The 57,671-nt window shown below is 35.9% G+C and carries 50 protein-coding genes and 2 tRNA genes (2 of these 52 running past the window's edge); 27 read left to right on the forward strand and 25 right to left on the reverse strand.

The window, feature by feature from the left end; genetic code table 11:
• On the reverse strand, nucleotides 1-345 hold the 5' portion of the coding sequence (locus DAY19_RS02030) for a hypothetical protein (protein WP_114705517.1). It extends 54 nt beyond the left edge of the window; 345 of the gene's 399 nt are visible here — the first part of the coding sequence; its start codon is at nucleotides 343-345; its stop codon lies beyond the left edge, outside the window.
• Between the two features lie 247 nt (nucleotides 346-592).
• Here DAY19_RS02030 and DAY19_RS02035 point away from each other — a divergent pair, with 247 nt between their 5' ends.
• The gene (locus tag DAY19_RS02035) at nucleotides 593-1,420 is read left to right on the forward strand and encodes an endonuclease I family protein (protein WP_158536746.1); all 828 of its coding nucleotides are present in this window, start codon (nucleotides 593-595) and stop codon (nucleotides 1,418-1,420) included.
• A gap of 55 nt (nucleotides 1,421-1,475) precedes the next feature.
• Here the strand turns inward: DAY19_RS02035 and DAY19_RS15430 are convergent, their stop codons facing one another.
• Nucleotides 1,476-1,607 carry a hypothetical protein gene (locus DAY19_RS15430; protein WP_255509250.1) on the reverse strand — a complete coding sequence of 44 codons (132 nt, stop codon included), beginning with the start codon at nucleotides 1,605-1,607 and terminating at the stop codon, nucleotides 1,476-1,478.
• A gap of 121 nt (nucleotides 1,608-1,728) precedes the next feature.
• Between DAY19_RS15430 and DAY19_RS02040 the strand changes: the two genes are divergently transcribed.
• Nucleotides 1,729-2,451: a class I SAM-dependent methyltransferase gene (locus tag DAY19_RS02040; protein WP_114705519.1), complete on the forward strand. Its 723-nt coding sequence runs from the start codon at nucleotides 1,729-1,731 to the stop codon at nucleotides 2,449-2,451.
• A 92-nt stretch (nucleotides 2,452-2,543) separates the two neighbouring features.
• Nucleotides 2,544-3,152, forward strand: a complete 609-nt coding sequence (locus tag DAY19_RS02045; RefSeq protein ID WP_114705520.1) for a hypothetical protein — start codon at nucleotides 2,544-2,546, stop codon at nucleotides 3,150-3,152.
• Between the two features lie 13 nt (nucleotides 3,153-3,165).
• Here DAY19_RS02045 and DAY19_RS02050 read toward each other — a convergent pair whose 3' ends face one another.
• From DAY19_RS02050 to lpdA, 4 genes are all read right to left on the reverse strand, one after another.
• Nucleotides 3,166-3,864 (reverse strand): hypothetical protein, encoded by a 699-nt coding sequence (locus DAY19_RS02050; RefSeq protein WP_114705521.1) that lies wholly within the window; start codon nucleotides 3,862-3,864, stop codon nucleotides 3,166-3,168.
• Nucleotides 3,854-5,257, reverse strand: coding sequence for an AAA family ATPase (locus tag DAY19_RS02055; protein ID WP_114705522.1), 1,404 nt, complete (start codon nucleotides 5,255-5,257; stop codon nucleotides 3,854-3,856). The genes DAY19_RS02050 and DAY19_RS02055 overlap by 11 nt, the downstream gene beginning before the upstream one ends.
• 115 nt (nucleotides 5,258-5,372) lie before the next feature.
• Nucleotides 5,373-7,025, reverse strand: a complete 1,653-nt coding sequence (gene sucB / locus DAY19_RS02060; RefSeq protein ID WP_114705523.1) for a 2-oxoglutarate dehydrogenase, E2 component, dihydrolipoamide succinyltransferase — start codon at nucleotides 7,023-7,025, stop codon at nucleotides 5,373-5,375.
• 24 nt (nucleotides 7,026-7,049) lie between these two features.
• Entirely contained in the window at nucleotides 7,050-8,438 is a 1,389-nt protein-coding gene (gene lpdA, locus DAY19_RS02065; protein ID WP_114705524.1) for a dihydrolipoyl dehydrogenase, read from the reverse strand.
• Between the two features lie 135 nt (nucleotides 8,439-8,573).
• Between lpdA and DAY19_RS02070 the strand changes: the two genes are divergently transcribed.
• The 6 genes from DAY19_RS02070 (at nucleotide 8,574) to DAY19_RS02095 (ending at nucleotide 12,331) form a co-directional block, all read left to right on the forward strand.
• The gene (locus DAY19_RS02070) at nucleotides 8,574-9,464 is read left to right on the forward strand and encodes an exonuclease domain-containing protein (protein ID WP_158536747.1); all 891 of its coding nucleotides are present in this window, start codon (nucleotides 8,574-8,576) and stop codon (nucleotides 9,462-9,464) included.
• Nucleotides 9,465-9,479: 15 nt separating this feature from the next.
• Entirely contained in the window at nucleotides 9,480-9,740 is a 261-nt protein-coding gene (locus DAY19_RS02075; protein ID WP_114705526.1) for a hypothetical protein, read from the forward strand.
• Nucleotides 9,737-10,666, forward strand: a complete 930-nt coding sequence (locus DAY19_RS02080; RefSeq protein WP_114705527.1) for a KamA family radical SAM protein — start codon at nucleotides 9,737-9,739, stop codon at nucleotides 10,664-10,666. The genes DAY19_RS02075 and DAY19_RS02080 overlap by 4 nt, the downstream gene beginning before the upstream one ends.
• Nucleotides 10,667-10,728: 62 nt before the next feature.
• Nucleotides 10,729-10,804, forward strand: a tRNA-Gly gene (locus DAY19_RS02085).
• 264 nt (nucleotides 10,805-11,068) lie between these two features.
• Nucleotides 11,069-11,569, forward strand: coding sequence for a CBS domain-containing protein (locus tag DAY19_RS02090; protein ID WP_114705528.1), 501 nt, complete (start codon nucleotides 11,069-11,071; stop codon nucleotides 11,567-11,569).
• 9 nt (nucleotides 11,570-11,578) lie between these two features.
• On the forward strand, nucleotides 11,579-12,331 hold the full coding sequence (locus DAY19_RS02095; RefSeq protein ID WP_114705529.1) for a phosphoribosyltransferase: 753 nt from the start codon (nucleotides 11,579-11,581) through the stop codon (nucleotides 12,329-12,331).
• Nucleotides 12,332-12,338: 7 nt separating this feature from the next.
• Here DAY19_RS02095 and DAY19_RS02100 read toward each other — a convergent pair whose 3' ends face one another.
• Both DAY19_RS02100 and DAY19_RS02105 read right to left on the reverse strand, forming a co-directional pair.
• Nucleotides 12,339-14,192, reverse strand: a complete 1,854-nt coding sequence (locus DAY19_RS02100; protein ID WP_114705530.1) for a CheR family methyltransferase — start codon at nucleotides 14,190-14,192, stop codon at nucleotides 12,339-12,341.
• A 186-nt stretch (nucleotides 14,193-14,378) separates the two neighbouring features.
• Nucleotides 14,379-15,011, reverse strand: a complete 633-nt coding sequence (locus DAY19_RS02105) for an NAD-dependent epimerase/dehydratase family protein (protein WP_114705531.1) — start codon at nucleotides 15,009-15,011, stop codon at nucleotides 14,379-14,381.
• A 71-nt stretch (nucleotides 15,012-15,082) separates the two neighbouring features.
• Here DAY19_RS02105 and DAY19_RS02110 point away from each other — a divergent pair, with 71 nt between their 5' ends.
• Together DAY19_RS02110 and DAY19_RS02115 are read left to right on the forward strand one after the other, a co-directional pair.
• Nucleotides 15,083-16,273: an APC family permease gene (locus DAY19_RS02110; RefSeq protein WP_114705532.1), complete on the forward strand. Its 1,191-nt coding sequence runs from the start codon at nucleotides 15,083-15,085 to the stop codon at nucleotides 16,271-16,273.
• Between the two features lie 66 nt (nucleotides 16,274-16,339).
• Entirely contained in the window at nucleotides 16,340-19,168 is a 2,829-nt protein-coding gene (locus DAY19_RS02115; RefSeq protein ID WP_114705533.1) for a BamA/TamA family outer membrane protein, read from the forward strand.
• Nucleotides 19,169-19,200: 32 nt separating this feature from the next.
• Here DAY19_RS02115 and DAY19_RS02120 read toward each other — a convergent pair whose 3' ends face one another.
• The gene (locus DAY19_RS02120) at nucleotides 19,201-20,577 is read right to left on the reverse strand and encodes a M48 family metallopeptidase (RefSeq protein WP_114705534.1); all 1,377 of its coding nucleotides are present in this window, start codon (nucleotides 20,575-20,577) and stop codon (nucleotides 19,201-19,203) included.
• A gap of 167 nt (nucleotides 20,578-20,744) precedes the next feature.
• On the opposite strand from DAY19_RS02120, the gene DAY19_RS02125 reads away from it, so the two are divergent.
• The 4 genes from DAY19_RS02125 to DAY19_RS02140 all read left to right on the forward strand — a co-directional run bounded on the left by DAY19_RS02125 (nucleotide 20,745) and on the right by DAY19_RS02140 (nucleotide 29,621).
• Nucleotides 20,745-21,224 carry a hypothetical protein gene (locus tag DAY19_RS02125; protein ID WP_114705535.1) on the forward strand — a complete coding sequence of 160 codons (480 nt, stop codon included), beginning with the start codon at nucleotides 20,745-20,747 and terminating at the stop codon, nucleotides 21,222-21,224.
• The gene (locus tag DAY19_RS02130) at nucleotides 21,224-22,015 is read left to right on the forward strand and encodes a transglycosylase SLT domain-containing protein (protein WP_114705536.1); all 792 of its coding nucleotides are present in this window, start codon (nucleotides 21,224-21,226) and stop codon (nucleotides 22,013-22,015) included. Before DAY19_RS02125 ends, DAY19_RS02130 begins: the two co-directional genes overlap by 1 nt.
• A 158-nt stretch (nucleotides 22,016-22,173) precedes the next feature.
• Nucleotides 22,174-26,058 carry a tail fiber domain-containing protein gene (locus DAY19_RS02135; protein WP_114705537.1) on the forward strand — a complete coding sequence of 1,295 codons (3,885 nt, stop codon included), beginning with the start codon at nucleotides 22,174-22,176 and terminating at the stop codon, nucleotides 26,056-26,058.
• Entirely contained in the window at nucleotides 26,055-29,621 is a 3,567-nt protein-coding gene (locus DAY19_RS02140) for a fibrinogen-like YCDxxxxGGGW domain-containing protein (protein ID WP_114705538.1), read from the forward strand. Before DAY19_RS02135 ends, DAY19_RS02140 begins: the two co-directional genes overlap by 4 nt.
• 1 nt (nucleotide 29,622) lies before the next feature.
• Here the strand turns inward: DAY19_RS02140 and DAY19_RS02145 are convergent, their stop codons facing one another.
• Entirely contained in the window at nucleotides 29,623-30,366 is a 744-nt protein-coding gene (locus DAY19_RS02145; protein WP_158536748.1) for an acyl-[acyl-carrier-protein] thioesterase, read from the reverse strand.
• 148 nt (nucleotides 30,367-30,514) lie between these two features.
• Here DAY19_RS02145 and DAY19_RS02150 point away from each other — a divergent pair, with 148 nt between their 5' ends.
• The 3 genes from DAY19_RS02150 (at nucleotide 30,515) to recJ (ending at nucleotide 34,065) form a co-directional block, all read left to right on the forward strand.
• On the forward strand, nucleotides 30,515-31,897 hold the full coding sequence (locus tag DAY19_RS02150) for a hypothetical protein (RefSeq protein WP_114705540.1): 1,383 nt from the start codon (nucleotides 30,515-30,517) through the stop codon (nucleotides 31,895-31,897).
• A gap of 148 nt (nucleotides 31,898-32,045) precedes the next feature.
• Nucleotides 32,046-32,288 (forward strand): hypothetical protein, encoded by a 243-nt coding sequence (locus DAY19_RS02155; protein WP_114705541.1) that lies wholly within the window; start codon nucleotides 32,046-32,048, stop codon nucleotides 32,286-32,288.
• A gap of 46 nt (nucleotides 32,289-32,334) precedes the next feature.
• Nucleotides 32,335-34,065 (forward strand): single-stranded-DNA-specific exonuclease RecJ, encoded by a 1,731-nt coding sequence (gene recJ, locus DAY19_RS02160; RefSeq protein ID WP_114705542.1) that lies wholly within the window; start codon nucleotides 32,335-32,337, stop codon nucleotides 34,063-34,065.
• A 7-nt stretch (nucleotides 34,066-34,072) separates the two neighbouring features.
• Here the strand turns inward: recJ and DAY19_RS02165 are convergent, their stop codons facing one another.
• The 5 genes from DAY19_RS02165 to rsgA all read right to left on the reverse strand — a co-directional run bounded on the left by DAY19_RS02165 (nucleotide 34,073) and on the right by rsgA (nucleotide 38,079).
• The gene (locus DAY19_RS02165; protein WP_114705543.1) at nucleotides 34,073-34,612 is read right to left on the reverse strand and encodes a peptidylprolyl isomerase; all 540 of its coding nucleotides are present in this window, start codon (nucleotides 34,610-34,612) and stop codon (nucleotides 34,073-34,075) included.
• Nucleotides 34,613-34,622: 10 nt separating this feature from the next.
• Nucleotides 34,623-35,366 (reverse strand): hypothetical protein, encoded by a 744-nt coding sequence (locus tag DAY19_RS02170; protein ID WP_114705544.1) that lies wholly within the window; start codon nucleotides 35,364-35,366, stop codon nucleotides 34,623-34,625.
• A 14-nt stretch (nucleotides 35,367-35,380) separates the two neighbouring features.
• Nucleotides 35,381-36,454 carry a hypothetical protein gene (locus DAY19_RS02175; protein WP_114705545.1) on the reverse strand — a complete coding sequence of 358 codons (1,074 nt, stop codon included), beginning with the start codon at nucleotides 36,452-36,454 and terminating at the stop codon, nucleotides 35,381-35,383.
• A gap of 47 nt (nucleotides 36,455-36,501) precedes the next feature.
• Nucleotides 36,502-36,963, reverse strand: coding sequence for a PilZ domain-containing protein (locus DAY19_RS02180; RefSeq protein WP_114705546.1), 462 nt, complete (start codon nucleotides 36,961-36,963; stop codon nucleotides 36,502-36,504).
• Nucleotides 36,964-37,089: 126 nt separating this feature from the next.
• Nucleotides 37,090-38,079, reverse strand: a complete 990-nt coding sequence (rsgA, locus tag DAY19_RS02185; RefSeq protein ID WP_114705547.1) for a ribosome small subunit-dependent GTPase A — start codon at nucleotides 38,077-38,079, stop codon at nucleotides 37,090-37,092.
• Between the two features lie 116 nt (nucleotides 38,080-38,195).
• Here rsgA and DAY19_RS02190 point away from each other — a divergent pair.
• The 3 genes from DAY19_RS02190 to DAY19_RS02200 all read left to right on the forward strand — a co-directional run bounded on the left by DAY19_RS02190 (nucleotide 38,196) and on the right by DAY19_RS02200 (nucleotide 39,395).
• Nucleotides 38,196-38,272, forward strand: a tRNA-Arg gene (locus DAY19_RS02190).
• A gap of 28 nt (nucleotides 38,273-38,300) precedes the next feature.
• Entirely contained in the window at nucleotides 38,301-38,942 is a 642-nt protein-coding gene (locus DAY19_RS02195; protein ID WP_114705548.1) for a hypothetical protein, read from the forward strand.
• Nucleotides 38,943-39,023: 81 nt separating this feature from the next.
• Nucleotides 39,024-39,395 carry a hypothetical protein gene (locus tag DAY19_RS02200; protein ID WP_114705549.1) on the forward strand — a complete coding sequence of 124 codons (372 nt, stop codon included), beginning with the start codon at nucleotides 39,024-39,026 and terminating at the stop codon, nucleotides 39,393-39,395.
• 36 nt (nucleotides 39,396-39,431) lie between these two features.
• Here the strand turns inward: DAY19_RS02200 and DAY19_RS02205 are convergent, their stop codons facing one another.
• From DAY19_RS02205 to DAY19_RS02225, 5 genes are all read right to left on the reverse strand, one after another.
• Entirely contained in the window at nucleotides 39,432-41,741 is a 2,310-nt protein-coding gene (locus DAY19_RS02205; protein WP_114705550.1) for a hypothetical protein, read from the reverse strand.
• Nucleotides 41,742-41,877: 136 nt separating this feature from the next.
• Nucleotides 41,878-42,609 carry a tRNA-uridine aminocarboxypropyltransferase gene (locus DAY19_RS02210; protein WP_114705551.1) on the reverse strand — a complete coding sequence of 244 codons (732 nt, stop codon included), beginning with the start codon at nucleotides 42,607-42,609 and terminating at the stop codon, nucleotides 41,878-41,880.
• Between the two features lie 6 nt (nucleotides 42,610-42,615).
• Nucleotides 42,616-42,954, reverse strand: a complete 339-nt coding sequence (locus DAY19_RS02215) for an arsenate reductase family protein (protein ID WP_114705552.1) — start codon at nucleotides 42,952-42,954, stop codon at nucleotides 42,616-42,618.
• Nucleotides 42,951-43,592 (reverse strand): class I SAM-dependent methyltransferase, encoded by a 642-nt coding sequence (locus DAY19_RS02220; RefSeq protein ID WP_114705553.1) that lies wholly within the window; start codon nucleotides 43,590-43,592, stop codon nucleotides 42,951-42,953. The genes DAY19_RS02215 and DAY19_RS02220 overlap by 4 nt, the downstream gene beginning before the upstream one ends.
• A gap of 13 nt (nucleotides 43,593-43,605) precedes the next feature.
• Nucleotides 43,606-44,223 carry a YkgJ family cysteine cluster protein gene (locus DAY19_RS02225; RefSeq protein ID WP_114705554.1) on the reverse strand — a complete coding sequence of 206 codons (618 nt, stop codon included), beginning with the start codon at nucleotides 44,221-44,223 and terminating at the stop codon, nucleotides 43,606-43,608.
• Between the two features lie 313 nt (nucleotides 44,224-44,536).
• Between DAY19_RS02225 and DAY19_RS02230 the strand changes: the two genes are divergently transcribed.
• The 4 genes from DAY19_RS02230 to DAY19_RS02245 are packed head-to-tail and all read left to right on the forward strand — an operon-like array spanning nucleotide 44,537 to nucleotide 50,698.
• The gene (locus DAY19_RS02230) at nucleotides 44,537-46,018 is read left to right on the forward strand and encodes a TolC family protein (protein WP_114705555.1); all 1,482 of its coding nucleotides are present in this window, start codon (nucleotides 44,537-44,539) and stop codon (nucleotides 46,016-46,018) included.
• Nucleotides 46,015-49,206: an efflux RND transporter permease subunit gene (locus tag DAY19_RS02235; protein WP_114705556.1), complete on the forward strand. Its 3,192-nt coding sequence runs from the start codon at nucleotides 46,015-46,017 to the stop codon at nucleotides 49,204-49,206. The genes DAY19_RS02230 and DAY19_RS02235 overlap by 4 nt, the downstream gene beginning before the upstream one ends.
• 1 nt (nucleotide 49,207) lies before the next feature.
• Nucleotides 49,208-49,816 carry a TetR/AcrR family transcriptional regulator gene (locus DAY19_RS02240; RefSeq protein WP_114705557.1) on the forward strand — a complete coding sequence of 203 codons (609 nt, stop codon included), beginning with the start codon at nucleotides 49,208-49,210 and terminating at the stop codon, nucleotides 49,814-49,816.
• Nucleotides 49,817-49,849: 33 nt separating this feature from the next.
• Nucleotides 49,850-50,698 carry a class II glutamine amidotransferase gene (locus tag DAY19_RS02245; protein WP_114705558.1) on the forward strand — a complete coding sequence of 283 codons (849 nt, stop codon included), beginning with the start codon at nucleotides 49,850-49,852 and terminating at the stop codon, nucleotides 50,696-50,698.
• Here the strand turns inward: DAY19_RS02245 and DAY19_RS02250 are convergent.
• Nucleotides 50,695-52,098: a tellurite resistance TerB family protein gene (locus DAY19_RS02250; protein ID WP_114705559.1), complete on the reverse strand. Its 1,404-nt coding sequence runs from the start codon at nucleotides 52,096-52,098 to the stop codon at nucleotides 50,695-50,697. The genes DAY19_RS02245 and DAY19_RS02250 overlap by 4 nt on opposite strands.
• A complete protein-coding gene (locus tag DAY19_RS02255) occupies nucleotides 52,095-53,012 on the reverse strand; it encodes a YihY/virulence factor BrkB family protein (RefSeq protein ID WP_114705560.1) in 918 nt (305 codons plus the stop codon). Before DAY19_RS02255 ends, DAY19_RS02250 begins: the two co-directional genes overlap by 4 nt.
• Nucleotides 53,013-53,284: 272 nt before the next feature.
• Between DAY19_RS02255 and DAY19_RS02260 the strand changes: the two genes are divergently transcribed.
• Nucleotides 53,285-53,716, forward strand: coding sequence for a hypothetical protein (locus DAY19_RS02260; RefSeq protein WP_114705561.1), 432 nt, complete (start codon nucleotides 53,285-53,287; stop codon nucleotides 53,714-53,716).
• Here DAY19_RS02260 and DAY19_RS02265 read toward each other — a convergent pair.
• The gene (locus DAY19_RS02265) at nucleotides 53,711-54,343 is read right to left on the reverse strand and encodes a hypothetical protein (RefSeq protein ID WP_133296863.1); all 633 of its coding nucleotides are present in this window, start codon (nucleotides 54,341-54,343) and stop codon (nucleotides 53,711-53,713) included. The genes DAY19_RS02260 and DAY19_RS02265 overlap by 6 nt on opposite strands.
• 163 nt (nucleotides 54,344-54,506) lie before the next feature.
• Between DAY19_RS02265 and DAY19_RS02270 the strand changes: the two genes are divergently transcribed.
• Nucleotides 54,507-55,253, forward strand: coding sequence for a hypothetical protein (locus DAY19_RS02270; RefSeq protein ID WP_114705563.1), 747 nt, complete (start codon nucleotides 54,507-54,509; stop codon nucleotides 55,251-55,253).
• A gap of 89 nt (nucleotides 55,254-55,342) precedes the next feature.
• Here DAY19_RS02270 and DAY19_RS02275 read toward each other — a convergent pair whose 3' ends face one another.
• On the reverse strand, nucleotides 55,343-57,250 hold the full coding sequence (locus tag DAY19_RS02275) for a serine/threonine protein kinase (protein ID WP_114705564.1): 1,908 nt from the start codon (nucleotides 57,248-57,250) through the stop codon (nucleotides 55,343-55,345).
• 61 nt (nucleotides 57,251-57,311) lie between these two features.
• On the reverse strand, nucleotides 57,312-57,671 hold the 3' portion of the coding sequence (locus DAY19_RS02280; RefSeq protein WP_114705565.1) for a hypothetical protein. Its footprint extends 162 nt past the window's final position; the window shows 360 of its 522 coding nt (coding positions 163-522); its start codon lies beyond the right edge, outside the window; its stop codon occupies nucleotides 57,312-57,314.

Below are 57,671 nucleotides of genomic sequence, written 5' to 3' on the forward strand. Positions count from 1 at the left end.
AAAGAAGAAACCAATATTTGATTCAATATAGCAGCTCATTGAATAGTCTTGACCAGGAACTAGCTCTAGGCATCGACTCTTTGCCCTTCCTGATGGCGTCTTTGAGAAGTTTATCGCATTCCTACTATTACAACCATAAAGCTCTAGAGTTGCGCGAATAAGAGCAATTGATTCCTCAAGAGGCTTATCTTCAAGATCAATATCAACTTCATCCATATTTACTTTGAAGGCACGACTATCCACATTTAGGTCATATGTTAATTTCTTAATACAATTTAAAGATGCTTTTGTGTAAGCAGTAGCATTAAAAGATATTAGTAAACACGCTAGTAAAATGTATTTCATAATAAGTTCGCCCTAATAAACTATATTCTTTGTTAGAGGGTCTTATACAAAAGAGCTCCTCAGAAATCTACATTTTTCGTATATATTTAAAAAAATGACATCTTAGCAATGCGTCTAAGCACTGTTATTAGGTAGATATAGATATTTTATTAGAGATGCTTAATTTTAGTATTAGCCATTTTAATAGTTTTGTCCTATAAATGCTCCACACACACAAAACATCATAGGGAAAACCGAGGGGTAAATGATGAAATTCACTATCGCAGTAGCAACACTACTTTTCGCACTTACGACTAACGCAACAGAATTAAACAACTACTATCCAAAAGAAACTGAACTTCACCTATCAATGAAATCAAATAATAGTGAAGCTCTAAAAGAGCATCTTTTTGATGTACTAAATTCAATGCACCAAGAAACAAATGGTCGTGACCTATTAGGATGTGACTCAAATAAAAGAGGAAAGTGCTATAGACAAAGAAGCCTTGGTTATAAAGGTGCTAGAAAAGTTCTTTTCGGAAAGCTACACCTACAAGAAGATAACAATGGATATTTCATTGAAGATGTTTACTGCCAAAAGAAACTTAGAAGACGTCAAACACGTTCAATGGGACCAGGACAAATCCCTAATTCAAATGTTTTAAACTGTGAGCACACTTGGCCACAATCAAAATTCTCAAGAAGATTTTCAAAAGGTCTTCAAAAATCAGACCTTCACCACCTATACCCAACAGATTCAAGAGCGAACTCAGTAAGAGGAAATTATGAATTTGATAATGTTGATGGTTTCCCTGTAGATTATGAGAACTGTACAGCTTCTCAAACTCAAGGAAATGGTGCTTTCGAGCCACCTGCAAAACACAAAGGAAATGTTGCAAGAGCACTTTTCTACTTCTCTGTAAGATACGATATCCAAATCTCAAGTCACCAAGAACAAGTACTTAGAGAGTGGGATAAGCAAGATCCAATCGATGCTGAAGAACTAAAAAGAAATGAAACAATCTTTAGAGTTCAAAACAACAGAAACCCATTCATCGATATTCCAAACCTTGCTGACAGAATCAGTGATTTCTAGAAATCAACACTTTTAGATATAAAATAAAAAAGCCTTCTGAATAGAAGGCTTTTTTTTATTTAAATATACTTATTACTTTTTGAACTTCTTGCTGACCTCTCTCATTGAGTCCTTCAAGAAAGACTGTTGCAACAGCTGCATTGGCCAATGTTACTAAAACACTAAGAAAGAATAGAAATTTGAGCATGGGGAGACTCCTTTTCCCGTTAATAATATATTTGTAACATTCGTATAAAATTTTCTCAAATTCTAAATTATTAAGATTGTGTGAAGATAGAATTTTAAAGAAAATAGGAGTATAAGAAAGTATGTTTCAATTTATACGCAATCTATTAAATCAAAAAGGTTTTAACGCCAAGGCCAAACGAGCATTCACAAATTACTATCGCTTTGCAAGAGAGTCTAAATCGTATCTCTCTTATTGCAATAAGATGCATGGTATTGAGTGCTTCATGCAAAATAACCTTTCAAAAAAGCAATTTGAGGCCCTCACTGCACACTTTAAGCCCAATATGAAAGTTCTAGATATCGGCTGTGGAACTGGTGATCTCACCGAGTACTTTGCTAAGAATTATAAGTTAAAGGCCAAAGGAATGGACCTTGTCGAAAGTAAATTCAAATATAAAGAGGCCAATTTTGAAACAACATGGCTTGGAGAGAATGAGTATGACCTAGTCATCTCATTAGATGGCTTCTACATGCTAAATGACCTATATCGAACTCTTAATAAAGTAATGGATAGTCTTAAGCCAAAGGGAAAGTTTGTTCTTACCTACACCTCTGAGAGACCTTTTGAAAAATCTCGTCTTGGTAAGGCATTAAAAAAACGAAAACACGATGTAAAAGACTTCACTCAAGATGATAAGGTCTTCAACAATAAGGCAAAAGATCTTCTCGAAGAAATGAAGTCTTCTTTTATTGAAGAAGGTAATTCTAGTCTATTTCATACTAAGTACAACGAAATCAAGAAGAATGTTGATTCACACCAAAATGGAAAGATGTATCGTAGTCTAGTAACAATTTATAAGTAGTTAGAAAGAAGAAATGTTGGCCAAGAGTCTTATTTGTCAGGCTTTTGTGAACTTGTTTTACTTTGATATCTTCAAACTTTATATTTTAAAATATGAAGACTATCGTACTCATCTCTTTCGCCCTCTTTCTAACATTTAAAACCTTTGCAAGTGAAATCAATAATATTGCGATCTCAAGCCACGTGAATGAGTTTTCAATCATTGATTCAAAATATGCAAGGGAGATCTTTCTAGGACTCCCTGTGAAGAACACCTATGCGGACCTCGTACATGGATTAGTCTTTCGCTATCATAAATACTTCTTTTGCGTTAGAGAGCCTTCACATAAATTTCACTGTCACCTCTACTTAAATGGCCTAGGACAAGGGAAATTATCCGCCTATGATACCGATACTGATTTTGGAAAAGGGGCAATTAGTGAGTTTTTAGGAACAAAGCGTGAAAATGGTAAAGCAAAAATCAGCTACGATAACAACCATCTAAGAATAAACTTTTCTGGAAAATTGGCAGAAAGGTTCTGGCTTAAACTCGATCTCATTAAAGATAGTTTTCATAATATAAATGGTAAAAAGTTTGAGCTAAGAAGTGGAAAGCATCTAAATTGCTATATGCATTCCGGTGAGAAGAAATCCGAATATAAATGCCAATTCAATGTTCCTATAAAAGAGAACTTAAAAGACATAAAAAAGGACCTCATCTGAGATTATAATGAGTTTATCTTATGAGATCTTTTAATTCTGTATAAAAATGTTTAAACGATTTACCTACTTTCTCCAACTCATCATAAGGGTATGACTCAGATAAAAGCTCTTCATTAAACAGATCTTTTCGAGACTCATTACCGATAGTAAGATTTGCACCGATTTTTGAAACTTTATTTTCTTCAAAGTCGCTTTTTTTTAATCTTGTAATAGAGTTAGTTAAGTCTTTAATTTTATAATATTCACCAATTTCATTCAACTTTTCGACATTAAAGTAAGCCCATGATTCTATATTCCAACAAGGCGTCATTAATATTATATTTCTGACATACTTATCAGCTTGCCTAGTATTAAAATCAAAGCTTGAAATTAATTTATCTTTTACATCCATCTTAAGTTTTGAAAACTTCTCCTCTAAACAGATTCTTTTTTCACTAGTATATTTAGAAAAATCAGTCCACGCTTCATCTCCATCACTAAAAATTATAACCTTTTCACCCATATATAATAATTCAGAAATAGCGTGTGATATTCTTTCTCTATAATCTGGAGACATCCATTTATTAGCAAAGTACTCATTATCCTGTGAGACATTAATAGAGGAAGTCGGATATAGTCTACCAATTAAGTTAAAGACAAAAGCTTCTATACCGTCTCTTGTCCCATCAAACTCATCTTCATTTATAATAGTAATAAGTTTTTCACCAGGCATGATATTTACTAAGTAAACTCGAAAGATTTTTATTAATCTTCAAACCTTTGCTAACTCGTGATAACTCTACTTCATTTAAGTTTCTTACTTGGAAGCTGTCATTTTCAGAGCTTTTGGTTTTACAAAGTATTAAAGAGTCGTGACTATCAAGTTCTTCAGAGCTTTTAATATAAATACTATTATCTATCACAAAAGGATTGTGCGATGTAATAAAGAGCTGTTTTTTAGATTTCATAATATACGATATCCATTCAGGATGGAGACCATTTTCAACTTCATCAATCAAATAAAAGGTTTTAGAAGTTAGTATTTGAGAAACACAAAATACAAAGAAACGTTTTTCTCCATCAGTCAATGACTGAGTAAGTGGTAGAATCTCTAAGTTCTTATTTTTCAAGAGGATGTGAATGGAAGCCGATAAATTATACTTTTTTCCTTCTTCTAAATTTATATTAAAATTAAAAAAAGTAAATAAAAGTTCAGAGAATCGACTATTTTTAAAAAAGTAGCTCATACTAGGAAGCTTCAAAAGTTCATCTTTTAAATGTCCTCCGATATCGTCTGGATTAACTTTAAAAAGTGGATCTTTTTTTAAGTTCTTAGATAAATAGTCAATTATTATATTTATAAATAAATTGTTAAAAATAGCAGATGGATTACTCCCATACTCTACACTATGCCCACTCCCATTAATTTCGAGCCTTATTTTTATATTAACAAAGTCTTGTATTGACTGTTGCGTATAATTAAAATTGCTTGGAAAAGTTGCGGGAATATCCTGTAGAGAAAATCGATAATTACTATAGTCTGTTAAAAGTTGAAAATGAATTACGTCTTGAAGTAGCATTAATATTGAATGATCGAGAAAGTTAGGCCTATTTTTATCATTTAAAACTTGCACTATACACGATCGATTACTCGGATCAAAAGATTGCTTATTTACTGACGACAAGTTGTTAATATTCAATTTCCTTGAATAATCAACATTACTACTTATAAAGTCTTTATGTTTGTATAACTCTAGCTTTTCAACATTATTACTTCTAAAAAAAGTAAAAAGGGTTTCGTTCTTATTCATGCAAGTAATTAGATAAGAAAAGGGAACTACACTTGCCTCATCATTAATCTGTAAAACCTCAGCACTCTTAAGATGATAAGTAACTTTTGTATCCGGCAAACCTGAATAAGTAACTTCATATTCTAAATCTATTGGCCCATTAAAATCAAAGTATTCAAACTTATTTTCTAAAAAAGGGAATAGTACCTTATTTAAAAAATGAGTCTTCCCAGCGCCATTTTTACCTATAACAACATTTATATTTTTGTCAAAATTGATCTCTGAAGCATCATATGATGTATATTTATGAATGTTAAGTTTACTTAAAAAATTCATTAAAATCCTTTTTTATAATATATCACGTGTATGCTCAAATACAAAACTCCACTATTCATAATAAAAAAGGACCTCATCTGAGGTCCTTTTTCTATATTAAAATGTTTTTATTCGCCTAGAATAACCCTTCCCAATCTGTTGTTTGAAGAGTGTTGATTACGTGTCTTAGGAATTTTGACCCTACTTCACCATCAATTAGTCTGTGATCGTATGTGTGAGTTGCATACATCATCTGACGAATAGCAATTGCATCATCTTCAGTAACAATTGGACGCTTCTTCATTGTACCAACACAGAAGATACCAAGTTGTGGTTGAAGGATAACTGGAGTTGCCATAAGGATTCCAAAAGAACCATTATTTGTGAAAGTATAAGTTCCACCTGACATATCATCTAGCGTAAGCTTCTTAGCTCTTGCCTTTTGTACTAGTTCATCTAGCTTTCTAGCAATTCCTCTAATATTTAAGTTATCAGCACCTTTAATAACAGGAACGACAAGTCCGTTACCTGGAACAGCTACAGCACAACCAAGGTTGATATCTTTCTTCATGTGGATTTCATCACCAACAATTGAAGAGTTAACCATTGGGAACTCTTTAAGAGCTTGTACTAGAGCATAAAGGATGAAGTGAGTGTAAGTAAGAGAGAAACCTTCTTCTTTCTTAAACTGATGCTTAAATCCTTCTCTGAACTTAAATAGTTTTGTCATATCAACTTCATCCATCGAGTTAACGTGTGGAGAAGTCATCTTAGAAGCGATCATATTCTTAGCAATCGCTTTTCTCATATTATCCATTGGGATTACTTCAACTCTACCACTTGTCGAAGATGGTACAGAAGAGGCTTGAGGAGCTGGAGCTGCTTTCGGAGCTGCTGGTGCTGACTTTGTAGCCGCTGGCGCAGGAGCTGCCTTAGGAGCTGAGCCTCTATTTTCTAAGAAGTTCATGAAGTCGGCCTTATTAACACGTCCGCCTGCTCCACTTCCTTCAATATGTGCTAATTCATTAAGATCAACACCATGTTTTTTAGCAAGGTTTCTAACTAAAGGAGTGTAGAAACGACGTCCACCTTTTGTCGTTGGACTTGGTTGAGATGAGCTTGCTGCCGGAGCTGATTCTTGAGCTTGGTTAGCAGCAGGTGCACTTGCTGCTGGAGCAGAACTTCCAGCGCTTCCCTGAGGCTTTGATGGATCTGTTTCAACAGATGCGATTTTTACACCAACATCAATTGTTTCACCTTCTTCAAAGAGAATTTCTTCAATACGCCCTTCAAATGGTGAAGGGATTTCAGACTCAACTTTATCAGTCGAGATCTCAAGAAGAATTTCATCAATTTCGATCATATCACCTACAGACTTATGCCATTTTGTGATTGTTCCATTTGTAATAGACTCACCCATTTGTGGCATAACAACATCTTCAAGAGTATCTGAAGATCCTGTTGCTGCAGGAGCTGCTTGTGCTGGCTCAGCTGCCGCTGGAGCAGGAGCTGCTGCTTCAGAAGAACCTGATGCTGAAACCTCTGCATTCATATCATCGTCAACTGCTGCGATTTTTACACCAACATCAATTGTTTCACCTTCTTCAAAAAGAATCTCAACGATCTTTCCAGAATATGGTGATGGAATTTCTGATTCAACTTTATCAGTTGAGATCTCAAGAAGAATCTCATCGATTTCAATTGTGTCACCAACTTGCTTGTGCCACTTTGTAATCGTTCCGTTTGTAATAGACTCACCCATTTGTGGCATTACGATATCGTTTTTCATAATCTTTATCCTTATATATTAAAATTAAAAATTGATCGATCTTCCCTTAGCATTAAGTACAGACTCAGCTAAGAACTCTCCAAGAGTTGGGTGTGGATGAATTGTTGCAAACATTTCTTCGTCAACACCTTCCATTTGTCTAAATAGAACATACTCATGAATTAATTCTGTCGCGTGAGTTCCTACAATGTGAGCACCAAGCATTTCACCATCTTCACCCATAAGAGTTTTTACAAACCCATCAGTTTCATTAGATGCCATGGCCTTACCATTTGCAGAGAATGGAACCTTACCAGCAGTGTATTTAATACCTTGCTCTTTAAGAGCTCTTTCAGTGTAACCAACAGATGCAACTTGTGGCTGACAATAAGTACAACCAGCAACATTCATCTTATCTAGTGGGTGTGGATGCTCACCTGCAATTTTTTCAGCAGCGATGATTCCCTCGTGAGAAGCAGCGTGTGCTAGTAAAGGAGGTCCCGCAACGTCACCAATAGCAAAGATATTAGGAATATTTGTTTGGTAGTTATTATCAACTACGACAAAACCTCTATCAGTTTTTACACCAACAGTTTCAAGTCCAATACCTTCGATATTTCCTGTCATACCAACAGCAATTAGTCCCATATCAAACTTGTGCTCAACAGTCTTTCCACCTTTAACTTCCGTGATTGTAATGTCATTTCCGTTATTTTTAGCAGATACTTTTTCAACACCAAGAGACATCTTGATTCCGTATTTCTTATAAGCTTTTTCAACAGCTTTTGAAGACTCTTCATCTTCGATTGGAAGAAGGTGTTTTTGTAATTCAAAGATATGAACGTCTACACCAAATGCATTCCAGAAGTAAGCAAACTCAACACCGATAGCACCAGCACCAATGATCCCAATTGACTTTGGAAGCTCTTCCATTTTAATCGCTTCCCAAGCACCAATAAGTCTCTTCCCATCATGCTCAAGTCCAGGGAATGAACGATAGTGAGCACCAGTTGCAAGGATGATATTTGTTCCTTCAATCGTCTCAGTATGTCCTCTTTTTGAAGTAACTTCGACTTGAGTATTAGTTCGAAGTTTACCGTAACCTTCGATAACTTCGATTTTATTTTTCTTCATTAGGTAAGCAACACCACCAGAAATCTTATTTGAGATCCCCTTAGCGCGTTTAACAGCTTGACCACCGTCTAGGCCCTTAAGCTCAACATCGATACCTAAATCTTTCATATCTGCTAGCTCGTGAACACTGTGAGCAGCTTTAAGAACCGCTTTCGTAGGAATACAGCCACGGTTAAGACAAACTCCGCCTAATTCTTTACTTTCAACGATAGCAGTCTTTTTTCCAAGTTGGGCAGCACGGATAGCGGCAACATATCCACCTGGCCCTGAACCAATAACAATAACATCAAATTTCTTCATAAAATATTTCCTCAAACTATTGACCGTAAGGCCCATAATCAGTATTAAAAGTTTAATTTTAAGGTTCTTCAACGTACTAAAATTAATTAAAATTGGCATGACACATTGCTACGACATGCCAATATTTACAAAACGTTGGAAACCCCTACTACTAGCTTCATTAAAGGAATTACTATCAATTTTACTCAGAGCGAAATTAAAAATATCAATAAGTATTTCCCAGATGGGCTAATAGCACTTGATTTAGAAACTTCTGGACTGTCTCCTTTAGTTGACGAAATTATCGAGATTGCGGCTATTAAAGTCGTTGGAAACAAAATAGAAACTTTTGAGTCCCTCGTAAAACCTAAAAACCCAATTCCTGAATTTACAACGAAAATCCATGGAATCACTGATGACATGGTTAAGGATTCACCTTCAATTGAAGAGGTGTTACCTAAATTTCTCGAATTTTCTGGAAATACGCCACTTGTTGCTCATAATGCAAAATTTGATATTGGCTTTATTGTCTTTGCCATGCACCAGCAAAAGATTGAGCTTCACAAGGCCAAGGTATTCTGTTCATGTAAATTATCTCGTAAGTATGTGAAAGGAAGTGAGAATCATAAGCTTTCATCACTTTGTAAGCACTTTGAAATTCCACTAGAAAATCATCACCGAGCACTAGATGATACAATTGCCTGCCTTCGTGTCTTTGCAAAGACCCTTGATGAAGTGAAATCAAACCGTCAGCTAAAAGAAGGCGAAATCTTAAATATCCGTGACTTCACAAGGGCGAATATGGCCGAAGCACCTGAGATTATTCAACAATTACAAAAGAAGATAGCAAATCAAGAAGTAATCGATATCAAATACAAAGGTGGAAGCTACAAGGGTAAGTTTAGACCAATAAAACCTGTTGCTCTTCTACCGATGCCAGCAGGTGATGTTCTCTATGCCCATTGTTTACTCACTGATATCTACAAATCTTTTGCTATTAAAAAGATTCAAGATCTTCGTGATCATGTTGATAAAGACTCAAAGTAATTATATAAAGACGTCATGCTAGCAGGAAAACCACTTTCATATAAACTCCAATTTGTTGTGATCTTCGTTATTCACATCGCACTTCTCTATTGGATCTATTGGCTTCTTCAAAACACAGGGGCCCTATCAACGATGAAAGTGATGGCCCATTTCACAGGTATTGCAATCTACGGTGCTCTACTAATTCGCGGATGTGCCGCTTGGGCAAAATGGCATCACCTCAATGACATAAAAAAACTTCAAGACAAACAAGATAAAGAAAATAATCAAAAATGAGAAAAGGACTTCGCTCTACAAATGAAGTCAATTCGCATTTTGGTCTTAATCTAGAACCATCTTCATATGAAGTATTCATTCCAAGTCACATGAATGAACTAATTCAAAAAGAAGGACTTGAGGGCATACACGCAAAACAATTTCTCCCATCTAATTTAGAAAACTCAGACGATGGACTAGAAGACCCAATTGGAGATCAACAAAAATACGTCGCCCCCCAGCTTATCCATCGTTACGATAACCGAGCGCTGTTTACACCAACGACTATTTGCCCGGTCATTTGCCGCTATTGTTTTCGCAAAAATGAATTAAGTAGCAAGCACGAAATTTTTAAGGCCGACTTTGAAAAAGTTATTTCCTATTTATCTGTTCATACAGAAATAAATGAAATTATCTTCTCAGGTGGAGACCCCTTTATGCTTTCAGCATCTAAGATAAAATTCTACCTTGAAGAATTTAGCAAATTATCACATATACAGTTCATTCGTTTTCACACTAGAACACCTATTTCTTTACCAAAATATATTTGTGACGAATTTATTGAAGTTATTCACAAATTCAATAACAGATTTAACGATATAAATGTAGTTATCCACATCAATCATATTCAAGAAATCACAACAGATGCTATGGACTGTATCAAAAAACTAGGGGCACGCTTTAGCCTTCTCTCACAGTCTGTCCTCTTAAAGGATGTTAATAATAATGTTAGAGACTTAAAGGATTTATTCCTTAAGCTTCATGCATTAAATATTCGTCCCTACTATCTTCACCATCCAGATCAGGCCAAGGGTGCCATGCACTTTTACCTATCAATTGAAGAAGGACGTGAAATATATCGTAAACTGCGTCGTGAAATTCCAGGTTGGCTTCTTCCGCAATATATTTTGGACTCACCTGACGGGTCGGGGAAGAAGAACTTATAATTTTTTAATTTTGAGTATTGACAAATTTTTTCCTCAGCAATATATTTCTTCCACTCAAATAAGCGCGTGTAACTCAGTTGGTAGAGTGTCACCTTGCCATGGTGGATGTCGCAAGTTCGAATCTTGTCACGCGCTCCATTCTCTAATCTAATTTAAGATACTACATACTAATCGAAGATACGCGGCGCTAACGCTTGCTAAACAACCGAATGCTTACGCATTCGGTATCACGCGCTCCTCTTAATTTCGAAATCGGTTACATTTGCGTTCTTCGAACGCTTGTTTCGCTTTTTGAACAAGTTTACAAGTTAATCGAAACTTTTCTTTGGAAAGAATTAAATTATATGCAAAAGAGAATGCAATTATAATTGGGACGTAATCTAGTTTTCAAAGGAGATAAACGTGTCAATTGAACATATTATCCAAAAAAATATTGTAACAATTAACTCTGATGCAACCATCCACGATGCTGCAAAACAGATGTATGAAAAACATGTCGGGGCCATCATAGTAGTCGGTCATAAAGAAGGAAAGAAGAAAACTCCAATGGGCATTTTAACTGACCGTGATATCGCCTTATCTTTTGGAAAGAAAGGAAAGATAGAACCCTACTCGAAAGTAAGTGAGATCATGACCCCAAATGTAGTGATGTGCTCTCCTAAAGACAGTATCGTCGATACAATAAAGAAAATGCGATCCAATGGCGTTAGACGAATCCCAGTTGTTAATGAAAGAGATCAACTTGTAGGAATTATTTCTGCTGATGATGTCATACAGAGATTGGGAAATGAACTTCACGATCTATCTGAGATTATCAATCTAGAAATAGAAAAAGAAGCCTATATTTCAAGTCCCGTAGAAAAGGATCGCCAACTCAATCCACAGATAAAAATTGTCATCTAGGAAAGAACTATGTTCAAAAATCGCAAAGAAGCAGGCCAACTTTTAGGTGAAGAATTTAAAGAGAAGCTACTTGAATTTAAGAATGTAGCAATCATTGCACTTCCAAGAGGAGGTGTTCCCATCGCATTTGAAATTGCGAAAATGCATAAGCTACCCTTAGATATTTTCTGTGTTAAGAAGGTAGGAGCGCCAAATAATGAAGAATTAGCACTTGGAGCAGTTACGGAAGAAGGTATTGGCTACCTTAATCAGAGGATAATTAACCATTTAAATATTGATGACTTACAACTTCATCGTCTAACAAAGCAGAAAAAAGAAGAAGTAAAAAAGCAAGCTCAAGAATTTCGAAATAGCAGGCCACCGATTGACCTATCAGGGAGAAGTATCTTTATCGTTGATGATGGAATAGCAACAGGTGCAACAATGAAGGCGGCCATAAAGTTTTTAAAGAAAGACCATAATATAAAAAATATTTTTGCAGTTGCACCAGTTAGTTCACGTCAGTCATATAATGAAATTATAGATTTAGTTGATGATATTTTAGTCCTAGAGACACCACATAATTTTCTTTCAGTTGGTGAGTTCTATCTTGAATTTCCACAAGTTTCCAACAAAGAAGTTTGTGAGTATCTAGAGACATCAAATGAGCTAAGAAGACAGAAAGAAAAAAAAGAAAGTATACGTAGATTTGAAAATGAAGGTGGTGCTATTTATGAATCACAAGACTTTACGATTAATAAAAAGCACTACCATTCAAAATAAGAATTAATTATTCATCATCTGCTAAATATTCAGTTCCAAGGTGAGCAAAACTCGTCCAAGGGAAAATATCTGAGACAACTTCTTTTATACTGTCGTTGATATCACCTGTATCTTCGATAAGAATTTGTGTCTCATTTAAATCAAAGAACGCATTCTCTACTGACTTTGAAACGATTCCAAATACAGAGAGACTTTTCTTAAAGCTCTTTGTCTTAGAATTGATATCTTCAAAGTGTTCTTTAAAGTCACATATATAAACACTATTATTTTCAAGTTCAGTGCTTCCATCATAGACTTGAATATTAGGAACTGATTTAAATTCTTCGCTAATCATTTCTAAGAAATTACCGTTTCCTTCAAAGAAAAGAAATACTGGAGGTTGATTACCACGAAGTTCATCAAGTGAAGCAATGATCTTTTTCTTATCACTGAAAGATCCAACAAAGAAGCGGGCCTTAGTTTCAGGATTCTTAATATCAAAGCTCTTTTGGAATGAACGATCTACTTTTGTTACAACTGGAGCTGCATTTAAGAAAGACATCTTAATCTTATTTTTAATTTCTTCTGCTCTTTCTTTTAAATTATTAAGTGCTGGTTTCTCAACAAAGTCACATGCACCGTTATTAAGAGTTTCTTGAGCATAACGAGTATCCTCACGTGAAGCACTAGAAACCACAACAACATTTGGGTGGCCAGAGCGATAGTTCTTCTTCAAATATTCAACACCATCCATCTCAGGCATATGAATATCAAGAGTCATGGCATCGACCTTATTATTCTTTAAGAACTCTTGTGCTTCTAGACCATTCATTGCTGTTCCAACAAGTTCAAAGTCATCATCTTTTTCAAATATTTTTGAAAGTAGCTTAACAACTGAAGAACTGTCATCAACAACAAGCATTCTAATAGGCTTAGGAATGATTGGTGTTTTTGCAATTGGTGAAGTTCTAGGTACCGTCTTATCTTTAACGATAGATAGTGGTCTAGGTTTTTCAACAACTTTCTCTTCAGGATCAAGACAATAAACACTTGGCGCCATTGTTTGAAACTCTAATTTTGTATGTTTTAAAGATTCACTAATACCAGTTATAAATAGAGCATTCTTGTGTAAAAACTTTGAGAAATTATTTACAATCTTTTCAATGGAAGTTTGGTCAAAGTAGATAAATACATTTCGACAAAATACGATATCGAATTTCTTTCCACCAATAAACTTTTCTGGTGCAAGAAGATTCATCACACCAAAGCTACAATTTTCTTTAATATGAGAATTAACTTTTGCAAACTTAGAGATCTCTCCAGACCCTCTCATCCAATTCCCTGTTAAGTAGACAGTAGGAATCGATTTAATTTCACGGTAACGATAAACACCATTTTGAGCAATCTTAACACTCTCTGGATCAATATCTGTTCCAACGATTTCATATTTCATACCGGGATAATTCTTTAAGTGATGATTAAAGAACATGGCCAGTGAATAAACCTCTTGTCCACGACTACATGCTGCTGATAGAACACGTATCGTGCTATCTCCCCTCTTTTTCGCATTGGCTACAATGGAATCAAGATTTGTAAGGAGATATTCAAAATGAGTAAATTCTCTAAAAAAATATGTATGGTGAGTCGTAAGCATTGAGATAAGTTGCGAAGACTCTTTATTATAGTTCTTAGTTAAATATTCATAATAAGATTCTGGAGTATGAGTACCTAAGGTCATCATGCGCTTTTTTAAACGACTCATAACCATAGATTGTTGCGCTGGCCCTAGTATATTCCCACTTTCTTTTGAAACAATTTCAGATACATAATTTGCTAAACTGATGATATCCCAATCATTTCCCTTCTTAAACGCTTCACTCACAGATGCACTCCAAATAAAAAACTAACTCGACATTAAGTTCCTTAACTTTTCGACATCTTTATAAAAAACTTTACTGTAATTACGACAACTTATGCATATTTTTTTGACTCTAAATAAATAGAAATGAATTCTTCAAGTAAGGCTTTGAAATCTTGTATGCAGCCAATAAAAAATATCTCGAGTTTTTTACACTAACTTATCTGATGAAATAATTTTTACGCCTAATTGGTCACTTAAAGCGGATTCTAGCATTGTCTGAGCAATCCTCTTGGCCGGATTTAGACGTAACCTCTTAGGCAGTAGTGGACCTAAAATTTTTAAAAAGCTCTTGGCAATCTCTTCTGCAAAACGAAATTCATCCCTTTGGCCACCAATAAGCCCCGGTCTGACAATTGTTAAGGCATCAAAATTTAAAGACTGAAGTCCTTCTTCCACTAGCCCTTTAATTTTATTATAAAAAACAAACGAATCGCTATTGGCCCCCATTGCTGAATTTAATACGTAAGACTTAGCGGCGCATTCTTTTGCAAGCTTTCCAAAAGTCAGGGGATACTCGAGATCAACTCTTCTAAATGCAGCTTTCGATCCAGCTTTTTTAATTGTAGTCCCCAAGGCGCAGATAACAACATCACATTTCCAAGAGCATACTTCTTCTTTTGTAATTTCATCAAAGTTAATTATCGGTGCAAAAAGCTTTGGATGTGCATCTATATTTTTACGTACAGGTGCAATAACTTTTTCTACACGATCATCACTTAAGGCCATCGACAAGATATGACTTCCAACAAGTCCTGTAGCACCTAGAATTAAAACTTTCATATGACCTCGTATCAAATATTAACTAAATATATAATTTCAATTTATCCTATATTTTTCTACAATCAAGCCAAATGGTAAAACTTAAGCGATCTTTAAATACCTTTCAGGTAACAATGTATGGAATTGGTACAATTCTTGGTGCTGGTATTTATGCCTTAATTGGAAAGATTTCAGCAACAGCAGGAATGATGGCACCACTGTCGTTTATAGTTTCGGCAATTTTAGCAAGTATGACTGCTTACTCTTATACTCAATTAGTTAAATTATTTCCCAAAAGTGCAGGAGAGGCCGAGTATATCTTTCAAGGATTTCATAGCGTGTTGCTTTCAAATATTGTTGGCTGGCTTGTTGCCTTTACTGGTGTCGTCAGTGCATCAACACTAATAAAAGGGTTTGTCGGCTATTTTCAAACATTTATTCATTGGACAGATTTTTCAGTCGTTTTTCTAATTATTATCTTAGTTACTGCACTGGCCATAAAAGGAATAAAAGAATCCATTAACATCGTTATCTTCTTCACTATAATTGAGATTGTTGGCCTTATTTTAATATGTGGGAGTGCATGGCAAGACCTCTCGGCCAATGAATTCATGCTTCCTGCATTATTACAGAACTTTTCGTGGTCCCAATTTCCAATGATTATATCAGGCGCATTCTTGGCCTTTTATGCATATATCGGATTTGAAGATATGGTAAACCTTGCAGAAGAAACAAATCTTCCTGGCCCAACTATAAGTCGCTCTATTTATATAGCAGTTCTTGTATCGACGATCTTATATGTTTTTGTAGCCTTAGTTGCAATTGCAAGTATTCCCTTAGAAGAGCTCAATCAAAGTAAAGCGCCCCTTAAAGATATGTACGTCCATCACGGAGGCAATGCCCTTGTCATCAGTGCCATTGGTATCTTTGCAATCTTTAACGGAATCATTGCTCAAGTGATAATGGCCTCTCGAATTCTTTATGGCCTTAGACACCCATTAAAATGGATGAATTTTTTATCAGTAATTAATAAAAAAACACAGACACCAATTAATGCAACTATTGTCGTTGCAATAATTATTTCACTCTTAGTAAGTCTCTTTCCTATAAAGACACTTGCTGCATCCACTAGCTTCATCATTCTAATCGTTTTTACCTTCATCAATCTTTCACTTGTTTCCTATCGTATTAAAAACCGTGAAATCCAATTTAGGTACTTAACCATTCCTATTATTGCCAGTATATCAAATATCGTCTTTCTAGCTTTTACTGCTCTCTACTAATTTACATTCAACAACCATTATTATTTAATAAATAGATATTTCATATACCAATACGAGGCATCAGCAATGAAACTTAAAGTTTTACTTATTCTTCTTTTCTTATCGTTAAATACAAATGCGCAATATTCATTCACAGAGTCACAAAGTACTCCAATGAATTGGAAATCTATTGAAAATGATTTTGCCCAAGTTATTTATCCAGAAAACTATAAGGATCGAGCAATCTACATGGCCAATCTAATAGAGCATTATTCAAAATATGTTGGACTTTCTTATGGTGTAAAAAAGCCTGAACAAGTGGCCTTGATATATCGACCAGAGATGGCCAATCCAAATGGGTTTGTTACTCTTGCTCCACGACGTACTGAATGGTTTGACTCGGCACAATTTTCAAGTCGTCTTAGTTCTTTAGAATGGCACGAAATGCTTTCAATTCATGAATATCGTCACGTTATTCAACAAGATATTTTCAATAAGAAAACAGTGAAGTTTTTTGATATTCTTATGGGAGATACTGGACAACAGGTTCTTTCATTTCTTGCAAAGAAGCCTTGGTATATGGAAGGCGATGCCGTCTATACAGAGACTAAGTATACACCAGCAGGTCGAGGACGCTCTCCTCGCTTTATGGCAAGACTTAAAGCGCTTCTTCTTAAAGGCGAGACTCCAACTTATGATCAATTTGTCGGTGGTTCCTACAATGATCAACTTGTTAACTGGTATATCTATGGATATGTACTGGTTTCTTATGGGTATAAGAAATATGGTGATCAATTCTGGAATGTTGTAATGAATAATGTTACAGCAAGGCCTTATCCAAATGGAATAGTGGGAGCTATAGAAAATTCCTCAGGAGTGGATTTTTATGATTTCTACTATGCTGCCTTTGATGATCTAAGAAAAGAATGGATTGGAGATAAATTTAATAATCTTCCTATTTCTGAATACAATGTAAAAACAAATCAATATAAGAATGGAGCTAACCTTTTCTACGTTGAGTACGACTTAGATAACCATTACCGTCTTATAAAAGAATCAAAAGATGAAAAGGAAGTTCTAACAGATATTGCTTATAGTGAAGACTTCACAAGACTTAGCTACAGTAAAGATTATGCAATTCAATCACAATTCTTACCTCATTGGAGATATGGTTTTAAAAGTTACTCTGACCTATCACTTATAAGCCTTAAAGATGGAGATATAAAGTATATAACATCAGGTGAAAGATTATATAATCCACATTTCAACAAAGATGGCTCGAAAATTACAGCTATAAACTTTGATAAAAATGGAAAATGGATTATCCAAGAATTAAATTTAGAAGGTGCGAAACTTAGGTCTATCACAAATTCAAAATATGATTTCTTAGAAGCAATAAATCTCAATAATAATGAAGTTATCGCCATTGCGACAAGAGATGGAAAAGGTAAGACAATTGTTAAAGCAAACTATTCAAATAATCGAGTTCTAGAATTAGTTCCACCTACATATAACAATCTCTATGCGTTAAATTATGATGGTAACAACTCTGTTCTTTTTGAAGCTCAATATAAAGGAAAAATTGAAGTTTTCAAATTAAACACAACGTCAAAATCGCTTGAGAAATGTACTGACTCAAATATTGCTTCATACTCGCCAACCTTTTCAAATAGTAATTTTTATTTTACTGAACAAACAATTAACGGAAAGAGAATAAAAAGCAGCTCTCTTAATTCATGTCGAAGTCTTGGAATCAATTCTCTAGTTAATCGCAGTCAGTATTTTGCAAAGAATGACCCAAGTGACAGCTATAACAACTTTGAACTAATTGACATTAAAGATAGAAAAGAGATTCAAACAAAGAACTCAAATAATTATACAGAAGAAGATTATAGCGGGTTTGATTGGAGGTCTGCGACACCTCATTCTTGGAGCTTCTTTGTTGGTAATGGTTACGGCCTTAGCCTCTATGCAGATAATTATCTTAGAGACTTTAGCTGGAATGTAAATTTAGGTTATGAAGCTTCAGAAAACTCTCCCTATTCATCAGCTATAGTCTATTATAAAAGGTACTGGCCAATTCTAAGTGCAACCGTTGATCTTAGAGAGAGAATGGTAAGTCAACTTGCAAGTGATTCTGATGACTATGGATGGGATGAAGTTGCTTATGGTATAAAAGTCGAATTACCATTCGTACAAAAACATAATCTTTATAATTTAAATTTGAGTTTAAGCTATCAAGCTGAACAAGTCATGACTGATGAATATATCCAATACGACACTAAAGTTTCTGGTGAAGCGGATTTTATCAGACAATCAACAACACTATCATTAAGTCTATATAAGGACTTTACCACTCGTTCAATTATTTCACCTTGGAGCTTTTCACTTCTTGGAATATACCAAGATGCTTCAACAAATGATGAAACAGGACTAGAAGATGACTATCGCTGGTTTGGATCGTTTTCAATAACAACACCAGGGCTTTTTACAAATAATGGAATTAAGATATCGGTAGTTGGTGAAGAATATGGTGATGGTGACAACTATCGCTTCCAACCATCTTCAAATGAATTTATGGGTTATGCATACTCTCGCGGATATGATTATTTTGCGTCTAAGAAGTATTTAAAATCGAGTGCAAATTATCTCTTTCCACTCTTCTATCCTGATTATAATATTGCGGCGCTAATTTATTTCAAGAGAATTTATATGAATCTCTATTATGATATCACTAAGGCCAAGTTATCAGATACAAGAAAGAGTATACAATTAAGTAGTTATGGAGCTGAGCTCGTCTTTAATACAAATATCTTAAGGGCATTACCTGTGGACTTTGGGGTGAGATATATTCATAAGTATGAAACACAAGAAAATGAATACGAAGGTTACTTAGGAACAAGTTTAGCTTTCTAATAAAAAAGGCCCTCTATCGAGGGCCCTTTAATCTAATCTTCTTTTTCTAATTTAAATTTCTTTCTAACTGAGCTCTTGATACTTTCTTCAACTAAACCACCCATCTGGGCCATCACTCTCATAGCGATATAGTAAGGCATTGGCTCAATTTCATTCATTGTTTCCTTAGCTGCAAGGTAATCTTCTGAAGTTACAACAGCATCTCTTGAATAAGGAATATAATTAAAAACAAGCTCTTCAATTTTTTCAACACGAGTTGAAGGTCTTGGATGCGTTGAAACAAGTAACTCTAACCAAGACTCTTGACGATCACCCATTGCTGCAAAAAACTTTGATAGGCCATATGGTGAATAACCAGCCTCGTGAGCGTATTGTACACCAATTTTATCCGCTTCAAGCTCTTGAAGACGACTAAATCCCATAAGTGGAATTTCTTCTAATTTATCATAGATATAATAAGCTGCTGCTGCACCAAAGATATTAAACTGTGCCCATACAAGTCCAGCTCCAACATACTTTGTAGCAATATTTTTTAAGTTTCTTGAAACAGATTCTGTTCCGTGACGTTCAGTAACGTGGGCCCACTCATGTCCAAGAACACCGGCTAGCTCAGCTTCTGTTTCGAGTGCTTCAATTAGACCTCTAAATACAAATACATATCCACCAGGTAGAGCAAATGCATTCTCAATTGGTGCATTGATGAAGTAGACCTTAGGTTCAAGATCAGGCATATCTGAGGCTTTTGCAATTTTAGTAAGCATCTTCTGTAAATACTCCGCCATTTCTCCGTCTTTATAAACATAACCTGAAAATTGGCTACGGATTGCATAACTGGCCTCTAGACCCATATCTTTATCTGAATCGAATTTAAAGAAGTTACGTCCAAAACCATTATGTAGTCTCCCCTTCTCTCCAATACGATTGTGGTTCTTATATTTTCCTACAAACTTACATGAAGCTAAACTTTTAAACTTAGACATATCAATTGTTAATTCACTACCATCAACTTTGAAATCAACAGTATTAGAGCAATTAGTAAGTTTGAATTTTTCACCTTGAAGCTTAACACTTCCTTCTCTTCTTAAATCAACAGTTCCTTTTTCAGAGTTATAACCTCTTACCTCGAACTTCATATTGATTTCTGTAGCAGGTAGCTTGTTTACACTATTTGCATAGAAAGCTTCTGCATGAGTGTAATCTAGATCCATTGAAAGATTACGTGGATAAGTTCCTTTGATTTCAAATGTTTCACCAGATGATCCATTGAAATTTAATTTTTGACTATTAACCTTGATCTCACCACTAAGTGCATCAGAGTCAAGAGAGTGTACAACCTTAACCGTTGTTATCTTCTCTGCATTACACGATACGAGTAACGCAAGAACCGCTAGCATACCTATATTCTTCATACCTATCTCCTAATGTTTGGAGTATCAGTATCAATCTTTAAGAAGTTATGCCATTGAAGTGTAAATAAGATAGGAATAAAAGAGGCAATCATGACTCTATGGACTCATAAAGCCTCTTAAGATGGTATAATTTACAAGGTTTTCCGTACATAAAATAGGAAATAAGAATGAGAAATCGACAAGAGAGCACTAAGTTTAACATATTGAAATTACTACTAGTTATTTGTATAACTCTCCCAAGCTTTGGAGATGAGATTAAGAGCTTTTTGGATGTGGCCAAGAAGCATGTTGGAGAATATGAAGTCATCAAATCAAATAGTCGATTCTGTGACTCAGGTACTCTCGCTTTTCTAAATTCTAGTAAACCTAAAGATGGCCTTAGAATTGGACAGACAATTTTCTTTGGCCCATTTTCAAAAGAAAAACAAATTGAGAAGACTTCTGACGGTTGCAAGTCGACATCTCGTTATAAGTTTGAAAATAACAAGGTAACTCAATTTTCTGAAATCATAGAATGTCCTAAAAATTTTAAAAAGCTTGAAGCCAAAAGTACTCAGGTATTAAGTTTTAGTGATGAGCAAGTCTCTTATCATTCAGTCGAGAGTAAGATCAAGTGTATATTTAAACGCAAAAAGGGAGGTAACTAATGAAGGCTTTAGTTATACTCTTTTTAAGCTTTAACTTATACGCAAATGAAACGACTCCGTATTCGACAGCTCAATTTTTAGAAGAAATAAATGTTGTTATTGATCAAGTTGTGGCGCCTCCTGAAGAGCCATGTATAGACTGTAAAGTAGAAGATAATCTTATTTCAGAGGCAGATCCGTTACCGACAACATTTCGACGAGGCTCTCTTTATTTTAATAAGATGTGTGAAAACTTTGTAAAAGAAGATGGAAGCCTTGGTGTATGGGGAGATATGATTGTTAATTATATCGACAATACAGAGGGAGCATCAGATATCTACCTCTATGATGAAGTGAGAGGAATGACAGCAAGTCCATACACTTGCCCTAATTGGTACAATCTAAATAACCAGCAAAGAAAGAGGTTTTGGGTTTGGATGTTTGCTTCAATTGCACAAGTTGAATCATCATGTGATCCGACAAAAGTAAATACAGGGCCTGTTCCTGATGCCACAGATCGTCCAACGGGACTATTTCAGCTCAATCAAGTTAAAAGAAATAGAATGTGGCGTGGAGAAAATTGCAAGTTTGAAACTGGTTATACCGCAACAATTAAACCAGAGAATCAAATAAAATGTAGCATGGACATTATGATGGAAATCCTCAAAGGAAGACGCGGAATATATCGTGGCTCAGGTAGAATTTTTCCAACTAATTCTTATTGGGAAAAGCTAAGACCTAATCATAGTCAAACTGGAGGGCCTATTGGTGAGCTAGTTAGAAACTACCCTCCTTGTAAAGCAACACCTTAAGTTATTAAATCTCTGTCAAGAAATTGAGTTTAAGCCTCAATTTCTTGGCTAATAAATGCCAATCCGGAAAGAAATTCTTCACTAAGTCACTAATATTCAATTAGTTAATAAAATTAAGTTAAGATGTCGATAAACCACTGTACTAACAGGGGATTTAGTTGAACGTTGGCGAAAAATTAATATATTCTTTAGTCATCTCATTAAGCTTAATACTTAGCTCTAATATAGGTGCCTCTACAGACCTCATCGGATATTCGGGAAGGCTTGTACAAACTGATGGAACCCCTATTACGGGAACTGTCGACTTACGCTTTGAAGTCTTTAACTCTACAGGTCCGACTCTTCTTGAGACAATTAATATTAATTCTGTAACACTTTCAAACGGAATCTATAGCACAGAACTTGTGATACCAAATTATCAAACTCATGTTGAAGACCTTACCGGTAGTGAAACTCTTTTAATAAGAGTAACTGATGTTACTAATGGACTCACTTTTGACTATCAAAAAATACTTTCTGTTCCGATGGCATTCTATGCAAATAAGGCCGTAACGGCGGATTCAATTGCTAACGCAGCAATCACTCCAGATAGCCTCGACTTCGTTGGCGGCTGTCTAGATAATCAGGTTTTAATTAAATCAGGTAATCAGTTTGATTGTATCAATCAAACGGCAGCATTAACTGTTGATAGTACATTAGTAAATAATGCTGGAGTTTTAGGTCAGGCCACAGTTGGTACTGCGGGAACTTATACATCAGTTACAGTTGATCAATATGGACGTGTTACAAGTGGATCAAATCCAGAAGTGGGTTCAGCAGATATTACTGATGGGTCTATTGTTGATGCAGATATTAGTTCAACAGCCGCAATTTCATGGTCAAAGATAAACGCACCAACTATTGATAAAACTTATGTAGGCTTAGGTAATGTCTTAAACGTTGCTCAAATTCCTGCTAGTGATCTCGACAACTCGGGAACTCTTGATTCTTCAACACAAGTACCAAGTGAATTAGCGGTAAAAGGATACGTCGATACATATGCTGATGCTAAGGTTATTGATGATATGAGTGGGACTCAAACGACAATCGCCCCTTCTGTTAATTCAGTTAAAAACTATGTAACGACAGAAATTGGTAACGTTAATCAAACACAATGGACAACAACAGGTAGTGATATCTATTACAACTCAGGAAATGTTGGAGTGGGAACAACAACTCCAACTTACCCACTACATGTCCAAAATGCCACATGGGCAGAAATTGGAATTGAAGGTACAACTTCCGCTGCGGGAGCTAGTTTAAACCTTCTTGGACATGAAGATAAGAAGAGTGCAATTAGAATGCAAACAGGAAACTCTGCTGCTTCTTACTGGGATATCATGGCATTTGGTTCAAACTCAGTGGCCACTTCTAGTCAGAACGAACTTCATTTCAACTTCTTTAATGGCGCTAATAATACAGCATTAGTGTTAGAAGGAAATACAGGAAATATCGGAGTTGGAACGGCTGCACCGACGCAGAAACTAACAGTTGATGGAAATATAAATGTAACAACAACAAATGATATCTGTATTGATGGTGGTAATTGTCTTTCAACAGTTGGCTCTGGTGACGGAACTGTTACATCTGTTTCAACAGGAACTGGACTTACAGGTGGCCCAATTACAACAACAGGAACAATCAATGTTGATGTTGGAACAAGTGCAAATCAAATACCTCAAATAGGTGCTGGAGGGAAACTTGCTGATTCAATTATCAATTATAATCCAGCAATTGATGTCGCACTCACAGGCTTTACAAATGGAACAGCTTCAAGCGTTGTTGCAACAGATACAGTTCTACAGGCCTTTGGAAAAGTTCAGGCACAACTAGATGCTCATGCCAGCTCAATTGCAGGTAACGCTATCACTGATACTGATGATGTAGCAGAAGGTACGACAAATTTATACTTCAGTAATACTCGTGCCCAAACAGCAGCTGTTGTTAATTCCACTGCAGGATCAGAAACAGTGCAGGCACCTTCTGTCGATGCAATGAAAAGCTATGTTCTTGCTCAAACCGGTGCTATTAACGAATCACAATGGACGACGACAGGTAGTGATATATACTTTAACACTGGTGACGTTGGAGTAGGAACAACGACTCCGACAGCAAAGATGGATATCACGGGAGACATTTCATTAAATACTGCCGAATACCAATGGGCACAGAGAATAAGTCTTCCCCATGCTGATGCCTCTGTAGGAAATCGTGCCCTACTGACACTGACACCAGGTGTACAAAACACAAAAGTAATTATTAGGAGTGTGAGAACAACTGCAGATTCCTCTAGTATCATAAATATGGAATTTGATGTTGCCTTTACCAATGGCGGTAATACTTTTAAAGTCGTTTCTGCCAATATTAGCAATAACTTTGTTGGCTACCAATGGTACTTTGACTCTTCTACTCAAACGGCATCCCTAAGATTTGGGCAATCAGGAAATTCATTTGCTTATAATGTTTATATCTCTTCAACAAAGCCAAATATACCGACACTAACCGTTGATGCAGGGACACCGCCAACAGGCGTAGCAATGACACCAGATTATATTATAAATTCAAATGGTAATGATTTTAAAATAACAAAAAATGGAGTTGATGAATTTAATATTCTAAGCTCAGGAAATATCGGAATCGGTACAACTACTCCAACTCAAAAGCTAACGGTAGATGGTGGAATGAATGTTACTACTGGAAACGATATCTGTATTGACGGTAGTGGCTGTTTATCAACAGTAGTAGCGGCAAGCGGTGAGCAAAATACAGCATCAAGTGCTGGTGGAGCATCACTCGTTCTTGCAAAGTCTGGAACAGATCTTCCATTTAAAGGATTAACAGCAACAAGTGACATAGCCTTAACTGAGAATGCTAATGACATTCAGATTGGAGTTAATACATCAAATGGAGCAAATGAGCTTTTAAGACTTGATGGGTCTGGACGTGTTCCATCATCAGTTGTTGATGGCACGACTGTATTAAATACTCCGTTAACGGGATATACAGTGGGAACAAATTCAGTACTTGCAGCAACTGATACAGTTCTTGATGCCTACGGAAAATTACAGGCACAAATTAATGCAAACTATACGGCCATTACAGGCCTTGATACTGATGACGTAGCCGAAGGGACAAATTTATATTTCACAACGGCACGTGCTCAAACAGCAGCAGTTGTAAATTCAACAGCTGGAACAGAGACGACTCAAGCACCATCTGTTAGTGCGGTGAAAAATTATGTAACAACTCAGATGGGGACAATTAACCAATCACAATGGACCACTAATGGAAGTAATATATATTTCAATACTGGAAACGTTGGTATTGGAACGACAACACCACAAAACCTTCTCCATGTAAGCGGAGCACTTAATTCTCATATTTACCTTGAAGATCGTTCTGGTGGAGTTGATAACAAGATCTGGTCATTTAACAACAATGACGGAGTATTATACTTAGGTCAAAGAAATGATGACGCCTCTTATAAAAATACACATATGACAATTGATACTTTAGGAAATATTGGTGTAGGAACAATTACACCATCTGAAAAGTTACATGTTGCAGGAAATGTGATTGCAGCTTCATACCTTTATACATCAGATGAACGCTTCAAGGAGAATGTCGAAACCATTATTGATCCACTTCATAAAGTTAGGTCATTAAGAGGTGTAACTTTTGACTGGAAGACAGATGAGTTTCCTGACAGAAACTTCCCGCAAGAGAAGACTGTTGGTTTTATTGCTCAAGAAGTTGAAAAAGTTCAACCAGAATTAGTTAAAACAAGTAAGGATGGATATAAATCAGTTCAGTACGGAAATATCACTGCACTTCTTGTTGAAGCAGTGAAGTCAATCTCAGAGCAATTAGACAAGCTCTTTTCAAATGACGAGGAAGTTAAAAGAGAAATCGCTTCTTTAAAAGAAGAGAATGAGCAACTAAAAGCTGAAATGCAAGAGATGCGTGCTGCTATCAAAGAGTTACAAAAAGCAAATAAAGAATGAACTTTAAAATAGGTCTTCTATTTACTTTTATCTTCTCTCAAGCTGCCTTTGGGATTAACACTGTTGACACAGGTTTTAAACTTACCTCAAATGAGTTACGTACGATAGTAGCTCATGGAACTTGTAAGAAAGTTTGGAATACTTCATCAACTAAAGAACATTTTGTTGCAACTAAAACAAATGTTGAGTGGATGAATTTCTATGCTAACAATCCCTCTGACCTGGTTATTAGAGATTGTAATGTTTCATGTTCGACAATGAATAAAACAGGCAGTTATGCAAGTGGCGTCTATTCAGTTGATATCGATGGGGCAGGCCCATTAAGTGCAATGAATGTCTATTGTGATATGGATAATGACGGTGGTGGTTGGACCCGCGTTTTCAAACACAATATTACTGGTGGATACTTTCCAACTGTAAATGATGCTCTTTTATATAATCAAACAACCCCAACAGCAAACCTATACTCGATTCTTCAGTATATTGATGAATTTGAGAATCTCAATCGATTTACTTTTAAAATTAATTATCCAAATGAATCATGGAGAAATATTTGGTCACAATACACAAACCCAATCTATGATACTCCTGTCTCTGGCTATCGCGGCATCTCTATCGATAGAAATGAACAGCGTTGGGGTGGACTTGAGTTGGGGAATAATACCTTCGCCTACTCTAATGGTAATTCTTCATTACTTGATGGTTCAGTAAATCACTCAAATTGGTATTATGCGATTGGTTCAGATCAAGTTTATAAAACTGGAATTCCTTCAACTTATAATAATGATACAGGTACTGCCCTTGTTGAACTCTACCTACATGATGAAGGGATGAGACCTATGTCGTGTCAACATATCCTTGATTTGGGTGAATCGAAAGGTTCAGGCGTTTATACGATTTATCCAGATCAAGTAACTCCTACACAAATATATTGTGAAATGGATATCGATAATGGTGGTTGGACTCTCTTCTATGCCAATGCTGCTGATGCTACAATGACGACTAAGAAGTCATATGATGAAATGAAAAATGAGTTTACTGGGGTAAATATCACAGCATCTAACTTTGCAGATATTAATACCGTTGGTATGCATAACTTCTTTGATTTCTCAGCCACTCAAATGATGGCAAAAGATATTACAAACTGGGGAGCAACTGACTTTTCAACAGTTGAGTTCTTTAACCCTAACGACTTTAATCTAGTCGTCGATATGAAATCGGGGCCAAATCGTTCGAACCCTGGTGATTGTGACATGCTCACAGGTGGCTCTCAATTTCGCTTTAGAAATAGTAATGGAACTGATTATTACCTTGATCGCCACGCTCGTTGGGTAGGATTTGGATGGGGAGATTGCTTACCAGGTTATACACAAACATCAACTTCTGATGTTCACGACCAACCGAGACATTATATCTATCATACATCAAATAGTGGTGATATCTATCGAACAAGAGGTGTCGGAGGATTTAACACTGGTCAGGCAAATGTTAAGGCGCGCTACTTTTTAAGAGAGAAATATGACCGTCCTAAAAACTGTATGGATATTCTTTTAAGTGGTAAATCTCGTGGTAATGGAAGCTATACAATTTATCCAGAAGGCAGTGCTGTTACTGTTGATTGTGACATGACGACAGATGGTGGCGGCTGGACAAAAGTATGGCACGGTTACCCTACTCACGCAGTGAGAGGTGAAACCTCAGCAGAAATTTATTCGAAATCAAATTCTATAGCCTTTAATCAAATGCGTATTGAAGGTGTAAATACAGGCTTTGATATTACCGATAATACCTGGGAGACTGCATACTTAGATAAGACAATTCCACAATACTTTCAACAAGTAGCGGCCCTAGGGGATGCGACTAATCCTAATGTCATGTTTGCGGATATGGATGGAAATGAAAACGTAGGTTTAGTTGGTCAGTACTTCTTCTATGGCTATGGAAATAATTGGCGAGTCTTTTATAGTTGTATTAACGTTGACCCTGTTACAACAGACCGAGTATACCTTGGTGGTGGTTACGGTAAGCGATGTGTACCTAGAGACACTTTTGTGACCACCGATATATCGACATGTGCTAGTTCTGGAAATAACTATTGTACAAGTGCCTTTACATCAACAGAAACTGACACCGGTCTTGGACTAAACCTTAAACAATACCAAGAAACAAGAGTATGGGTCCGCTCACTTCCTTCGATGAGATCGTGCCGTGAAATTCTTGATCGCGGCTATTCTGCTGGAACAGGAGTTTATTTAATTGACCCTGATGGGCCACTTGGAATAGATGATCCATTTCCGACAATATGTGACATGGAAACTCAAGGTGGTGGCTGGACTCTTGTATGGGGAAATACAAGAGAAGGAACAAATAAGCCAACAACAGGTATTAGCTATAGTAATTCAATTAGTACACTGCCACGTTGTTCTCATGATCGATCAACTTCAAGTGACTTTACAGGCAAATGTTCTCCAATCTCAAGACAAAGCATTGGAGCAGAATCTCCTAATGAATACTTAGAAACTTTGAATTACTTTGTAGGACTGGAGCACTGGGATAAAATTTCAGGCAATGATGACTTTCAATTACTCTATTCTTGGTCTTATGACTATGACCAACCAATATCGCAACAGGCGATTATGACAGTAAAGAATTTTGATCCTGCTGATAAATACCGTTTAAATATAGAGTCCTATCAACAAGTTCTTGGAAGTGTGAAAGCTTCCATGGCCACAACACACGATGCGAGACAATGGACAACAACGGACCAAGATAATGATGCACACACAGGAAACTGTGGGACTTTTTATACGGACACGCCATTTTGGTATGCTGCTTGTTGGAGTGGAAAGATAAATGGTGGTGGTGAGTTAGCCGAAGGTGGCTATTTCAATGGCGCCTACTGGTCAAGCACGGATAAAGTTTGGGCCACTGATCCAGCGACTGCGGTTGGAGCAGGAAATGGTTGGTTTATGATCAGAGAAGCAAACTCATATGGTAATTACAAGTCTTCTTGTAAACAAATACTCGAAGAAAATCCAAATGCACCTTCAGGAAATTACACGATTAACTTCACACCTGGTGGCAACACTTTAAGAACTGTTTATTGTGATATGACAACTGACGGTGGCGGCTGGACTTTAGTTGTGCGCTCAAGTGGTGTAACAGATCTCGATAACTCAATTATGGTTAGCACTGTCGCTGACCATCTCTTAGTGCATCGAAGTGTTCCTAATACAAGAGCATCTATTAATCCAGAGCAATTCTCACGTGCAGTTGGAACAACTGATGCCATGTTCATTTCACCTTCTTACAATGCAGGAGCACCAATAATTGAAAATGGTACAGGGGTATGGGATTACGACTATACTGATTGTACCGGAAACCTTCGTCATACCAGTCGTACGGCCGGCTGTACAGGCCAAAATGCCAATGATAGCTACACTACGGCCGATGCCTTTAATATCGCGATCAACTCAGGTAACGAAGGTATTGTTCCAGCATACGGAACAGAAGTCTGCTACTCAGGAAAGGGTGCTTGTACATTTGAATTCTATCTACGCTAATTTAATTAGCTAAGATCTTAGCAAGAAAGCAAGTCTTACCATCCGAGTGCCTAACTCCTTTATAAACAATATCGTGATTAAGTTCACCTTCTTCATTTCGAGCGCGGTAAATATCAATATCATCACCTAGATGAGTCTCGGCCATAAAGTTAATTTCAAACTCATTTAGCTTTGCTGTTTTATGTAATTCAATTGGAATTGAATCTAAGATCCACTGAGAATACTTTGTATTATTCACATGCATATTAAGGTCAAGATCACTATTTCTAACGACAATCGTATTAACTTTTTCAAAGTTTTCACGAGGCTCTACCTTGTGTGCAATATAATCTAATTGATAATCTGTGCGGGGATTAATTCTCTCTAAAGGAAAGTCTGGCTTCTTAACTTTTCTGGTCTTTCCATCGAGGATCATCCACACTGTTGAGCAATCCCCTATTTTTTCACCATCTTGAAAAATTTCAAAATCGCGGAAAGCGTACATCCCCTGAGGCTCGCGTGACCAAGTTTGAATTTCCAATTTTTCATTCCAACCAGGAAATCTCGTCATTCGAAGCTTTTGTCTTACAAGAACCCAAAAAGACTGGTCTCTAATCATATCCTCAAGCCCAAAGCCCATCTCCTCAGCGTGAACTGTAGCAATGTCCTGCAAATAGCCTAAAATGCCGTAGAGGCCTAGCTTCTTGTTGATATTAACGCTATTGATACTAACCTGATAGGTCTTCTTATATATTGCTTCTTTCATGCCTATATTTAAGCAAAAGCGCATTGGTTTTGGCCAGTGTCTAAAATATGAACACCAACTATGGCATTTTTGCACGATATTTAGGCTTTTGAGGCTATTTTCTTGGCACGCCTATTGCAACATATAAATTGTATCAATGGGAGGAATTATGAAGGCTTGTTACAAAAAGCTATTTATTATGAGTGCATTATTTCTATCGAGTACTTACGTACAAAATGAAATGATGATTTCTAATAACGTAGAACGCACAGGACACTATCGTGAAATTGCAGGTGAGCAAAATGTGCAAGAAATTACGGTCTCTAATTACCAGGTCCATCAAAAAGGAATCTTTGACCTTTGGTTTGACTCCGCAAGACTTTTTGGAAAGGTTGAGCATGTTACAAAAGTTGAGATTCAATTAAAAGATAAGAAATTAATCGATGATTATAAAGATCTCACAAAACGCTTTGGCGAATTGCAAGAGAAGTCCAGTACAATGACTGAAGAGCTTGCTAGAAGTAGTGAAGAGATTTCAAAACTTAAATCACAATTGAGTGAAGTCCAATCATCAACAGACAATGTCGATGAAGCAATCAAACAAGAGAAAATTCAGGCCCTCGAAGAGCTTATCGAAGCTCGAACAGCTGAGCTAGAAACTGCAAAAGAGGCAATCTCTAAATTTGAAGAAACAAAAGAAAACTTAAGACTAATAAGTGAAAAACTTATTACTCTTCAAGAAGAAAATGAAGCATTAAAAGAAGAGAATGCAAAACTTGTTTGTGAAATTCAAAATGCAAAATCAGAAGTTAATACTGATGAAATCAAAAAGCTTCAAGATGAGTTAGCTAAGATTACAGCTGAACTTGATGAATATAAGAAAGAAGATTCAAATGAAGAGTCTCCTAAAGTAGCTTCATCTGAAAAAGAAAAAGAAGATAAAAAAAGGAAGGAAGACAAAGATAAAGAAGACAAGAAAGATAAGGATGATTCTGAATTTACAGAAACAGAACTTGCCCTTATTGAGTATATTCAATCAATGCAAAATGAAATTGCACAACAAAGACAAGAGCAGCAAGCATTCATGATGCAACAACTAATTAATCCAATGGCCCAGTCATTTACAAAGCCTCAGATTAATTCGTACTTTGGATCATTTGATGCCTTTAATAATCAGCAAAGTGATTATATGTCTATGATGCTTGATTTAAGACAGCAGACACAATTTATCCAGAGCTTGAACGCGGCCAACAATTGGAATTACGGTTACAATGACTATTACGGACAAGATGCACCAATGATGAGATTCAGTGAATCAATGCCTTGGGGAACGCAATTGGCACCAGATCAAGCGATTCAGGTAAAGAATTATGATTACTCACGCTACGGTTTTGGATGGGGAACGCAAATCCCAGCTCAAAACTTTAGACTAGGAGCTTCAGCAACAAAAGGAAGCTACGGTGGTATGAATTCAACTGGCAATACTCCAATTATGAACAACCAATCAAATGTTTTAGATGCCTCTAGTACAGGTGACTTTAGGCTATTTTAATACCCCACCCCCTCCATTTATTTGATACATTGGCCGACTTCAATAGTCGGCCTTTTGTGATTTAATGGAAATTTTTGCCATTTTTACTAAACTTATTCATCTATTCTTCGAAGAGATACTTGTTACATTTAAGAAATAAGGTCTATTCATGAAAGAATTAAACAAAACTCATAGTAAAAAAAGACTCATTAAGAAATGCCATATGTGTGGCCACATGCATGACACTGCTACAGAAGTTCAAAAATGTCATAGCTGCAAGAAGTCATTTCTTCCTTCAAACTACTTTAATAAGATTCATGCTTCTAATTCTCAAGAGTTTAGAATGCTTTTCTCTGAAGTTAACGACCTGCATGAAGAAGACGTTATAAAGGGTATTACCGTCATTTGGTAAGACTTTATTAATTCTCGTTCTCTACTTAACGTGATATCGTTCAATAATGGAGAACACAACACACACAAGTACTGAAAATACCTTTAATTTACACCCTGTCGTTCAAAGACTTTTGAACAAGAAAGGCATGTCTCATGAAGATATTCGTGAGTTTCTTTCTTGGGATTTAAAAGCTTTGCCCAATTTTGGGGAGCTCATTGATATTGATGTAGCGGCCAATGAAATTATCAAGTCACTTGATGCAGGTGAAAAGATTGCAATTTACGGTGACTACGATGTGGATGGTACAACTTCATGTGCTCTCTTCTATCAATTCTTTCAAAAATTAAATCGTGAAGTTGAACTCATACAACCATCACGTTTTATTGAAGGCTATGGCCTACATAATTGTTCAATTGATCGTGCTATTGAAGATGGCATTGATCTGATGATCACTGTTGATTGTGGTATCTCCAATGTTGAAGCCGCAGCTTATGCAAAAGAGAAAGGGCTTAAATTAATCATTACAGACCACCATAAAGATGGGCGTGAAACAATGCCAGATGCAGTGGCCGTTGTTAATCCTTCTCGTCGTGATGAACCAGCAGACTCAGACATGAAACCTCTTGCTGGTGTTGGTGTTGCATTTGCAATCTGTGTTGAAATTAGAAAGATCCTTCTTGCACGTGGTGAAGATATTCCTTCAGTTTATGATCTTCTTCAATATGTTGCTATTGGAACGATTTGTGACCTTGCTCCTTTAACTCCAATGAATATGAAGCTTGTTCGTCATGGAATGAAGCTGATTAAAAATACTCAATACGAAGGAATAAAAGCATTCTTCGATCCTACAGATCGTTCAAAAGATGTTATTCCAAGTGAGAAATTATCTTTTAATGTTGGCCCTCTTATTAACTCGAAAGGTCGACTTGATCATCCTGAGATCGCATTAAAACTTTTAATTTCAAAAGATTATAACGAGGCACGTGAGTACTATCACCAACTTGTTAATTGTAATACAGAGAGAAAGGCCATTCAAAAAGAAGTCTTTGAAGAGGCCCAACAACAAGTTATCGATGATATTAAAAGAGGTGGAGGAGATCACGATATCTCCATCGTCTACGCTCCTCATTTTCATGAAGGTGTTATTGGAATTGTCGCTTCAAAACTTGTTGAAACTTTTAAAGTACCTGCCATTGTTTTCAGTGATGCTGAAGATGAAGGTGTTATCAAGGCCTCAGCTCGTTCTGCTGGAGAGCTAGATATTTATCATCTCTTAAATGAGCATCGTGATTTCTTCTTAAAATTTGGAGGCCATAAAGCAGCAGCAGGCCTTTCCATGAAACAAGAAAATTATGAAGCCTTCAAACAATCAATGAATGAAAAGCTTCGCGCTATTCCCCTGATTCAAAGAACGGTACAGAACTTCTATGATCTTGAAATATCACCTAATGAAATCGACCCTGCTCTTCTAAGAGGACTTGATGCCCTTGAGCCTTATGGGATGGGAAATGCAAAGCCTATCTTTAAGCTTAAAGGAGCAATGCTTAAGAGTTATGATCTACTAAAAGATGTGCATGTTCGCTGGAACTTCACTTCAATTACAAATCAGAAAATTAATCTTAAGGGAATTAGCTTTAACTATATGACAAAATGGGGAGCGCTTACGCCAAATGAAATATTTGAGCGCCAAGCAGACCCTAATTGTGAATTAGAAGTCTACTTTACGCTCGCTTTAAATTACTTTAATGGTAATAAGTATATTCAACTGATGGTTGATCGAATTGAGATGAATTAATTAAATTCTAAGGTCTCTCAATGGTTACTTTTTCCATAACGATGTCATGCATTGGACGATCGTGCATACCTGTACGAACTGCACCAATCTTCTCCACAACATCCATTCCTTCAATCACTTTACCAAAAACAGTGTGGCGTCCATCTAAATGTGGTGTTGCACCTAGTGTAATAAAGAATTGAGAGCCATTTGTTCCAGGCCCTGCATTTGCCATTGAAAGAATTCCCGCACCTTCATGACGAAGTTCTGGAAGACATTCATCTTCAAATTTATAACCTGGTCCACCCATTCCCGAACCTTCTGGACATCCACCTTGGATAACAAATCCAGAAATAACACGGTGGAAAATTAGCCCATCATAATATGGCCCTTCTTTTGCTGAAGTCTTCTGTCTTCCCTCTGCAAGGTTAACAAAATTCCATACCGTTTCAGGACATTCCTTTGCATAAAGTTCAACTTTAAAATCTCCCATATTTGTCTGGAAGTTTGCGTAAATACGATCTAATTCTTCTTTGTGAGAATCTTTCTTTGTTCCTAAACCAAACATTGGTTACTCCTTAATATTTAATAAATTTATAACGACCTTTAACGAATGAAGGACGTTTTGAATTAGAATATATTCTAATATTTTTAACACTCTTTTCTAAATAGCTTCTTATATATAAAGACTCTTCTGATGTTAACTCTCCAGCTTCATCAAAGTAAGTTAAGTAACTAAAGTCCACAAAGAAAGCACCTTCATAAACTACATTTGCCTTTTTCATCATTGACTTCATTTCATCTTCTAGAAAACAAGTTGAAACAAAAATAGGTCTACCTTGCAGCATTGACTTAGAATTCATTAATCGTGAAAGTCTCGATAAGTTTTCTCGGTAGCTATCAAACCAGATAATATTAACATTCTTAAACTTTGGTCTTTTTAAATATCCACCTGTTGCACTTACAAGGTCATTTGCACTAAAAAAGATTTGCTCGACTTCTTTTAGTGTTGGACTTCGATCCATTCCCTTTGCCTTTTCACGGTAGATTTTGTTAAAGGCATATTGAATTTGTGAAGCATTCTGGTGATTGAGAGAAAAACTCGTCATTAAGTTTTTAATATTTAAATAACGGATTTGAGTTGAGCGAGAACATTGAGATGCACTTGAATAGTCACGCCATTGAGGAATAAGAGGAAGAAAGTATACTGCCGCTCCAGAGTCTCGATAATACTCATCTGTCTGAACTCTCTCAAAGTCACGCTCGACCACAGTTGAGCACGAGAATAAGATTGTTAATAGTAATAGCGAAATATATTTCAATTCTTAACCTTTAATTAATTTTGCTTAGAAAAGTATTTTAACATATCTTCTTTAATTTCATCTAATGACATATCAATTAGTGAATAAAAGCCTTCTTCATTGTGATCTAAGCCTCTTATTTTCTCCGTATCAAGATATAAACCTTGATCAACACAAATTCGATCACAGGCCAATGTCTTTAATTGCTCTGCTCCTCCAAGAAGTTCACTACCTTCGATCGTAACAAAAAGTCCTTCTCGATCTAGCAGTTTATCAACTGATGAAACAACAGCACTATTATAAATCATGAGACGTGGCTTTGGTTCGGCCGGAGCTGGAGTCTTTGCTTTAATATGAGGCTCAAGAGAGCGCCACTCCATAATCTTCTTTTCAAATTCAGTGACTTCAGAATTAAATTGTTCACGATCTTTTGAAAGAAGATCTCTAAAACCATCTATTAATTCTTTATCTTTTAAATCAATCCCATCAAACGGGATCTCTTCACTTGTTACAAGTTGAATTGTCTTTGTTAGGTCTTCGAGATACACATCCTTAAGCTCATTAAGGAGCCTTAGGTTCTCGCGTCCACTTCCAACAAGACATAAGTTACGTGCTTGCTTAATTGCATCAAGACAAGACTGATGCTCACTGTGATAAGTTAGTCTCTCATCATTTCTTAATGTCTTTTCATTAAGAGCACAAACATTCGCAGCTCCCATAGCATTGGGACGATATAATTCATTTGAGAAACAAACGAAGTCAAAGTCTTCAAAGGACTCAATTGAGTTTTTTAGAGACTCCAAAACATCTTCACCAAGTTTTTCAAAGATCTCAGGATTCTCTAATTTCTGTCTTTCTATTTCGCTGGTTGCATTAACGTTGAAAACAACTCGAAACGTGTCGGCCATTCGAGATCGACTCTCAAAGCGATGAGAAGGGGCAATAAATCTTTTGTGTACGCGAGCAATTTTCACATTCTTATGTGAAACACCACTTAAATCCATAGATGGATTAAATTCACCAAAAAGCTTCACATGAACACCAAGCTCAGTAAAATACTGGTAGGCGTCAAGAGCCTCTCTATCACTTCCTAAAATAGCTATTTTCATGGCCCGATATTATAAGGTTCAAAGCCTAATTGCAATTAGATAAGCGATTAAATGAACAGTGACTTCATCTCACCATTATCCACTACTGAATACTCTGAGAATGCATAGATAAAGTTAATGAACTGCTCCATGGCCTTGAATGAGTGCATTGATTTATCAAACTCACAACCATATTGCATATAAGTGACACCATCAGCTCCCTCTGTCAGTGCGCTATGACGAATCGTAACGATTACAGGAATATAAGAACCTTTAGTGAAGTAGAATTTAAGCTTGAGGTCTTCCCCTAGCTTAATTTTTGTATCTGTTTTCTCATTCCATGGAACATTAAATGAAAGTCCATCTTTTGAGATATCAACCATATTAATAGGATAAGAATAACCGTCTGACTCAATTACCGAGTAAGCTCCCATAAAATTATTGAAACAAATACGCTCAAAACTACGACGTTTCTTTTCAATATTTTCTTCTCTTTTAGCTTGGAAGTTGATTACTTTATTGTCAGACATTTCTACCCCTTATAACGATAAATTTACTGACTTACTTGTCGTCAAAAGGGAGAATTTCATGAGGTAAACATTAGATAAATTCGTGCTTGGGCAAGAAATTCCATACAAACAAGTTCATAAAATCAATCACTTAGAGTATTTTTTCTTCTTTTGCCAAAATGGGGTCTCAGAGATCTCGGAATAGAATAAATGATAGCTCTCAAGTCGAGAATGAATCATTAATCCCTCTTCAGTATCTGGATCATATTCCTCAGAATAAAAGGCACAGCCCTTATTGTGAGGCTCATGGGTACAATTTGAGAATTGGCAGTGGCGTGAGATCTCTTTTAAGTCTGGAAAGTACTCAATTAGTTCTTCAGGATCGATATCATCTAAAGAAAATGAACGTATACCTGGTGAATCAATGAGATAGAAGTCACCTAAATCAACAATTTCAGACCAAGTTGTTGTGTGAGAGCCCTTACCGACTTTCCCAACCTTCTTTGTCTTTAACTCCACTTCACCATCTGAAAGACATGAGATCGTCTCCGATTTCCCCACACCCGATTGGCCAACGAACAGAGCAGTCTTGCCCTTTAAAGCTTCTTTAAACTCGTGCATTCCACCTTTAAGATATTGAGTTTCATAATTCTGATCTAGAGCACAGATCTCAAAGTACTTCACTCCCAACTCTTTAAGACGTAGCACTTCGTATTGAATATCAAATTCTTCAGGGTCATAACCATCCATCTTATTAAAGACGACGATAGGCTCGACTCCCCATTGGAATGCTCTTACAAGGAAGCGATCAACGATTCCTCTTTTAAACTTTGGCCTTGCTGCACTTGAGAGTATGACCAGATAATCACAATTTGCTGCGGTAACTTTCTTTTTTGAAACTCTTACAAGAACTCTAAAAATCTCATTCTTACGCTCTAAGGCTTCCTTGATTAGATACTCACCCGTTTCAGGGATCGTCTCTAAACAAACATTATCGCCAACCACCAAGGTCTCCCCTTTCTTCAAAAGGTTACCAAGGGCAGTTGCTTTAACAACATCCTTCGTCCCCTCGATCAGACAGTCGAAGTCACGCTGATGAGAGCGAATAATTTTGGCCTTAATTGCATTTTCTGACATAATTTCCTAGTGATTTTGTATATATAAACTTTACCATCACTTCAACATATTTTACATCTTATATTGACAAATGTGGCATGTGCCATTATTTTAACTGAACACAAAGTCACTGTTACGCACTCGTAGCTCAGCTGGATAGAGCATCCGCCTTCTAAGCGGACGGTCTCAGGTTCGAATCCTGACGAGTGCGCCATTTTTCTTACGACTTTACACTTCAAAATATGAAACAAGAAACATTGAAATTTACAGTTATCCTAGGGGCCTTTTGGGTTTTCATTATGGGATTTCTCAATCTAATTCTAAAAGAAAACTATGGCCTAGATTACGACTCAGGATGGGCAATCAATTCACTTATTTTTCTATCAAGTGCTCTTGTTTTTAATTACACAACAAACTCTCTTAAGATCTCAAAAGAACATATCGCTTCTTACTTAAAGATCATTGCAATCTTTTTGGCCATTGCCCTTTGCATTGATTATATCTTTCCAATTTCTATTATTAAAAAATTAGAAATTACAAATTCAAAGATTTTATTCCCACTCTTTAGTTGGAATATCTTCGTTGCAAAATCTAGTGATATTATCTTTCAACAGATACTAATTAATATTCTAGTGGAATATTATATTAAGACTTTTAATCGAAGAGATAGCGTTAAATACTTTGGAATATTCTTTGCAATTATTCACCTCCCACTATTTTACATCTTTGGACTGAAGGCCCTTTATTTTATTATTCCTTCAATTCTAGGGGGAACGCTCTTTGCTTACCTGATTGCTTACTTCTATCGTGGCTACTTACTTTCTCTCGGCTGCCACTTCTTCTTCTATATCGTTCTAGGCATTGTCTTAAGATATTATAACTAATTCATATCGTAAGTACTTAATTTTTCTTTAAAATTACTTAGACAGTTCAAGAAAATCACTTCATCTGACGATATGATACGTATGAAAAGAATTAGCCTAGCTATCCTTACATTATCGACACTTGTAGCTTGCTCTCCTAGTTATGAGATTGCTTATGAAGTTGACTCATGCGTGAAGGAAATCGATACTCGTTACGCAAAGTCAGGTCGTACTCCAAGCTCTATCTATCGTGTTGATGATATTGTCATCAACGAGAAGAGCAAAGAGCCAGAGATGAAAGTTAGCTCATGGTCAAATTCGCAGTGGTATTATAATGGAAAGAAGAATCTTTCTTATTTTAATGATACAAAACTCTTTACTTACGAATCAGTCGATTGCCCAAGAAACTTCGGTGATAAATATCGTAAGAAGAATTTAGGAATTGATAAGAGAATTAAGAAAATCGATCTATAAAAAAAGGGCCTCATCAAGGCCCTTTTTATTTTCTAATTATTCAATACGTTTTAATAATCGATCATATGCAGTCTTTTTATAGCGCACAGAAATTACCTTCCAGATATCAACACTCTTATCTTCAATAATTTCACCATCTGGAGTCTCTTCCATATTTGCAACGGCCTGAGCTGTTTCATCAAACTCTGCATGTTTTTGAGCAGCATACGCTTGTGCATCATCTGCACCAAAATCAAACTTAAACTTCTCTGCCTTAGGTGCTTTATACTTACCTATTCCATTTCCACCTTTAGCTTTTGCTGCTAATCCATCTTGCTGACCAGCAGTCTCATCACCATTTTCTTCACCATCTTGTTTTGGTGGTTGTGATAAGTATGGAAGGGCCGACATAAGTCCACCTTTACCACCAGCTTTCTTATTTAAGTTATTAAAGCCCTTGCCTAAAGAAGCAAGTAATCTTTTCGTGCCTTTGTTTCCATTATTCTGTTTATTAATACGTTCTAAAGTCTTTTTAAGAGCCTTCCCTGCTTGCTTATTTATAGCATTTGCACTCTTACCCATTACATCAATCGCATGTTGAGTTTTTGGACTTATTGTATCAGCACCATTTAGCCCATTTGTTGCATCAACCATTGCTCCAGTAAACCCGCCTGGTATTGAAAAGCCAACATTACTTAATCCTTTCACACCATCTACTAAATATTTCTCAGGAGATGGACATGCTTTAGATCCATTATTTGTTCTAATTTTTGGAAGTCCTCCAACACACTCTAGTTCTGTTCCAATCTTTTGTGGTTGATAAGCTGCAAATCGAGTCGTCTTCTTAGATAGGTTCCTAGTCGCTACCTTTGTTACAGCTTGGGCAGACTTAAACTTTTTCAAAATTGATTCTATCTTTTTAATATTATCATCAATTGCTTTTGCTTCTGCTTTTGTCGCTTGTGAAGTTGCAATTGCTAGCCCACTAAAGCCAAGCCACAACCATCCTCTTTTAACACTAGAAAGCATAAAGTTTGTCATATATGCACCAGTTGGAATAAGATATGCCCCAATTAAACCAAGTAGAACTCCCAAAGAGTTACCCATACCTGCATTAGCTTTATCTATAAGTAAATTCATAACTCTTACATAGAAAGGACCTATAGTAGGCTGTTTTAAATTTGCGTGATTTTCATATTGCATTCCACCAGTTGTATTCATCGTAATTAATTTATAATTCGTACAATTAGTTTTCATTGTGGCATTAGCCGCTTTTAAATTAGCACTTGCAGCTTCCAGTGCCTTTAATTGTCCCGAAGTTGCTCCTACTGAAGAAGTCGTGTTTGCTGTACATTCACCTATAGCTGCAAGAGCTGCTCCACTTGACTCAAGAGAACAATTTGTTGAACTAGCTACTTTCTTGGCAAGGAATGTTTCAAGCTCACCATACTGGAGCTTTGATTCTCCAGGCACAACTTTTAAACCTTCAATTTCTGCAACTGAAACTGTCACTAGTTCACATTTCGCTGCTCCATCTGCTACATAAGTTGATGAACTCGCACCACAGGTAGCAGCTGCCGCAGCCGTTTCTGTTGCAGCTAAAAATGCTGCATTTGCTGATTGTGCACACAACTGAGCTAAAGAAAGTTCACTATTTGCAAATTTTGCAGCAATTCCTGCAGCTATTGCAAAAGCAGCACCAGCGGCAAGTTGAAACTTGGCCTTAGATTCTGCAGTTTCTTTCATCTCTTCGAGAATAGCTTTCTCTTCCTCAAGCATTTGCTGTTGAGAAACATCAACTGTTCCATCTTCAGAAAGACCTTCATATTCAATTTTACTTTTACGATCTTTTAGTGATTCGGTTTGTTTAAACATAGACATTAATTCATTACCAAGTAGAATTACGGCCCCCGCCACAGCAGCCCAAATATCATAAGGCTTTGAAGGCTGAAAGTAGAACCACATTTTCGAGGTAATATAAGCAATAGTCCCAAGGATAATAGGTGCGACAACGCCATTACCAAAGATTTTGAATAGGCCACTTGCTTCTTCTTTGTTGTATGTACCACTCATTTCTTTTCGTTTTTGAGTGATAGCATCCGTATCTGTTTCTTGTGTGTTTTCGAGTACAACAGTTCCATCATTTGAACGAACTTCTTGGGATTCCATTGAACCACCTGATGAACTTTGCTGCGGATCTCTTTCTGGCTCACCTTCTGGAGCTGGGTCCTCAGGTGCTTGCGCGTAGGCTTGAGTTGAAGAGATATTGAAACGGGCCAGTTCAATATTGATAGCAATATTTAAATTGATCATCGAAAAGATGATGGCCATGGTAAATAATTTATTGAGTACGCTTAAAGTTCTCATAAGATCCCTCTTTATTTAATACTATTTTATTATAGGGCCTTAAGAGATCCTAAAAAAGCAGGAACTTAAGTACAAACTGAGCAATTACAATCACTTAGTATAGTTTTCAAGTGCCAAATAAATGGGTTTTTTAGCCTTATTTGAGAATAAAGGAGCGATTCTTTTTTTCGCGCACCAAAGCAACCCTCTGGTTGTTCATTTTACGCCCGCGATAGCTTGGGATATTTGGATCAGAGGCAATATCAATTTGCTTTTGAACCATGGCCTTAAAGGCCGTAATCATTGAGTCTTGGCTTCCATCTAATTCTTCAACACCAAATTTTCCAAGTTCTTCGATTAGGACATGCACCGACTCAACAGTAGAAAGCGCCTGCTTATGAGGTTGGTGCTTAATGAGAAAGGCAGACTCTTTGTCTGATGAAAATGAGATACGAGGAAGCGTATTGATATTTTTTGATAGCTTCATCATCTTCTTGGCACAAGGCCAAGTTCCATCAATCACAAAGATCAAAGGCTTCTTCTTTGAAAGAAGCTTGATATCATCTTCAGTAGGAGAAGAGATATTAAGCGCATCCTCACCTGGGTATAAGACCATTGGATAATAGTCATCATCTTCAAGTAAAGCGTTTACTCGCTTATCTTGAGTAAAATCAATTCCCATAATGAGTTCACTATTTCCTAGAACTTTATGAGTCATTCGCCCAGTACCAAGTTTTTCCTTCTTGGCCTCCATCGGATGAATAAGAATCACAAACTTAGTATTTAAAGTAAATGGCCTTAAATGATGACAGACGCAAAGAGTGCTAGGCCTTGAACACCCCATGCACTTTTTGCGATATGTATTTGTGTCTTTTAAATCTTTTAACATAAATTATTATTTTACTACTTTATCCCACTCTTCAGTGCTGAAGCCACGTAATGTCTTCTTACCCTTTTCAAGTATTGGTCTCTTAATAGCAGATGTATTTTCTATTAGAAGTTTAATCTGTTGTGCTTTAGTTGCCCCTTCAAATTCATCCTTGATCTTTCTAAATGTTGGACCTCTTTTATTTGCAGGTAACTCACCAAAAGCTTCGTCCCATCTTTTTAAATCTTCTTTAGTTGGAGGAGTTTTCTTATAATCAATAAACTCGTAACTTGCACCTTTTGCATCTAAATACTTAAGAGCTTTTTTTACAGTGTCACAATTTTTAATTCCATAAATCTTCATCATAAATCCTTTTTTAAAATAACGACCTGTCGATTAATTATCTCAATACTGGCACCTAATTCTTTTGCGATAAAAGTAAAGACGTCCTCATTAAAAAATCCTACATGAGTCTCATCCCTTAGATACCACCAATTATTAAATTTATCTTTATCTTCTGGAAGAAAGTAAGTCATTACACCTAAGAGCCCACCAGGCTTTACAAGACTCCAACATCTTCTAATATCTTCATATGGACTATAGAAGTGTTCCCAAACCTCTGTGGAAGTTACAAAGTCGTAACCTTCTTCAACTAAGAGAGACTTATCATCGGCGTAGTAAATATCATAATCTTTAACATCGTGTCCTAGTTTTGCCATCTCTAAAGACAAAGTCGGGCCAGGGCCACAGCCAAAATCTAATCCTTTTGAAGGACGATGAAGTCTTTCATTTAAAGGTAGAATTAGGCGATTGAGAAAGTCCACATATCCTTGGTCGACACTATCATTATTATGATTGTCATAACGACTTTTTTCAATTTTTGCTTCTAATAATTTATTGCGATCCTTAAAAACATAAGAACAATTAAGGCACTCAAAATAATCATTTTGAATGGCGTGCGCGTAGAGCTGCGTTGAATTATTTAAGCAAAGTGGACATGGCATATTGATGTTTTTATTACATCATTAGGTCATTGAAAAGGTTTTTAAGCTGCTTTAGCCTAAACCTTTTGAAGTTTTTCTTCATTGATTTCGTTAGTTTTTCTTGAGAGATTCTATTGATTGCCTGGACAAGCATATGTGGAAGAGCTCCCCCTTCCCCACTTAAGTTAAAAGCAGCTATCGTTATTAAGTCTGGCTTTTTAGTCTTTAATAGGCGAATCGATTGGTAGTGGCCATTGCTTGTATCACAAGCGCTTGGATCACTAACGGCATAATTTGTACGACATACACTTGGTCGATCAAAGTAGACCTTACAAGCACCGTTTTCATCTAAGAAGACACAGCTCCTATCCTGGAAGTCCTGTTCAAACCAAGCTTCAGTACTATCTTTTTTCAAAGACTGCTTAACTAATTTTTCAACATCAATCTTTATTCCGTCTTCTAAAATGCTAATTGCAAGTAAATCAGCTTCATCACGATTTACAGAGACCTGAGTATGACAACATGCTGAACAGCCCTTTCGACAAGAGATTAATTCATTTACATCAGCATCAGCAATTATATCCTGAAGAGACTCATCAATTAATTCGTGGGAAAGTTGGGCACGTTCGGCAGAATCGTAGCGCTTGGCCATTCTCTCATAAGAAGCGATATAGAAACGTCGAAACTCTAATAAGTTAGAGAATTTCTTAAAAGTTTCTAATGCTCTTTGAGGATAATTCAGCTCAACCTCCTGATAAAGCTAAAGAGTCTTAGTAAGAGACTCAAATAAATTATATCGCATCAACAATGAACACGAACCAGGTAGGCAATAATCTCTATTTACAAACAGAACGTATTCACTTTAACTAACACAAAATAAATTACTGGATTTTTCTTCTATACTATCGTAAGATTCAAACAATCGTTTGAACTAAACATACGTTTGACTAAAACCTAGGATTTTTATGAATATTTTCAAGTACTTATGCCAAGGATTATCATCTTCGATTCTCCTCGTACTATTAATCAATCAAAGTATCCACGCAGAGACCATTACTGTTAACGAAGAAACATTAGTAAACTGGGCCGGCCAAGAGAATTTTAATCGCTTAAGGATATCTCTTGATGAATTAGCAAAGAAGCAAGAAAGGGCCAAGTATGATGAGAACTTTGGTTTTACTTTTGATGCCGAAGCAAATTATCAGGAAACAAAAGAGCAATCCTTTGTTCAATTTATTCCAGTAAGCTCTCCTGTGGCAGACTTTAAAGCAAAGTTATCAAAGAACTCAAAGTACGGACTTCAGTACGGTGTTGTGATGAATAGTAATCAAGTAACAAATAATCTCTATAAAGATGGGACAACAACATCAGCTGGAGCCTTTTTAGCTTTAGATCTTTATAAGGATTTCCTGGGTTCAACTTCTCGAGTACAAGATAAGAGCCTTTTAGTACAAGAAGAAATATCTAAAAGACAAAGATCAATTTCAGAGCATACTTTTATTCAAGAAGTTAGAAAGCTCTACTGGAAGATTGTGGCCAATAATGAATCCACAAAAATTGCACGTGCTCTTTTAAAAACAACAAAGAAACTCGAAAAAGATACAAGAAAGAGATTTCAAAGCAACATTGCTGACAAAGGTGATCTTGCTCGAATTAGCTCACAAGTTGAAGCACGTAATGGGCAACTCTATCTTTTAGAGTTTGAACGAAACGAGTTGATCAAAACTTTAAAGTCACTCTTTCCAGATAAATTAGGTGGTAAAGATCTTAGATTAGCAAATTATAATCTTGATAATACAGTTAATGATGTCATGGCCTGTACGCAGAAAATAGCACAACACATGACTTCCCTTCCTCTTGAATACACACAATACGATGAGATTCTTGGCCTTCTTCAAAAAGATTTAGAACTTTCAAGAGAAGTTAATAAGAATTATGACAAATCAAATCTCAAGCTAATTTCGCAATTTGAAGTTGTCGGGAAAGACTATAGTTATTCAGATAGCTTCAAAAAACTTTCAGATGAAGGAGATAGCCGTTTCTCAGTAGGTCTTCAATGGACAATGCCAATCGGTGGAGAAAAAGATAAAACAAAGGCCATCCAAGACGAAATTATTAGAAGAAGAAACCTAGCTGATTCACAAGAGGTAAAAGGGAAACTAGATGCATTTCATGCTCAAACATTAAGATCAGTTCTAACTCTTCAAAATGTAATTCGTGCACAAAAAAGAAATGCGAAACATCTTAGAGAAACGTTAAAAGATTCTAAGAGAAAATTTAGTCAGGCCCGTCTAACTTCACAAGATCTATTAATTGATGAGAACCAACTCCTAAATTCAAATCTTGATGAAATTAGTACTAAGTACCAAGTAATCGAAACAATTATTAATTATTTTACAGTTTTTAATCAAATTCCATGTAAGTTAAACAAAAGAGCACAACTATGAGTCTTGTATCAAAATTCTTTATAGAGAATCATAAATTTACAATCGTTGTTACCTTCTTCCTCTTAATCTATGGATTAATGGGACTAAATAAAATGACGGCCGAATCTTATCCGACAGTTTCCTTTGCAACTGCTGTTGTGACAACAGTTTATGATGGTGCATCGGCAAATGACATAGAGATTAAGATCACAAAACCGATTGAAGATGAAATCAGAACTGTCTCAGGAGTAAAGGACGTTAAGTCAACTTCACAGGCAGGGCTATCTAAAATTGTAATACGTGTTGATATGGATAATGTTGATAGCGTCGATGACGTTATGAGCGATTTACAAAAGGCGGTTGATCGAGTTTCAGACTTACCGACAGATCTTCAAGATGCTCCTCTCTTTCAAGAAGTTAATTCAGAAGAGATTCCAGTATATCAAATTGCACTTGTTGGACCAAATAATATACGAGAAAGAGATGCACTGGCTGATGTTCTGAAAGAAGATATTGAAGATATCAAGGCCGTTAAAGGTGTTACTCTTGATGGATTTTCTAAAAGAAGATTTGAAATTATTCTAGACCTTAAGAAATTAAACCAAATGCATATTGGAATTGATGAAGTTTTAAATAAGTTAAGACTTCGAAATGTTAATATTCCAGGTGGGACACTTAAATCAGAAGATGATCAAAAGCTTGTTCGTATTGAAGCGAAAGTTCAAAACGTGGAGCAACTTCGTAATATTTTAATTCGCTCTAACTTCTCTGGTTCAAATATCTTCCTAAAAGATGTGGCAAAGGTTGTTGATGGTAAAGAAGAGAGAAAAGTTATTACTTCTTATAATGGAGAAGAAGCTACTTTAATTACAATCTCTAAAAAAGCTGGTGAAGACACAATTCAAATGGTTGAAAAGATCAAAGAACATATGAAGGAATTTGAAAAGAGATATCCTGAATATAAGTTCTACGTTTATAACAACGAAGAGATTAAAGTTGTAAATAAATTAGAAGTACTTGCTTCTAACGCAATTTCTGGTTTATTGCTGGTCGTTTTCTTCCTCTTTATCTTTTTACCAGGAAGAATTGGTTTACTCGCTAGTTTCTCTCTCCCTCTAGCAGTATTTGGTACTCTAGGATTTATGCCTGACTATGGCCTAACGTTAAACGCTATGACTATTCTAGCACTCGTTATTGCCCTTGGTATGCTTGTTGATAATAGTGTTGTTATCAGTGAGAACTTTACAAGATTGATGACTGAAGAAGGATATAGTGCAAAAGATGCAGCCCTAAAGAGTGTTAAGTCACTATGGCTTCCTATTACAGGGACGGCCATGACGACAATTGCGGCCTTCCTGCCAATGCTTGTTACAAAAGGAATCATGGGACAATTTATTAAGGCAATCCCTATTATTGTTACCGCTTCTTTAATACTTTCTTTAATCGAGTCTTTTTTCTTACTTCCAATGAGACTTGCAAAATACTCAGGTTCAGCAAAGAAGACAGGTAAAGAAAAGAAAGCTGATTGGTTTGCAAAGTTTCAATCAAAATTTGAAAGCTTAATGACTGTTGTAGTTAGACACCGTTATATTTCGGTATTCTTCTTCACTTCAGTTATTATCGGTTCATTAGTCTTCATGGCAGTTGGTAATAAGTTTATTCTCTTCCCTGCGGATCAAACTGAAATCTACCTAGTTCGCTATGAAGCCAAAAGAGGAACTCCAGTTGAGCAAACTGAAGAATATATGCTTACAATAAGCAAAAAAATTAAAGAAAAGATTGGTGAGCAGGCCAAGCATATTGTTGGTTTTGCAGGAAAAGCTTCAGTTGGATTTTCAGACCCAAAGGATAAAGAGGGAAATAACGTTGGTCTAATCTTTGTCTATGTGAATGACTATGCCAAATTTAATATTGCTGAAACAGTAATGTTAAAGAAGTTACGTGAAATCAAGATGCCAGAGCTAAAGTCTCTAACTTTTGAATCTCAAGTAAATGGACCTCCTGTAGGTGAAGATATCCAAGGTACCTTCAGATCTAATAGTTTTGAACAACTTGATAAAATCATTGGAGAGATCTCTAATGAACTCGGCCAAATCAATGGAGTCCTAGATCTTAAAACTGATGATGTATTTGGTGATGAAGAAGTTTACGTTGATATTGACTATGTAAAAGCTGATCAATTAGGTGTAACAGCATCTCAAATTGGTAATGCAGTTAGGTCGGCAGTCGCAGGAAGTATTGCAAGTACAGTAACTCTTGATAATAAAGATGTTGATCTTGAAGTAAGATTTAAGAAGGCCCTTCGCGGAAAACCAAGTGATATCTTAAATATCAAAGTTATGGATAATCGTGGCAATCTCATTCCTCTAAGCTCTGTTGCAAAAGTGAGAAAAGAAGAAGGGACACCAAATGTTAAGAGATATGACTTTAAACGAGCAAAAACGCTTATTGGTTCTGTTGATAATATAAATACAACATCAGCTGCTGCAAACTCTAAATTAAAAGAGATCTTTGAAAGAGTATCTTCAAAATATCCTGGGGTATCACTACGTTTTGGTGGTGCTGCAGAAAGTACAGCGGAGTCTCTACAGTCACTAGCTGAAGCTGGTGTGCTAGCAATTATTGCGATTTTTGCGATCTTAGTATTCTTATTTAAGAGTTTTTTAAGGCCAATGATCATTATGATGACAATACCACTAGGCTTTATTGGTTTTTCAATTGCTTTTGCAACACCAATTCTAAGTGGTTACCCTGATCGATCACGTCCTATTAGCTTCCTGGCCCTTATTGGTATTATTGGACTTGCTGGTATTATTGTAAATTCAGGGATTGTTCTAATTAGTTTCATTGACGAGCTAAGACAAGAAGGTAAATTGAGTCTCGATGAAATCCTTGTTAAGGCTTCTGGACTAAGGCTAAGAGCAGTACTTGTAACTTCACTTACAACTGTTTCAGGTCTATTACCGACGGCTTACGGAATCGGTGGTTCTGATGCGATGCTTGTGCCAATGACAATGTCAATGGCATGGGGTCTTACTTCAGGAACGATAATGACTCTAATCTTCATTCCTTGTGCATATGCAATTATTGAAGATGTCACAATATTTGGAGAAAGGATTAAAAATAAATTATTCAAAAAAGAAAAAGTCGAAGTCGAATCAGAAGAAGAAATAACAACAGATGTAACCGCTGAAAAGGTTGAGGTATAAGATGACTATTTCAACTAAAGAAACCATATTACAAGTAGCAAGCCAGTTATTTGCAGACAGTGGCTACGATAATACTTCTGTTCGTGATATTGCAAAAGGAGCAGACGTAAATATATCTGCTATTAATTACCACTTTAAATCTAAGGTAGGTCTTTTTGCTGAGGTATTAAATCACAATATTGAAACCTTAAGGTCTCAATTCACAGAACTCTACTCTGTTGCAACATCAACTGAAGATTGTGCTGTTAGAATCTACTCTCACTTTGAAAAAGAAAGTAACACTTTCTATAATTCAATGAAGATGTTTCTAGTAAATAATCTTCCCTTAGAAGAAGATATTATTCCTAAATCATGTTCAGGTGAACAAAAAGGTCCTCCAGGAACAGAGATTCTCATGGAGATGATTAGGAAAGAGATCGACTTCAAGGGAGAAGAAACCCTTCTTCTATGGGCCGCTAGAAATATTATGCACAATATAATCATTATCTCTTTAGTCTCTCAGTCTTCTTTTGTGAAGATGATGAATAAAGAGGTTGCTCACTTCTCAGAAGAGGAAAAAATTGAGTCTATCCGAAGAAATGTGCGTTCAACTTTAAATTTTATCAGATAAATCCGATCAGACACATAGAATAAGGAATTTTCTATGTGTCGATTATTTGGATTTAGATCAGTAATATTAAGTCAAGTTCACCAAAGTCTAGTTCAGGCCGATAATGCCCTTGAAGTGCAAAGTCGTGAACATCCACACGGCTGGGGAGTCGCATACTATGTTAGAAACTCTCCACATATTATCAAATCTACATCTGCTGCCTTGGAAGATAAGATCTTTAAAAAGGTATCTGGCGTCGTTTCTTCACAAACAGTATTAGGTCACATAAGAAAAGCAACTATTGGGGAAACCAATATTCTAAACACTCACCCATTTCAATATGGCCACTGGACTTTCGCCCATAACGGAAATATTAAAAATTTTGATAAGCACAGAGAAAAGATTATTGAACATATCCCTGAGTATTTTCAAAAGTTTATTTTAGGAACCACTGATAGTGAAACCCTCTTCTATTTCATACTTAGTAAGGTCTCAAAAGATATCAATTTAAGTACTGAAGAAATAAATATCGAAGAGTTTACAAATATTATTAACGAAGCAATTAATGAACTAATAGAGATTGTTGGTGATTTAAACTTTGATGAAGATGCTCCACCGACAGAAAACTTCGTTTCATTCATTATTACGAATGGGAACCTAATGTTAGCATTTAATGGTGGAAAGAAGCTCTACTACTCAACATACAAGAATAAATGTCTTGATCGCGATACTTGTAGTAGTTACTCTCCAGAATGTGAAGCACCAACTAAAACAGGCTTTGTTAATCACTTAATTTTTTCAAGTGAACCACTCTCTGGTGATAATATTTGGATTGATCTAGGGCCTAAGGAAATTCTAGGTATCGATTATAAAATGAAGATTTTTAAAAAGACATTAGACTAAGATAGGTACTTATAATACTTATCCATCTTATAAATTTTCATACGACATAAAGAAAAGTCATATAGTACCGTTTCAAGTAACTCAGGATCAAGTCGAGACTCTTTAAATGAGTCCCAGAGAGCTTTATACTCAGAAGAACTGATCTCTTCATCTGCAAAGATAATATGACAGATCGCTAAATACTTAAGCTTTGAGTCCTCTTTCTTAATCCCTTTAAAAACTCTCTCAATGTACTTTTGATTTAAATACTCATTAATCTTATTTAGATCATAACGGTCATTTAAGACAAGGTTTATAATTAAAAGAATTTCTTCTTCAACAACTTTTCCTGCAACGATCTCATCGATATCTTTTATTACATCTTTTTCTCTACCATCTTTGAAAAAGTCAGCAAGTACATCGATTCTCTTCTGATCAAGAGATAAGAAGTGTTTTGCAAAGGTTAGAAATAACATATTTGTCATATCAAATAATGGTCCTTTGCTACCGGAAATTGTTTTGATGAATTTATAATTATCTTTGAATACTTTAGGTGATTGAATCAAAATGCTATGTAACCAAAAAGCTTGCTCAATTGTTTTGATTTCAAAGCCCTTATAATGACTTAAGAACCAATCCTCTTCTTTCTCAGAGATTTCACCATCTGCAAGTAGAATTATGAGAGATAAGAATGGCGCAATTGTCTCCCACTCATCATCATGAAATTCACCTAGATGCATCTTCTTAATAACAGACTTCATAGCGGCCAATTCTTTTCTATCAACGTTACCATCTGATTTAATTGCAGCGATAACTTCTTGAGAAAGCTTCTTGATTTCTTCTTCAGAGTAAGCATTTACTGCTAATACATTTTTAATATCGAAAGAATGAATTGGTATATTTGGCATATGATCACATATTGATCTTAATAAGTTTCTTAAATACGAAAACTCGGACTCATCTAAAACCCCATCATTTGAATATGAGATCATTAACGAAAATAAAAGAGCATTCGAATAGTCTCTTAATCCTGATTTTCTAAAATACTGTATTTTATAGAAAGTATCCTTAAGTTTTTCAAAGTCCTTATCTTTTATCTCTAACGATACAAAGGCTTCATGCAATACTTTAGGAGCTTTGGAGTTTTTAAGCTTAACTGCGAAAATTTCAAATAAACGACTAAAGAGCTGAAGTTTTTCCTCGTAATCACAGATTGAATTTAGATACTTAAATGAGCTTTTCCAGCGATCAAAGAAGTTTTGAGACTTATCAAGCTCATCAACTTTCTTCTCTACTTCATTATATGATAAGAAAACCCATGAATAGAAATATGCAAAGAAGTTCTTTCTAAGAACCTTATTGATGTGCAAGTCCTCACAAACTTCATGACACATTAATATGATTGCATCTTCCTTTCTCAACGCGACCTTCTTTTCTTATTATTAAAAATCTTTATCTTTGGTACATAAGTATAACATGCTCCTAGATAAAATGAGCATATGATAAAATATATCCAGATCATAGCGACTAAAAGGTTATAAAAGCTCCCATAGTCCTGAATTAGATCTTCTTTAAAATAACGTAAATATATCCAATAAGTAGATTTACCGGCAAAGAAGCACATCATAAAAACAGCTGCACCACATAGAGCATCTTTGTAGCTAACCTTAATTTGGGTAGAGAATTTGTAAACTAATCCAAAGGTTAAGATTGTAAATGGCAGTATAGAGAGCTCAATAATATAATAAAACGTACTTGCATGTTGTGTTACTTCACTTAATAAGCCTACAACGAGGTTTTTCTCATTTAAGAATGCTAGGGCCAAAAAGAATAGGGCCAAGAAAATACCAAAGAAAGCTGAGCGTAAATCATCCTGAATCATTCCACCATCGATATCAACTTTTGATAATGTATTGATACCAAAAATAAATGAAGTGCTGATACCAAGACAAGCAAAGAACCATAATACGAGCTGATGCCAATCGACATACGGACTTCTAATCTGTTCTTCGACAACCTCTCTTACAGCGCTTAAGATCGAACTATCAACCTGTGGAAAGTTAGAAAAAATCATTGATATGATATGATTTTTAGCGACATCGTTATCATTTAAGAAAGCACCAACGATTGATATTAAAATCATCACAGCTGGCCCGAAACTTAAGATGGTGAAAAAAGTCGTAGCTCCAGAAACAACCTCACCCTTTCTCTTTTTAAAAAGAAATATTGAGGCAATGAATCGCATTGTAAAAGACTTACAAAAATCTAAAAAGTCCTTTTCGATCTTATCCGGATCGACTCGAACTGATGTAACATATTTCTTTAACTGATTCACTTCTTAAGTTCCCCTTTCAAACTTAATCAACACATTATCCGACCAAGGGACTCGGCTTCTTTGCTTTCATATAGTTAATCATCGGAATTTTGCGAATATATCTTAGGCGATGTTCATTATTTTCTAAGCAATATTAGTAATTTGTGAACTTAATCGGCTCAATTATAGAATCTTTCTAAAAACCAGAGAGGCCAAGATTACCACCTCAAACTCTCTTCTATAAAATGATAAAATAACTATGTGGATTCAACCACTTCTAGGACGGAGATAAAATGAATAAATTAGTATTGGCCATTTCACTTTTATATCTTTCATCACAATTCTCTTTCGCAAGAAAGCCAGCGGTAGAAGATACATTTGAATCTTCAATTGAAGAATATAAGGAAGTTGAACCGTCTAAGGCCAAAGGTTATGATTTTTCTCCAGCTAGAAAGCCTTCTGGCCAAAAAGAAGAAAGAACACATAACTCAGATCTTTTAAAAGTTGAATCATATACAGAATCAAAAACTTCAGAGAATCTACTCTATCTATTCTTTATTCTCTTACCAGTATTTGTTAGTGCATATACGTTCTTTAGAGCCAATAAGGACTCGTATGCAGATAAGCTTAAGACTGATGCACATGCACCAGATAAGTCGAATGTAACAAGTTTAGCTGATAAAAGAGAAGAACAAGAAAAAGAAGATATTAAAAAGGCGTCATAAGTTACGCCATTTAACTCCCTTTATATGTGAAAAATACTTGTGAACAGAGCCACTAGATATAATTAAATCTAGCTGACCATCGCTATTAACATCTTTAAAGTTTACATGATGTGCTCTCTTATAATGACCATAGTTATCGGTATTTTCAGTCCAAATTTTTCCTAGCTCTTTTATTTCTAGGTTTTTTAGACTTCCATTTTCAACAACCATCGCCCAAAGAGATGAAGAGCCGTATTTATCAATATAACTAGTCTTTCCATCATATAAGTAAAAAAGAATCGCCATTTTATCACTATTAATTTTTCGACGTCTTATACGATATATATACGAATCAAAACCAGAAATTGGAAATTTATAATTAAATATCTGCTCACGATTTATATTATAAATTGTAAGATGTGGTATCCCATCCACTATCTTAGTGCCAATATATTCTCTTCGAAAATCACCATTGAGATCAATTTGATAAAGAGCTGACTTCTTAACGTAATGGTCCTTATCTTTTGAAACCTCTTTTTTCTCATTCTTTGCATCATAATATTCTTTAAACAACCAAGCATCTTGTGCGTTGACTGACACAAGTGGTAATAAAGCTGAAAATGCGAGAATTCTTTTTATCGACAACATATGTCAATTATAGCAACTCCCATAAATGAAACAATACTATCCATATTATTCCCCTATTCTAGTTAAATCTTGAGCAGATAAGGCCACAAAGGGCCTCTCGACATTGACGTATCGCAAGTAAATTCGCTAATATCTTTGAATACAACGACAGAGAGAGGACTTAATGCAACGCCAAATTGGTTTCATCAAGAATCAGAATCAAATCATTATTAGACAACTTGGAAACACTTCAAAGAGTAAAGTTGTGGATTTCGATGAGTTATCAAATGAAAAATTTGACTGCATTTTCTACAATCCTGAGCAACTTGAAGAAGAAAGTATTCATAATTTCCTAACTAAGGAATCTAAGCACACTCCAGTGCAAGAGACACAAAACTTCTTTAACGGGCCAGATCAATTTGAATCAGAATCAAATGAGAATCTTGCTCAACTCTTTGAGAAGGTATCTGGAAACTGGGTCCTACAAAATAATATTGTTCTTCTGGATGAATTATTTGAAGTCGTTGATCATCTAAAAGCTCTTTGGCCAAATGATCGAACTGCATTCTTTGAAGAACTATGGCATATTTTCAAAGTGAATCTTGGAGCAAGTAAGCTTAAATTTATTTATAATGATATTGAAAACGCATCAAAGAATAATGACAAAAAAGTCCTGGTTCATATAACAATTGATGGAGAGCGAGTACCAAATCCAACAAAGGGAAAAGAATTCGAAGAGAAGCTTATGAAGCACTTTGAATCAGAATTCGTTAATCCTTTTCAAATTGTTGAATACGATGAGAATAAAGGTCAGCTAACTATTTGTGGGAATATCTACAAAAGCCCATTCTTGGTTATGGCAAATATCTCTTCTATTTCGAAGTTACAAGAATCAATTCTAGCCACATTAATTAAAGCAATTTCAAGATAATAAAAATGGCCCGATAACGGGCCATCTTCTATTTAATAATCTCACGTATAGGTCACTCCCAATTTCTTGGGTAGCACAGCAGAAAACTATTATAGTAATTTACATAGATCAACAACTTTTGAGTTAGAGATCTCAAACTTCACACGATAAGGAACAGAGCTTTTAGCACTTTCAACTGTAACTTCATATTCCTTAGGGACACTATCCCCTTGTGCATTTATCCCAGTAGCAAGTGGAATTCCTGGAACAAAGCGAATTGGAAGCTTCTCTTCTCGTTGTTCACCGAATAATTCAAAGCTAACTTTTCCTACTAAACAAGCTGAACTCGTTTGTAGATATCCATAGTATGCAATCGGCATAGACTCGACCTTTATACTTCGAGACTCACCTTCTTGAAGACTAATATCGTGGATAATGAAGTGCTCTCTTCCACTCTTTTCTACTCTAATCGTCATCAATTCGTTAGTTGATAACTTAATGCGATTAAGAACATCAACTTCTTTTTGTTCACCATTAATATAGAGCTTATCTTTATTTCTATTAAAGTTCTTTAAAGTTAACGTAGATTTCACACTACTTGTTGGCTCTCTCTTTGAGCCTTCTTTTGCGACCTCGGCCTGCTTAGTATTCTCAACTGGCTTATCACCTAAGAAAGGAATCTGGTCTTTAGCAAAATAAACACCAACAGCAAGAGCAGCGATCGAAGCAACGTGAATTAAATAAGACTTTTTCTTCTTAACTGGTTTTTTCTTCTTTTTGATACGTTTAATTTTCGTACCAGCGCTGGTTTTATTGGATTTAATATCAATTGTATTAATTTTTGTTTTAGACGTTTTAGAGGCTAAATCAAGCTTAGGCATTGAACCTTCAACTTGAATATCTGTCTGCTCATCAATATCTAACTCAAAGAGAGCTTCTTTTTGCTTTCTCTTTTTAGCAGAATTATTCTGAGGGCCACTCGATTGAGAAGGTGCTCCACCTTCACTCTCTGCCTTATAATCTTTGATATATGGACCTAAATCGATCTGTCCAAATTCAAACATTCTTTCACGATCTGTCTTAATCTCATCCTTAAATAACTCTTTTGCAAAATATGATAAATCTGAAGAGTTGAAATCAGGATATGTTGAGTATAGAAATTTATTTAATGCCCTAGCAAACTCCTCTAGAGATTGATAACGCTTGCTACGATCTTTATGTAGGGCCTTAAGAATGATTTTATCAAGTTCTTTTGGAACCATCGGATTAATAGATGATGGAACTGGAATCTTACACTCTTGAATCTTTTTAAGTACTGCTAAGTCATTTGAAGCTTTGAAAAGCTTTCTAGAGCAAAGCATTTCCCAAAGTGTAATAGCAGTTGCAAATAAGTCATATCTTGGATCAAGATCTAATCCATCTAAATATTCTGGTGCTAAATATGAAAGCTTACCTTTAATAGTTCCGGCTTGAGTTGCTTCAGAGTTTGTTTCAGACTTTGCAATACCAAAGTCGATAACTTTAACAGAGCCATCAAAAGTTAGCATGATATTATGAGGAGAAATATCACGGTGGATAATATTAGCAGGCTTACCTGTTAGTTTATCTGTGAATGTATGAGCATAGTGGAGCCCTTGAGCAGCTTGAATTGTAATGAAAACTGAAATTTCAACAGGAAAGACGTAATTGTGTTCTTTAAGCTTATCAATATACTGCTTTAAGTTACGTCCATCACAATATTCCATTGCTACGAATAACTGATTATTATGAAAACCATAATCGTAAGTCTGTACAATATTAGGATGTAGAAGACCAAAGGTCGTCTTAATCTCATCCATAAACATTTGTTGAAATGCCTCATCAGAAGAGAATTGTGGTTGGACCATTTTAATCGCAACGATTTTATCGGCCTGTTCACCAAGGAATCTTGCACGACAAATTTTTGCCATTCCACCATCAACTAGATGATCTAGAATTAGGTAGCGGCCAAATCTTTCAAATTTCTTTTCTTCACTCATTACTAAAGCTCCTCAACAATTTATCGGAACTTTAATAGTTTAACTTTAGAGAAGAAATTAACTAAAAATGTAAAATTCTTGTTCTGTAATTAGGAAAACTAATCTCTAAGTCACCGATATCACGAGATGCACAAAGAGTTTTTGTTTTATAGAGGGCCAAGAAAAATTTATTGTAGTCAGGATGATTTGTCAGGGCCGAATCAAAGTCATTTGTTACGATGTCTGTTAAGTCATCTGAAAGGATTTGATTATAGAACATTGAATGTGAGATTCGATCTGAATCTAGGCTAAAGTCGATCATTATATAAACAGCATGACACTTCTTTAATCTTCTCGATTCACTTTCAGAAAACCACTTCCAAAACTTTGAATCTGGATCAATTTTGGCAAGGAAAACGTCATACATTAAATTTAAATCTGA

Source organism: Halobacteriovorax vibrionivorans, assembly GCF_003346865.1.
GTDB classification, from domain to species: Bacteria; Bdellovibrionota; Bacteriovoracia; order Bacteriovoracales; family Bacteriovoracaceae; genus Halobacteriovorax_A; species Halobacteriovorax_A vibrionivorans.

Coding starts and splice junctions, on each gene's coding strand:
- DAY19_RS02270 (WP_114705563.1), top strand. CDS start 54,507: ATGCAACGCCAAATTGGTTTCATCAAGAATCAGAATCAAATCATTATT.
- recJ (WP_114705542.1), top strand. CDS start 32,335: ATGGAGAACACAACACACACAAGTACTGAAAATACCTTTAATTTACAC.
- DAY19_RS02260 (WP_114705561.1), top strand. CDS start 53,285: ATGAATAAATTAGTATTGGCCATTTCACTTTTATATCTTTCATCACAA.
- DAY19_RS02110 (WP_114705532.1), top strand. CDS start 15,083: ATGGTAAAACTTAAGCGATCTTTAAATACCTTTCAGGTAACAATGTAT.
- DAY19_RS02040 (WP_114705519.1), top strand. CDS start 1,729: ATGTTTCAATTTATACGCAATCTATTAAATCAAAAAGGTTTTAACGCC.
- DAY19_RS02095 (WP_114705529.1), top strand. CDS start 11,579: ATGTTCAAAAATCGCAAAGAAGCAGGCCAACTTTTAGGTGAAGAATTT.
- lpdA (WP_114705524.1), bottom strand. CDS start 8,438: ATGAAGAAATTTGATGTTATTGTTATTGGTTCAGGGCCAGGTGGATAT.
- DAY19_RS02055 (WP_114705522.1), bottom strand. CDS start 5,257: ATGAATTTTTTAAGTAAACTTAACATTCATAAATATACATCATATGAT.
- rsgA (WP_114705547.1), bottom strand. CDS start 38,079: ATGTCAGAAAATGCAATTAAGGCCAAAATTATTCGCTCTCATCAGCGT.
- DAY19_RS02125 (WP_114705535.1), top strand. CDS start 20,745: ATGAGAAATCGACAAGAGAGCACTAAGTTTAACATATTGAAATTACTA.
- DAY19_RS02195 (WP_114705548.1), top strand. CDS start 38,301: ATGAAACAAGAAACATTGAAATTTACAGTTATCCTAGGGGCCTTTTGG.
- DAY19_RS15430 (WP_255509250.1), bottom strand. CDS start 1,607: ATGCTCAAATTTCTATTCTTTCTTAGTGTTTTAGTAACATTGGCCAAT.
- sucB (WP_114705523.1), bottom strand. CDS start 7,025: ATGAAAAACGATATCGTAATGCCACAAATGGGTGAGTCTATTACAAAC.
- DAY19_RS02210 (WP_114705551.1), bottom strand. CDS start 42,609: ATGTTAAAAGATTTAAAAGACACAAATACATATCGCAAAAAGTGCATG.
- DAY19_RS02165 (WP_114705543.1), bottom strand. CDS start 34,612: ATGTTTGGTTTAGGAACAAAGAAAGATTCTCACAAAGAAGAATTAGAT.
- DAY19_RS02105 (WP_114705531.1), bottom strand. CDS start 15,011: ATGAAAGTTTTAATTCTAGGTGCTACAGGACTTGTTGGAAGTCATATC.
- DAY19_RS02215 (WP_114705552.1), bottom strand. CDS start 42,954: ATGATGAAGATTTATGGAATTAAAAATTGTGACACTGTAAAAAAAGCT.
- DAY19_RS02265 (WP_133296863.1), bottom strand. CDS start 54,343: ATGTTGTCGATAAAAAGAATTCTCGCATTTTCAGCTTTATTACCACTT.
- DAY19_RS02080 (WP_114705527.1), top strand. CDS start 9,737: ATGAGAAAAGGACTTCGCTCTACAAATGAAGTCAATTCGCATTTTGGT.
- DAY19_RS02145 (WP_158536748.1), bottom strand. CDS start 30,366: ATGAAAGAAGCAATATATAAGAAGACCTATCAGGTTAGTATCAATAGC.
- DAY19_RS02115 (WP_114705533.1), top strand. CDS start 16,340: ATGAAACTTAAAGTTTTACTTATTCTTCTTTTCTTATCGTTAAATACA.
- DAY19_RS02245 (WP_114705558.1), top strand. CDS start 49,850: ATGTGTCGATTATTTGGATTTAGATCAGTAATATTAAGTCAAGTTCAC.
- DAY19_RS02140 (WP_114705538.1), top strand. CDS start 26,055: ATGAACTTTAAAATAGGTCTTCTATTTACTTTTATCTTCTCTCAAGCT.
- DAY19_RS02225 (WP_114705554.1), bottom strand. CDS start 44,223: ATGGCCAAGCGCTACGATTCTGCCGAACGTGCCCAACTTTCCCACGAA.
- DAY19_RS02120 (WP_114705534.1), bottom strand. CDS start 20,577: ATGAAGAATATAGGTATGCTAGCGGTTCTTGCGTTACTCGTATCGTGT.
- DAY19_RS02045 (WP_114705520.1), top strand. CDS start 2,544: ATGAAGACTATCGTACTCATCTCTTTCGCCCTCTTTCTAACATTTAAA.
- DAY19_RS02220 (WP_114705553.1), bottom strand. CDS start 43,592: ATGCCATGTCCACTTTGCTTAAATAATTCAACGCAGCTCTACGCGCAC.
- DAY19_RS02240 (WP_114705557.1), top strand. CDS start 49,208: ATGACTATTTCAACTAAAGAAACCATATTACAAGTAGCAAGCCAGTTA.
- DAY19_RS02035 (WP_158536746.1), top strand. CDS start 593: ATGAAATTCACTATCGCAGTAGCAACACTACTTTTCGCACTTACGACT.
- DAY19_RS02050 (WP_114705521.1), bottom strand. CDS start 3,864: ATGCCTGGTGAAAAACTTATTACTATTATAAATGAAGATGAGTTTGAT.
- DAY19_RS02230 (WP_114705555.1), top strand. CDS start 44,537: ATGAATATTTTCAAGTACTTATGCCAAGGATTATCATCTTCGATTCTC.
- DAY19_RS02130 (WP_114705536.1), top strand. CDS start 21,224: ATGAAGGCTTTAGTTATACTCTTTTTAAGCTTTAACTTATACGCAAAT.
- DAY19_RS02275 (WP_114705564.1), bottom strand. CDS start 57,250: ATGAGTGAAGAAAAGAAATTTGAAAGATTTGGCCGCTACCTAATTCTA.
- DAY19_RS02155 (WP_114705541.1), top strand. CDS start 32,046: ATGAAAGAATTAAACAAAACTCATAGTAAAAAAAGACTCATTAAGAAA.
- DAY19_RS02150 (WP_114705540.1), top strand. CDS start 30,515: ATGAAGGCTTGTTACAAAAAGCTATTTATTATGAGTGCATTATTTCTA.
- DAY19_RS02235 (WP_114705556.1), top strand. CDS start 46,015: ATGAGTCTTGTATCAAAATTCTTTATAGAGAATCATAAATTTACAATC.
- DAY19_RS02205 (WP_114705550.1), bottom strand. CDS start 41,741: ATGAGAACTTTAAGCGTACTCAATAAATTATTTACCATGGCCATCATC.
- DAY19_RS02180 (WP_114705546.1), bottom strand. CDS start 36,963: ATGTCTGACAATAAAGTAATCAACTTCCAAGCTAAAAGAGAAGAAAAT.
- DAY19_RS02200 (WP_114705549.1), top strand. CDS start 39,024: ATGAAAAGAATTAGCCTAGCTATCCTTACATTATCGACACTTGTAGCT.
- DAY19_RS02075 (WP_114705526.1), top strand. CDS start 9,480: ATGCTAGCAGGAAAACCACTTTCATATAAACTCCAATTTGTTGTGATC.
- DAY19_RS02175 (WP_114705545.1), bottom strand. CDS start 36,454: ATGAAAATAGCTATTTTAGGAAGTGATAGAGAGGCTCTTGACGCCTAC.